Here is a 54,979-nt window from a genome sequence, read left to right on the forward strand (position 1 = left end):
TATGCCTAACAATGTTTGTATCCTGTAGCCAGGATGGAGATGCAAATGATGCCTCTCAAACTGAAATGACCGCAAAAAATGGCGGTTTATCGCAAAAGGATGTTGATGAATTGAAGGCATTGTGCGCTGGGTTCAGCACAAGTTCAGAATTTCTTACATATCGGTCTATGGCTGCTGAATTTGGCCATATGATGAATGGTAACATTAACAAAAACTGGACGGCCAGAAAAGACTTAGAAACATGGCTTGCTGTTAATGTGGGGCAAACAAAATTTGCTACAGCACAGCAAGGCCTTGACATGTTTGATAATGTGACCGCTAGCGGCACAGTATTTTTAAATGCCAATACAAAGTTTTTTGATGCTTTGCCCGGAGCTTCACTTGGGCAGGTGCATATTATATTAGAGCCTATTGCACCTGAACCTCCAGTTATGATAGCATATAATGAATGTATGGATGATTGTGTTGCTGCTGCCAGTTCAGCAATGGATTCTGCCCTTACAAGTTGGGAGTATTCCGTTTGGTTTGCCGGCAATTTACCTGCATCACAACAAGCAGCTTATTTAGCTTTTGCAGATGCTAATTTTGAATGGGCATTGGATAGTGCTGTATATTTTGGAAACCTTTGTTTAGATGGATGTTAATAATTTATCTAAATAACATAAAAGATAATTTAAGCACGGTTTTTTGCCGTGCTTTTTTATTCCTCCAGCGCCTTTAACTGTTCTTTTACTGCTTCGGTGTAGCCATAGCTTAGATGTGCACTTTTTTGTCATAGTACCTCTAAATAATCTAGTTGTATATCGGGTGCGCTTTCTTCTTCGGTTAGTATATCTCGATTTCTCTTGCTCCATATCTTTAAAGCCGTATTTCAGCCTCAGGACATATTCAAAGGCACTTGTACTTATAATAAAGCAAGTGATGTTTAGGAGTTGAATTTCTTAAAGTTAGATTAACTTTGATTAAAGTTACACTAGAAAAACTATATATATTAATATTTACAGACAAAAAAGCCGCACCTGTACAGGTGCGGCTTTTTAAACCAATTAATTACAATTTACGAAGCTACGGCAGGTAAAACCATAACCTGGTTTCGCCTTACATCGCCGTGGGTATCTTCGGTTATTTTTGTGCCCAGCACTTCAACCGGCCTGAATATCATCAGCTCGTTTTCATTAAAAAACTCTGCTGCAATAACATCATAGTCATCGGGGTGCAGTATAATGGTTTCATATTCAGATAGGTTGTGCTCCAGTATGTACTCCTGCAGCATATCGAGGCAAATGTGACGTCTCATATATCAGGTTAATTAAATTTAACTTCAAGTACGTCAATCTCATCCTCGCTAATCTCATCATTGTTATCGGCAATAATATTAATCCCTGAAATACAAAGCGACTTTGCTTTCTTAGCGCTGTTTGCCACCAGTTTGTCAAAGTTAGACGGGTGAAGCATCAGCATAACATTATCGGTAAGTGCGTTGGCAAGGATAAATTTTTTGATTGTGGCAAGATCTATGTTCTTTTTCATGACAGTACTTTGTTAAAGGTTAGTGATACAAAGATGGTTGTTATACCTTTAAAATTTTTGTAACGTATTGCCAATAAAAGATTAAAATTCTTTAAGAAATTGCCTGTTAACCTGCACATGCTTTATAGACAGCCAAAATAGCTGAATTTCCGGCAGTTTAACCTTTGTGTTTTGAGAGCCAGTTATAAAGCCTTTCGGCATCTTCTTTTTTAAACAATCCTGTACCGGGGTTCATAGTAGCCGCCGAACCACACGCAACACCCATCCGTGCCATTTGCACCGGCGTACCGCCTTGCGCCAGCACCGAAACCATTCCTGCCACCATGCTGTCGCCTGCACCAACGGTACTCAGTTTTTTTACAGATGGTGCTGCTATATGTATGGTTTCATCCTGTGTTACAAGATAAGCGCCCTGCGGCCCCATAGATACCACCACTACTTCGGCATTGCCGGCGGTTACAAGTTCTTTGGCGGCATCATCAGCGGTTTCATTGTCCAGATGTTCTTTGTTGGCAATCCTGCTTAATTCGCCAATATTCGGCTTCAGGAGGTAAACACCTTCTTCCAGCGCGGCGGTTAGTGCCTCGCCCGATGTGTCTGCCACTACTTTGCTGCCTTTGCCTTTTGCCAGTTTAACCAGCTTTTTAATGTAACCGGGTTCCATTCCCGGGGGCAGGCTGCCGCTTATTACCACCACTTCAGGGAAAGGAGTAATATTATTTATAGTATCTAAGATTAGTTGTGCCTCATCTTCGGATAGCGCGTCTCCCGGCATACCAAAACGGTATTGCTCGTTGTTAGAGGTATCTACCACTATAAAATTTTCGCGGGTTTCAGCAGCGACACTAACCGGAAGTGAATTAACATTTTCTTCTTTAAGCAGTTTTTGCAGTAATTCGCCTGTACGCCCGCCCGATGTAAATAAAGCAGTTGTACCAACACCCAGCCTTACCAGCCCGCGCGATACATTAATGCCGCCCCCGCCGGGTTCATATTTTGGCTTTTCGCAACGCAGTTTCTTTTCGGGCTTAATATTTGCCACGCTGCTGCTTTTATCTACAGTAGGGTTAAGGGTTATGGTTAAAACGTTGGGGTTCATTAAAAGTATGTTGTTTCGTAATTATTCTTTGTTCTTTTTTGCTTTAATCATGGCTTCCAGCATATCCCACATATCTTCGGGTATTGCTTCCAGCAGGTTAAACTGCCCTGCACCTTTAAGCCACTCGCCGCCATCTATAGTAATAACCTCTCCGTTTATATAAGCCGAGAAATCAGAAACCAGGTAAGCCGCAAGGTTTGCCAGTTCCTGGTGGTCGCCCACACGCTTAAGCGGAACTTTCTTGGCAAGGTCAAACTTTTCCTTAAGGTCGCCCGGCAGCAGCCTGTCCCACGCACCTTTGGTAGGGAAGGGGCCGGGTGCAATGGCGTTACTACGTATGCCATATTTTGCCCACTCAACTGCAAGGCTGCGCGTCATGGCAAGCACACCTGCTTTTGCCGTAGCGCTTGGCACTACATAGGCAGAGCCTGTCCATGCATACGTAGTCACTATATTCAATATCGCAGACGATTCCTGTTGGGTATCTATCCAGTGTTTGCCAAAGGCAAGGGTACAGTTCTTAGAGCCTTTCAGCACTATGTCTATAATGGTATCAAATGCGTTGGCAGAAAGGCGCTCTGTGGGGCTTATAAAGTTTCCTGCGGCATTATTAAGCAGCACATCAGCTTTGCCGTAGTGGCTTAATACCGCCTGCAGCATTTTCTCTACTTCCTCATAATGGCGCACATCACACTGCACGGCAAGGCACTGCCCGCCTATTTCGGCTTCAAGCTCTTTGGCAGTAGCCTTTAGTTTTTCAAGGTCGCGCGAGGTAATGGCGGTTTTTGCGCCAAGTTCCATAAAATATTTTGTCATCGACTTGCCGAGGCCGCTGCCGCCACCAGTTATAACTATAACTTTATCTTTTAAAGCGTCTTCACGAAGCATTTTTGCAGTATAATTCATAATGGTATGTAGTGATTGATTTACCGTAAATGTAAGGAATATTTTTACAGGCTTTTGGCAACAAGGGCTTAATATGGTGTTAATCATGCTAAAGTATTGCTAAGTATATAGCATGGCAATAACAGGAGGTTTAATTTTAAGTGTGTGAATTTTTTACCTTCGTAATACCATGACAAAAGAAGAAATACTCCATAGAATACGCGAATATGCCGATGATGCCCACGGTAGCCAGATGCGTAAGTATACTCCGGAGCGGTATATAGTGCACCCTGTCAGGGTTATGGAAACGCTGTGTGGTTAGACCGACAGGCTGCCTTTGTTTGCGACGGCGTTATTGCATGATGTTTTAGAGGACACTCCGGTAAAACCGCAGCAAATGCTGGAGTTTTTAAAAGGTATTATGAATGAAGATGAAGCTGAGGAAACCCTGATGTTGGTTGTAGCGATGACTGATGTTTTTGTGAAAGAGGATTATCCTGCCCTTAACAGGAAACAACGCAAACAACTGGAGATTGAGCGTATAGCTTTAACAAGTGCCGATGCTCAGACTATTAAGTATGCCGATATTATAGATAACACGATTGATATTACTGCCAACGACCGAAATTTTGCACCACGTTACCTTAAAGAAGTTTTTGCCATACTTAAAGTGGCAGATAAAGGCAATGCTGAGCTTTATGCTAAAGCGCTGCAGGTTGTAAGAGACAGCCTTAATAATGTTAATTTACGCTAATTTATTGGCTTTAATTTAGGACTTGTTTGTGAAGGAAATTCCTTAATTTGGTTGTACTAAATCAATCATCAATTATGGATACGAATCAACAAATTAAATTACTGGAGAACAGGCTTATAGAGGCAATGAAAGCAAGCGATGTTGCCACTCTTGATGCCCTTATTTCGGATGAGCTTATCTTTACAGGCCATTATGGCGACCTTTTTTCTAAAGAAGCAGATATAAATGCGCATCGTGAAGGTAATATTACTATATATGATATTGTTATTTCCGAACAACATATTAAAGCATATGATGATGTTGTAATTGTATCGGTTAAAAAAGAGATAAGCGGCAGTTTTTTTGGTGATACCGAAGTAGGCTTGTACCGTTTTACCCGCGTGTGGAAACAACTGGGTGACGAATGGAAAATAATAGCTGCACACAGCACGCAGATTGTGCGTTAAAACAGCCTTATTGTAAATCTATTAACATTTACTGAGCAGAGAGACTGCTTTTTGTTTAGTAGATTTGTAAATAAATTCGCTATTTAATGAACATAAAAGTAATTGCGTTTGACGCTGACGATACACTTTTTATAAACGAACCTTATTTTGAAGAAACCGAGAAGAAGTTTTGCGGGATTATGGAAGCCTACCTTTCGCACCAAAGCCTCTCTCAGGAGCTGTTCAGGACACAGATAAACAACCTCCCGCTTTATGGCTACGGCATAAAAGGATATGTACTCAGCATGATAGAAACTGCTATTAAGGTTTCTAACGGTACTGTAAGTGTTAAGTGTATCGAAATGATAACTGAGTTGGGCAAAGAGCTTATACAAAAGCCTATCGTGCTGCTGGAAGGGGTAGAGGAGACATTAAAAGCTTTACAGCCGCATTATAAACTGGTTGTGGCAACAAAAGGCGACCTTAAAGACCAGCAACGCAAGCTGCACAACAGTGGCCTGGGGCATTACTTTCACCATATAGAAGTAATGTCGGATAAAAAAGAGATAGATTACCTAAAGCTAATCAAGCGCCTTGATATAGCACCCCACGAGTTTTACATGGTGGGCAATTCATTACGCTCTGATGTGTTGCCGGTGCTCGAAATTGGCGGCTATGCCTGCCATGTGCCTTTTCATACTACCTGGGCACACGAAATGGTAGAGCACAATGTAGAGCATCAAAACATGAGCGAGATAGCTAATATTACAGAGCTTGTGCCGCTGTTATTACCAAAGAGTGCATAACTTAATTTTATAAAACAGGTTAAAAATGGCTAAACAAAACTATAAGAACCACATACGGTTCTATCCGCCCCATCATTTTGTGTTCTATCCGCTCATGCTGCTATTTGTAATTGCGGTTGCTTATTTTGCATCGAAGGCAGATGATGATAAACAAATATGGATATTTACAGGCATGCTGGGTATGGTGGTAATATGGCTTTCGTTCATGCTGCGCCAGCATTATGCGCTCACGTTGCAAAACAGGCTGGTGCTGCTGGAGCTGCGTTACCGCTATTTCGTTACAACGGGCAGGCGTTTAGAGCCTCTTGAAGAAAAACTTTCACAGGGGCAGTTATTTGCACTACGTTTTGCACCGGATGATGAACTGCCGGGGCTTGCAGAGCGTGCTGCAAAAGAGAACCTTTCGGCAGATGCCATTAAAAAAGCAATTAAAAACTGGAATCCTGACCACAGGAGGGTTTAAATCAGAAAAGAATAACCAAAGCAAAAGCGTGATAAAGAAATATCCTTATCACGCTTTTTATTTGAATTAGGTTCGGAACTTATATAAAATTCTTACTCTAACTCTTCTCTGTTTCTGCGGTCATTTTCCTGGCCGTACTTGTTTTGCTCTTCGTCATTATAACGGCCCTGCAATACATCATCGTCCTGTTGCTCTTGCTGTATGGTGCGTTGCGTCATGTCTTTAGCATTCCAGTCATTATCTTTAGTGCCGTCATTTGTTGTGTTAGCTTCTTTTTTGGCTTTCCAGGTGTCCTCATCTTCATTAAAAGTCTTTGAATCTGCATCGCTCGAATCTTCAGCTTTTCTTTCCTGTCCGCGGTAATTGTCTTTATCCATGGAAGGATCATTAAGGCCATTGCCTTTATTGCTCATTCCATATGGCTCATGGTTGCCAAGGTGGCCCGTGTTTTCGTTCGGTTCTGTACTGTTGCCATTGTTGTGGCGGTTATTATCAGTTTCCATACTATCTTATTTACGTGTTTATATTAATCCTTTTGCGATGGTTTAGGATAGGCTTCTTTGCCTGACGAATCTTTTTTATCTGTTTCTTTTGCCAGCTTGGATGCCGCCGAATCCCTTTCGCTTGATACCTTTGGTGCCGGGGTTTGTTTTTTCTCTTCAGACATAGTCATTTATATTTATATTTTGCATTATAAAGTTCGTTATTACTAACCCCGGAATGAACTTATTTAACGTTGCCTGTTAAATGAAATGTTATAAATGTGAAGTCATACTGCGCTCTTGCCTGTAAAATGGCTGATTATCTAAAAGCAATGATTTGTTGGCTATGTACTTTTAACAAATAATTGATACTGTCGGTTTTGCTGTAATGCTTTACTTGCTGTAAATTAGTAGGATAAATTTTATACTATGGCTTCAAAACATTGGGAAATAGATCCTGCACATTCCGAAATCCATTTTAAAATTCGCCACTTGCTTATTTCCAATATTTCAGGTGCGTTTAATATCTTTTCAGGCACTATGGTAACACCTGTGCATGATAATTTTAAAGATGCCTATTTTACACTTAAGATAGATGTTTACAGTATAGATACCAATAATGAAGACAGGGATGAGCATTTAAAATCAGACGATTTTTTTAATGCGGATGCCTATCCCGAAATTACTTATCTCTCAACGGAGTTTACCCATATAGATGGTGATAACTATAAGCTTACGGGCGATTTAACTATAAAAGGCACTACCAGGCAGGTAACCTTTGATGTATTATTTGGAGGGCAGGCAAAGGATGGCTTTGGCATCAGCCGCGCCGGATTTGAAATTAATGGGGTAATAGACCGTAATGATTTTGATATACATCCTGCAGAAGCGGCTGAGGCGAGTGGTATTATACTTGGCGAAGAAATTAAGCTTCATGCCAACATACAGTATATAAACAAGCCTGAATAAAAAACCATCCTGAATGGCTAAAGGCCCGCAGGATGGTAATTACAATTGGCGGTATTGGTTTTACTCTCCAAAGTGCGTGTTACCACGCACTTTTTTATTATCAGGGTGGTCGGCCGGGTAGCGCTCCTCATCAATATCTGAATTAAAGTCGCGGTTTTCTGCCGTTTCCATATCTTCTTCTTCATTGGCTGTGCCCCTGTTCTTATCTACAACTTTACCATTGCCGTTCTCAGCACGGTCAGACTCTGTTACCGGTACAGCCCTTTTTTCATCTACATCGCGCGCACGTGCGGTTGTTTCTGTTTCGCCCTCCTCATTCTTTTCCAGTTCTTCTTTCATCCTGTCTTGGCTCGGGTCGTAATTTTTGGGCAGGTTCTCCCCGCTAAAGCCTTCATTTTTTGGGCTTTGTTTTTCTTCGTTATTTATTTTTTTAGAACCTAAATCTTTAGGGTCGTCCGTTCCGTTTGCCATATCCTTGTGTTTTGTTTGTTACTGTTTAGCGGTAATTCATTATAAAATCATAATGAGAATTTACAATATCATTTACGGTGTCTTCAAGCGTCACATCCAGTGTGTTGTAGCCGTCTTTCAGCTTACCTTCAGATGTAAAATAATCAGGCAGCTTATATTCCAGCAACACATCATCAAGGTAAATTTCAGTTATATTAAAAGATACTGTATAGCTCGACTGGTTAAACTCAAACCGAATGTCATATTTTATTTTGTGGTAAAAGTTTTCGCCGCGGTTACCGTAGTTAAAAGCATTTTTTTTATAAGCCGTTATTGTTATACTGTTTTGCGTTACGTTACTTATATCGCTGCCTTCCTGAGTGCGGTTATAATCTTGTGCCCAGTTTTTGGTTAATGAAATAAGTTTTTCATTAGATGTTGCCGGTATATCAACCGTTACTGCATCAAACCCATTGGGTGTTAATGCAAATTCGGGTGGTTGTGCATGCAGCATGCCTAACACAAAAAAACAGGCCATACCAAAAAAACTTTTCATATTAGACCTTTTTTAGTGCCTTTTCAAACTCTTCTTTAATCCTGTTTGTCGATACAAGGAATGGTTTTTTGCTTATACTTATAGTAATATCATCTCCTGCAATAGCATAAGAACCTTCAAACTTGCCCACAGGTGTGCTTCCTTCAAAGCTGCCCTGCTGCTCATCGCCGGCAAGTTTGCCTTTATCGCCAATTGTGCTTTTTATCTTGTTTAACAGCCCCGCTTTGTCGCCAGGATATTTAATAGTGAACTGGTCCATGTAAAATGTTTTTGTTAGATGTAAATTTAACTAATGCCTGGTGCAAAAGCTGTTTAGTTTTTGTTAAAGCATTTTAATGTAGTTTATAAAAATGTTAAAATACACACAAATAGGTATTTTACAGTGTTTTACAATTAAATATATTTGGATTGAACTCTAAATGTATAACTATGAAATCAATCAGTACTTATTTAAAAATGGCAGCACTGGTATTTTTTGCCATGCTTGCTTTTGGTTGTGATGAGGAAGACCCCTCTGAAACCTTTAACCATGACGATACAAGCAATTATTACGGCGACTGGAAGCGCAGTAATATGGAATCGTATGTGCGTTTTGAATCTTCTACAGCAATTACCTGTGTGGGTGGGCAGGAAACCTTTGGGACTTTTAACGCATCAGAACCTTCTATGACATTTGTGGTGGGCGGAGAAACCATAAAATTTCCGCTTCAGTTTGATGGTGACAGTATGCTGGTAGGCGTTCCCGACCAGGCCATTGACACCCATAATGCACAGGTATATTACCGCAGCGATAACTTTCCGTGTGATGGTGGAGGAAATGGCGGAGACGGTACAGGTAATGTTATGTTCTGGATATCATCTGATTTTGGGTGCGGCAATATTTCGGTAACGGTTAACGGATACGGCGGCGCTATTACCGGATATTACAATTCGTCACCGGATTGCGGTGCATCGGGTGCAGCCAATTTTACCCTGCCTGCCGGCAGCTATAACTTTACCGCAAGCTGCTCCGGCTATAGTTGGGATGGTACAGTTACCGTATCGGAAGGTTCCTGTTATAAAATGCAGCTAACCCTTTAACCGGGTTTAATGATAAAGCCGCCTTTTGCATTGTCAAAATAAATGTTTTTGTCATTAAAAAGGCGGTTAAAAATATCCATTTCCCTAAGCAGGGCAGGGGTGTTTTGTATTACACCCTCGCTTGTCATTACAATTACCTCATCGCTTAATTGCAATGCCAGGTCTAAATCGTGGGTAGAATATAAAATGCTCTTACCTGTTTCTTGGGTTAGCTGTTTTAAAAGCTTTAGCAGGCTTACTTTGTGGAGCAAATCAAGGTGTGTGGTAGGCTCATCCAGCACAATAATCGGGGTATCCTGCGCAAGGGCACGTGCTATAAGTACTTTTTGTAACTGCCCGTCGCTTATCTCATAATGCTTCTTATCTGCAAGGTGTTCCAGTTGCACCATTTGCAAAGCCTCGTTAGTTTTAGCGATATCCTCTTCTGCAAGCATACCAAGCCAGTTGGTATAAGGCTGCCTGCCCAGCGCAATAAGCTCATAAACTGGAAGATTGCTTGGCGGCAACGCTTCAGTTAAAACAATGCTGAGGTTTTGTGCAAGCGTTTTGGCAGAGTAGCTTCTTATATTTTTCCCGTTAAGCATTACCTCTCCCTGTAAAGGCTTTTGAATACCTGTAAGCGTGCGCAACAGGGTAGATTTACCAATACCATTAGCGCCAATAAGTGCGGTAAGGCAGCCTTTTTGAAGCTGTACCGATACATTGTTTGCTACAGCAGTAACTTCTTTACCGTTACGGTAGCCAATGCTTATTCTGTTAGCCGATAAAATTGTAACTTCCTCTTTCATAGCCCTATGAATAACTTCTGTTACGTTTTCTCAGTAAAAGCCATATAACCACAGGCGCCCCTACTATAGATGTTACTGCGTTTATGGGCAGGGTAAGTTCACTTCCAGGTAATTGGGTTACTATATCACAAACTAACAGCACTATAGCGCCGGATAACAACGTGCCCCAAAACAACACCAGATGATTGCTTGTCCGGAAGGCAAGTTTTGCCATATGCGGCACAGCAAGCCCTATAAACGCTACAGGCCCGGCAAAAGCCGTAATAGAACCTGCCAGTATGCTCGTGGCAAGTATAATGATAAAACGTGCCCTGCCAAAGCTGATGCCCATGCTTTTGGCATAACGCTCGCCAAGCAACAGTGCATTAAGAGGTTTTATACAGGTTGCCGCAAGCACTATACCTGTTGCACAGGCGGCGGCAAGTATAGCAATGTTTTCCCACGACAGGCTGCCCAGGCTGCCCATTGCCCAAAAAGTGAATTTCTGTAATTGCTGTGCCGTGCTGAAATAAGTAAGCACACCAACTATTGCGCTGGTAAAGCTGCCAAACATTAGCCCTACTATAAGTATGGCCATAGTATCGCGCAGCCGTGCAGCTACTGAAAGCACTGCAAGCAGTACAAAAAAACTGCCCAGCATAGAGGCTGCCACGGTACCGTATGATGAGAGGAAAAGATCTTTTACCATTACGGGCAAAAAACCTGCACCTAAAATTACAAAGGCAACCCCAAGGCTGGCGCCGGAGCTTAACCCCAGCACATAGGGCCCTGCAAGCGGATTACGGAAAAGGGTTTGCATCAGCAGGCCGCTTAAAGAAAGCCCCATACCTGCCAGAACGGCCGTTATAGCTTTTGGTAACCTGTAGTTTAATATAATAAACTCCCAAGTGGCTTTGCCGGCACCCTTGCCTGCAAGTGTGTTTACCACATCGTGAAAGGGAATGTTAACCGAGCCCAGGCTAAGGTTTAGCACAAACAGCAAGGCAAGGGCTGCAGTGAGCACACCAAACAAAATGATATTTTTTTTTCCCGCCTGCAAATGATATTATTTTAGCTTTTCGAAGAATTGCAGTTCATAATCAGGTAACAGCCCGGAGTGCAGTATTTTCACAAGGTCTTTCAGTACCAGGTCGGGGCGGTTTGGGGCAAGTTCATAATAAATAACCCCGCCTGTTGCACCTTTCCTGCTGCTGAAAGAATATACCTCACCATTCTTATACGCCTTAAATTCGGTATAATGCGGGTTATCGTCCGCCATTTCCTGTAACGATGTAAACTGTCCCGGCCCAATCCAGTAGTCGGCATTATGTGCTTTTTCCAGTACGCTTTCAAAAGAAAGGGTGTGGCTGCCTGTGCCGCTGGTATCGCTCCACAGGTAGTTGGCATGGGCATCTTTTATAAAAAGGGCAGCCCAGCTACTACCCTGCGGCAGGTACCAATGGTCCTGATACATGGCACCGCTTAAAACAGTAGGTTTATTAGTGGCTTTCGCTGCAAGCGCAAGCGCGGCTTTATAGTCGGTTTCTATCTTACTAAAAATGCTGTCGGCCTGTTTTTGCTTGCCGTAAAGCTCACCAAAAAACTTTATCCATTCGGCTTTGCCAAGCGGCGATTGCTCTGTCCAGTCGCCATTATACAAAACAGTTATGCCGCTTTGCTGCAAAATATCCATTGTTTTGTTATCGCTGCTTATGCTGAAACCTACAACAACATCAGGAGAAAGGTCTATCATTACCTCTGTGTTCATCCTTTCATTAGCGCCTGTTTCGCGTACTTTGCCTGCATTTATAAGCGCTCTTGTTTTTTCCGAAGAAATATAATCTGTCCCCGGAAAACCAATCAGTGAATTTTCCTCTCCAAGCATCTCTAAAGAGGGTATATGTGTGGTTGAGGTTACAACCACGCGCTTAACAGGTACCTGTACTGTAGTATAGCTTTTAAGGCTGTCGGGCACTATTGCGCCTTTTTGCTTCAGCACATAGGTAAAGCCTTCTTTGGCTTCGGGCCAGGGCTTGGTTACCTTAACAACAGAATAATCATCATACCGGTAAATAGCCAGCCCGCTTGCGTAACTAATGCTGTTACCTGCATTTTTGGGTGCATCTGTTGTACTTTGCTGTTCGTTTTTACAGCCATAAAGCAATGCAATAATAACAACGGAAAGTATGCTAATGTAGTTTTTCATAAAAAATATTGGCAGTTGCAAAGGTATAAATTAAATATTTCAATAGTATTCTTATATTTGCGGCGGTTTAAGGTTGCACAGGTTGTATTAGTCTGTGCATTAAAAGGGAACCGGGTTAAAATCCCGGGCTGTACCCGCAACTGTAAGCTTACCCGTTTTAACGGGGGCTGTTGTTAACTGCATGCCACTGTGGCCACGCGCCATGGGAAGGAAAACAACAGTACGCAAGCCAGGAGACCTGCCTTATGCTGTAACCAATACAGGGCCTTCGGGAAAAAAGGCTCAGGAAAATATGGCTTTACAAAAACCTTTTTATTTTATTATGTTATTGCTGTGCCCGTACCTTTGGGCGCAACAGGATAGTATTACCCGGCTTAAGGAGGTAATAATATCTGACACCCAGTTGCAGGATTTTTCGGGTACGCAGTCGGTTTTACGTATAAACGATTCTGTAATTATGCGTAACGGCTCTTCGTTAACCGACCTGCTACGCTACAACAGTGTGGTGTATTTTAAAGAAAACGGGTTGGGCATGGTTTCTTCGCCATCATTCAGGGGGACTACCGCGCAGCAAACTGCTGTTGTTTGGAATGGCATTAACATTAATTCACAACTCAATGGCCTTACTGATTTCAATACCATAAATACCCGCGACTTTAGCAGTATCGCCGTAAGGGCAGGGGGCGGAAGTGTTATATATGGCAGCAGCGCTATTGGCGGCAGCATCCACTTAAATAACAATCTTACTTTTGCAGATACCATTGCCAACAGCGTATATGCAAACTATGGGAGTTACAACACTTTTGGCATTAATTATAATGCGAAAGCATCTACAAAAAAAACGAGTTTAGATTTTAGTATTACTCACAACAGTTCTGATAACGATTATGAGTACCCGGAAACTGATGTTAATAATGAAAACGGTCAGTTTTATAACCTGAGTGCCAACCTTGCTCTCGGTTTTAAGCTGAATGAAAACAACATACTCCGCCTGTATAATTATATATATGACAGCGAAAGGCACTTTTCAGGCACGGTAAGCGCGCCTTCATTAAGCAAATACCGCGACAGGAACTCGCGCAACATGGCTGAGTGGCTGGGTACATACGGGCGTTTTACATCTAAGCTTAAAGCTGCACTGCTTACAGAGCATTATAAGTATTATGCACGTGCATTAAACCCGGACTATACTTTTGGAAAAGTTAATACCCTGATTGGCAGGTATGATATTGCCTATCAGGCAGCTAAAAATATAAAGCTGAATGTTATAGCCGATATTACCCATAATGACGGTAACGGTTCTGATATTGAGGAGGCATCCCGCACGGTTACATCTTTTAGCTTTTTGATGCAACATAATGTTACAACAAGGTTGTATTATGAAGCCGGACTTCGCCGCGAGATAACCGATGCTTATGATAGCCCTATGCTTTTTTCGGCTGGTGCCCGTTACAGTGTGTCCGATTTTTATGCGGTAAAGCTTAATGCATCACGAAACTTCAGGATTCCTACGTTTAACGACCTGTACTGGGTGGGCAGCGGCAACCCCTATTTAAAGCCTGAAAGCTCTTACCAGGCAGAAATTGGTAATGAATTTACTTTTAACGCCCTAAAGCTATCGGTAACTGGCTATTACATTAAGCTGAAAGATATGTTGCGGTGGATTCCCGTAAATAACGTTTGGCGCCCGGAAAATGTTGGAAAGGTAAATACCTATGGCGCTGAAGCTATTGCAGGCTGGCAGAAAAGCTTTGGTAACAGCAATCTTACTGCCGATGCTACCTATGCCTATACTGTTTCGAGGGAAGACGGCAGCAGCAACCAGCTTATATATGTGCCTTTGCATAAAGTTACTGCCTCAATAGCCTACGGCTACAAAAACGCATCTGTTTACTACCGCCACCTGTATAACGGCAGCGTATTTACCACATCTGATAACAGCGATGAGGTAGAAGCCTATAATGTGGCAACACTTGGAGCAGAATATACCATCGGTATTTGCGGTGGGCTTACTGTGGGTGTACAGGCGCACAACCTTTTTGATGCAGCCTATGAAAATGTTACCAAGCGCCCTATGCCGGGCAGGAATTACAATATGTACCTTAACTTCAAATTTTAATATAACATGAAAATCAACAAACTTTTATTAATGGCTTTTGCAGGTTCGTTATTCTTCGTATCCTGTAGCAGTGATGATGATTCTTCGTCAGATGGGCCTAAGGGCAATTATGACAATGGTGTGCTTATACTCAATGAGGGTGGATTCCAGCAAGGCAATTCTACTATTTCATTTCTGTCAAAAGATAATATACTTCAGAATAATATCTTCAGCACTGTAAATGGTACCGATTTAGGCGATACAGGGCAGGATATAGGCCTTAATGGTGAATATGCTTACATAGTAGTGAACAACTCTCACAAAATAGAGGTGGCTAACCGTTACACTATGGAAAAAGTAACCGCTATAACTAATGGTTTAGACAATCCGCGTTATATAGCTTTTGAAGACAACAGGGGCTATGTTACCAACTGGGGCGACCCTAATGATACACAGGATGATTTTGTTGCTGTTATAGATCTTTCTACTAACACGGTTACTGCAACTATACCTGTAGCAGAAGGGCCTGAGCGTATTATTGAAGAAAACGGCAAACTGTATGTGGCACACAAAGGCGGATATAGTTATGGTAATACTATCAGCGTTATTAATGCAGCTACCAATACCGTAACAGCAACAATAGCAGTAGGGGATGTGCCGGATGCCATTGAAGAACAAGATGGCAGGCTGTATGTTATGAGCGAAGGAAAGGCTGCATGGTCTGGTACTGAAACAGGCGGCAGGCTCACGGTAGTTAACCTTTCTGATAATAGTGTTGTAACAACATACAACTTAGCACAGACTGCCCACCCTTCCAATATGGTAATAGAAGATGAAAAGCTGTATTATACTGTAGATTCTGATATATATGTAATGAACCTTACGGATAATGCTTTGCCATCTACTCCGCTGTTCAGCATAGCTGATCAGGGTGTTTATGGTATTTATGCATTAGAGGTTGAAGACAACAGGATTTATATAGGCGATGCGGTTGATTATAACTCAAACGGTAAAGTATATATTTACTCTTTAACCGGTATGTTACAAAACTCTTACACTGTAGGGGTTATACCCACAGGTTTTTATTTTAATGATTAAGTGTTGGGTTTAAGATACCTGTTGCTGTAGCGGCAGGAAACAGGAACGGCTGCCATTGGCAGCCGTACTTTTTAAAAGCTTTTTTATTTATTGTAAATCTTTAAGCAGGTTAAGCCCTCCGTCCGGAGTATCTTCTATATACATTTCGGTACCAAAGCGCCTCATGTTCTTAGAGTCTTTAAACAGTTTTGTATTTTGGTTTTGCGGAAAGAAACCAAATCTTCCGTTGCCGTTTATCATGTTTATGGCTGCTGCAAATAATGGTTCCTCAGGGCTGCCTAACACGCCAAGGTTATCAAAATCTTCTTTAAGCAGTAAATCAGGCTCCAGCCCCGAGCTATATTCGCCAAAGCCTTCGGCATTAATAATTTTTAATACTATAGGCTGCATGGCATAAGTATGAGAACCGCTAACGTTATTCCTTGAAAAGTTAGGGGAGTCATACAACGTAACCGAACCTACATTTTTACCGGTGGTTACATCGCCTATAACCACAACATCTATATAGGGCCTCAGGCAGTTGATTATAAGTTCACTTGCCGAAGCGGTAGAGCGTGTGGTAAGTATATATACCGTGGTAAGGTTAAGATTATTAATGGCAGTGCCGTTTGATAGCTGATTTGTGAAACGGTCCTGTAAAGCCGCAGGATTTTCATCTTCAAAATAAGCCTGCAATTTAGGGTTCCATTGCTCCTGTGCAAAAATGTCGTCATTAAACTGCCCGGTAATCATACTGGCAAGATAAGTAGCAGTCCTTACAGAACCACCGGAGTTATACCTCAGGTCAAGCACAAGCTCATTAATGCCCTGCGCCTTTAGCTGGCCTATGGCAGCATTAAGCTCATCATCATAATTACTGAAAAAGCCGTTATACATCAGGTAGCCAATAACTTTTTCATCTTCTGTAACCACATTGGTGGTATATACAGGGTTTTCGGCATACTCCGCTTTGGTAAGCGTTACCGATTCATCTGTAGGTGTAATGTTACCGCCATTATAGGTAGCAAGGTTAAGCGTATAGGTATCGCGGCTGAGTAACGACTGGTAATTATCTACATTAAGCGCAGTACCATCTACAGCATAAAAAATATCGCCCCGCTGAATGTCTTTGCCTGCCGCGTCTGAATCAGGCAATATATACCTTACATAACCAAAAATCTGCGTTTCGCTGTTAGGGTAATATACAAGGCCAAACTCTACACCATTGCTTTTAACCACACCCTGCAAAGCACTTTCAAGTACCCTGTAATCTGAAAATATTACGCTGAAGCGGTCTATTTCACCACGCTGATACAGCAGGTTATTAAATAAAGATTCAGGAGAAGAAAATCCTTCAAGATAGTCATTAAGCTGTGCCTGGTTGGCAAATCGGTCATCTGCCAGTTCAGGCACTTCGGGCTGCCACAGGTAGTAAAGGTTAAGCCCTTTCCAAATAAAATCATTAACAGGTACCGCATTGTCATCCATGTCTTCGCACCCCTGAAATGCCAGTGCCGAAACTACCAGTGCAGCCAGTAATATCTTTATCTTTTTCATTAATCGCAATTATTAGTTTCTTAATAAGAACGTAAATTTAATATTTTTAATGTAACGTGTAACAAAAAAATACATGCCTCGTCTTGCTATTATAAACCGGTAACAAACTAACCCGTAAATGAATCAGTCAGAATTCATAAAAACCATAAACCCTTTTAAAGACAGGTTATTTCGCCTGGCGAAAAGGCTTTTGGTTAGCACCGAAGAGGCTGAAGATGCCACGCAGGAGGTTTTGGTACGGTTGTGGAACAACAGGGGTAAGCTAAAAAGCTACAACAGTGTAGAGGCACTGGCGGTAACCATAACAAAGAATTACTGCCTGGACCAGCTAAAAAGCAAGCGTGCTACAGAAATGCGGATTGTGCATTCTAACTATACAGACAGGGATGCAGGTTTGCAGCAGCAGGCAGAAGACCGCGACAGCTGGAGCTGGGTAGAAAAGATTATGGATGAACTGCCGGAGCAACAAAAGATAATTGTGCAGCTAAGGGATATAGAGCAGTATGAATTTGAAGAAATTGCAAAAATGATGGATATGAACGAAACGGCGGTGAGAGTCGCCCTGTCGAGAGCAAGGAAAGCAATAAGAGAAGAACTCACCAAAAAACACAGCTATGGAATTAAAAACAATTGAAATACTACTGGATAAATATTTTGAAGCAGAAACCAGTACTGCCGAAGAAAATGTGCTTAAGGCCTATTTTTCTTCTGCCGGGGTGGCGCCGCATCTGGAGCAGTACAGGCCAATGTTTGGATATTTTGCCGGAGAGGCAACACAAAAATTTGAAAAAACCGTACCATTAAAAACTAAAAGACGTAAAGTAGCGTGGTTATCGGCAGCAGCAGGTTTTGTATTGCTATCGGGGCTTATTGCCCTTCTTAACAGGCAGCCGGAGCCATCGGGCGCGCTTGGCACTTATGACGATCCTGAAGTAGCCTTCAGGGAAACGCAAAAGGCGCTTAACATGCTTTCCAGCAATGTAAATGTTGGTGTTGCAGGCATGGGGTACCTTCACGAATATGAAAAAACTAAAGACAAAGTTTTTAAAGACCATCACAATCAAAAATCAAAAAGCAAGAAAAAATGAAAAAATTTATAATTACCGCCGCATTAGTTGCCATGCCTTTACTGGGTTTCGCACAAAAAGAATTTGACAAGTTTGAAGATAAAGACGGGATAGACTCTGTAATTATCCGTGAAAAACTGATGGATATGCTGGGCGATATAGAGATTTCCGGTACGGAAGAGGCCAAGGGTTATCTTGACAATGTAAAGTCTATGGAAAGCCTTAGGGTATTTACCACCAAAGACAGGCAATATGCATTGGATATGGAAACTACGGTTGCTTCCTATCTTAAAAAGAAGCGCATGGAAGAGCTGATAAGCATAAACAGCGATGGCAAAAATTTGAAAATATACACTGCGTCGGGAACTGAGCCATCTGATATTAAAGAACTACTTTTGCTCTCTAAAGATGCTAAAGAAAATGAAGTTGTTCTTGTAACATTTGTGGGCGACATAAGCCTGAAAGATAAAAAGAATATTAATTAATACCTGGCAACAGGTTTGTATACACATAAAAATGAAGAAGATATTTTTTGTACTGACAATTATGATGATGCCTGTATTGCTGGCTGCGCAATCAGCTTTTGATAAGTTTGACGGCAAAGACGGGGTAACTGCTGTTATTGTAAATAAAAAGATGTTTGAGCTTATGGGCAATGTAAAGCTGGATGCCAAAGATAAAGAGGCCCAACAGTACCTTAGCCTTGTTAAAAAGCTGGACAACCTTAAAGTATTTACCACTACTGATGCTAAAGCAGTAGCAGACATGAGGGCAACTGTTAGCTCTTACCTTAAAAAGTATCCGCTGGAAGAGCTTATGCGCGTTAATGACAGCGGCAGGACGATAAAAATATATGTAAAGTCGGGGGCCAGATCATCTCAGGTTTTAGAGCTGCTTATGTTTATTGACGGCGGTAAAGATGATACGGTACTGATGTCGCTTACCGGTAATTTTGACCTTAGCGAACTTTCTGTACTAACCGATAAAATGAACCTGCCGGGCGGTACAGAGCTGCGCAAGGCATCTAAAAAATCTAAATAATGAGAATAGCTGTTTTTATTGCAGGTTTACTGGCAACACTTTTAACATCGTGCAGTAACGAGCCATCGCTGCAAAAGTATTTTGTAGAGCATACCGAAGAAAAGAATTTCATGACGCTTGATATTGCGCCTAACCTCCTTAAGTCTGACAGTATAAAGCTGTCTGCTGATGAAAAGGCCGCATTAGAGTCGGTTAAAAAACTTAATGTGTTGTTCTTTCAAAAAGATTCATTAGGCACCAATGCACCACAATATGAAAAGGAAAAGAAAAATGTAAAAGAGCTTCTTAAGGATGAGCAGTATGATGAGCTGATGCACTTTGGCTCTAACAAAGCAGGGGTATCTGTACATACTGTTGGTGAGAATGACGATATAGACGAATTTGTGCTTTTTATGCATCAGGAAGAAAATGGCTTTGGTGTAATACGGGTGTTAGGAGATAACATGAACCCAAACCATGCTTTACAGATGATGGAACTTTTGCAGAAAGGAAACCTCAATATAGAACAGTTTAAGCCCATACAGGAAATGATGGTACCTAAACAGTAATCATTCTGTAATAAAAAAGTGGCTGTATCAACTTGTGTTGGTACAGCCACTTTAGTTTTATATATGTTTCAGCGTTTGTAAAGGCTGTGGGTGCCGTTTAATATGCTTATTGCAGTTTGCACCTGCTTGTCAATATCTTTAATGCGGGCAATGCTGTAAATCAGCGTTCTCTTTTTGCCGGGAGTAAAGGCATCAAATCTTTTTTTGGCTTCATCATCCTGTGCCAGGAGTGCTTCAAGCACTTCAGGAATTTCAACACCAAGAGGGTCAGGATCAGTTTCAATGGTATATTGCACTATATTACCAGGCTCCCTGTTAAGCGTCTTCATGTGCTTACCGCTAATGATTATAAAGTAATTGCCGTTACCCATGTGGTTAAGCCCGCATCTTAAAACCAGTTTATCATCAAGTGTGCAGATAAGCCTCGTTTTCTTTTTTTCAGGCAGTTTTTCAACAATGGCGGCATCAACGGTTAGGTAAAAGTAGCCGCCCTTGTTTTTAGGGAGTTTCTCAACCTGCTGCTTACCCTTATCCACTATCATTATTTAGCTTCTCTGTAATACTTCCACGGCACTATAAGCATACCAAAGCATTCGCCGTCTCCTTTGCCCAGATGCTTGTGGTGCATTTTATGGGCCCTTCTCAGTGCTTTTGCATAACGGTTATTAGCATTCCTGAATATTTTAAAGCGCTGGTGTATAAAAATATCATGCACTAAAAAATAAGTAAGCCCGTAAGCAAAAATACCGAGGCCTATTGCAAGGCCTATATCCAGTATATTATTCTTCCACAACAGGAAGAAACCAATACTTACCAATGCATAAAAGATAAAAAAGGTATCGTTGCGTTCAAACCACGATTCGTGGTCTTTGCGGTGATGGTCTTTGTGCAGGCTCCATAAGAAACCATGCATAACATACTTATGCGTAAACCAAGCCATAAACTCCATCATAAAGAAGGTAAGTACAAAAACCAGTATATAAATCCACATAGTTATTTTTTTAAACGAAATTAAAGCGGCAGTCTAAATAGCATTTAGCAAGTAAGCCCACCTTTTGGTAATCCGGTACACGTATTCGTGTAGACCTTATTTTTAACGGCGGGGTGTTCTTTAGCTTTTTAAGGAGCTTTTTGTAATATACATAAGCTGTATATACCCCGAACTTCGCCTCTGCAGGCAGCATTATTATACCTTTAAAACCTTCATTAAGGTCGGCTTCAATTTCTTCAATTATCTGCCTTTTTATATTATCATCCATTTCCTGAAGGTTAAGTGCCGGGAAATAATTCCTGTCAAGCCCTTCTGTATCGTCTTTAAGGTCACGCAAAAAGTTAATCTTCTGGAATGCAGACCCTAATCGCATTGCAGGCTCCTTCAGTTGCTCGTATTTTACTTCATCATTGCCCGTAAACACTTTAAGGCACATAAGACCAACTACATCTGCCGAGCCGTAAATGTACTCATTATATTCTGCAACATTTTTATAATCTTTCTTGTAAAGATCAGCCCTCATGCTTTTCATAAAGCTGTCTATAAGATGCCTAGGTATCTTATACTTTGCCACCGTATGCTGAAAAGCATTAAGCACAGGGTTTAGGCTTATCCCGTCACGAAGGGCATTATCCATATCATTTTCAAACAGCGCAAAAAGCTGCTCTTTATCATAATCATGAAAAGTATCCACTATTTCGTCGGCAAGCCTTACAAAACCATAAATGTTATATATGTCCTGCCTTATGCGCGGGCTAAGCATGCGCACAGCAGCCGAAAACGAAGTGCTGTAGGCCCGCGTTATGCTCCGGCTGCATTGGTTAGAGATGGTGTCAAAAATTGCTTTCATAGTGTTTCTTTTACAGTTACCTGTGGTTCTTTTGTCAGTTGTTTGGCTATCAATCCTGCAGCCAGTTTACCCGAAATAAGGGCAGGCGGTACACCAGGCCCCGGCACGGTTAGCTGCCCGGTAAAAAACAGGCCTTTTACTTTAGGGCTTTTAAGTTTTGGCCTTAAAAAGGCAGTTTGCAATAATGTGTTGGCAAGCCCGTATGCGTTGCCTTTATATGAGTTATAATCTTCAATAAAATCATTTACGCAAAAAGATTCTTTAAAGATGATATGCTGTTTTACAGCTTGTCCTGTTAATGATTCCAGGCGTGTCATTATTTTTTCAAAATATTTCTCTCTTAATTCTGCCGTGTCTTCTATGCCAGGAGCCAGCGGTATTAAGAATATAGCAGCCTCTTTGCCTTCAGGAGCCGCATTAGCATCGGTCTTAGACGGAAAACTGGCGTAGAACAACGGTTCATCGGGCCACCTTGGGTTGTCATAAATATCTTTTGCATGTATATCAAAATCGGTGTCAAAGAATAAGGTATGGTGCTCTGCGTTTTCAATCTTCTTGTCAATGCCTACGTAAAACAGCAGCGATGATGGCGCAAATGTGCGTTTTTCCCAATAGTTTTCGCTGTAGTTCCTGTATTGTTCATCAAGCAGTGTTTCGGTATGGTGATAATCAGCTCCGCTTACAATAAGGTCGGCTTCAATTTTCTCTCCGTTAGCAATAAGCCAGGAAGCATTACCGTTTTCTACACCAATTTTTTCTATTGCTGCATTGGTAACCATTTTTACGCCAAGCGATGTTGCCAGTGTTACCATGCCTTTAATAACACTATACATACCGCCTTCGGGGTGCCACGTGCCCAGACCGAAGTCAGCATAGTTCATAAAGTTATAAAAAGATGGTGTATCTGATGGCTTTGCACCTAAAAAAAGTACAGGAAATTCTAATATCTGTACCAGTTTTTTATTTTTAAAGCGTTTGCGTACATCTTTTGATATATTCCCAAAGAACTGCCCCAGCTTCATCATTGTTTTTGGGGTAACTAATTCCAGCGGAGATTCGCCCGGCCTGTACACCAGGTCTTTTATAGCGATGTCATAATTGCTTTTAGCCTCATCAAGAAACTGTTGCAGTGCTTCACCGCTATCAGGTTCTATGCTTTCAAATGTTCTTACTATTTCATCGGGGTTAGCAGCAATATCTATATAATCATGTTCTGCAAAATACACCCTGTATGCAGGAGACAGCTTTATAAGATTATAATAATCTGAAGGTTTTTTATCAAAATCAGCAAAAAAACGTTCAAAAACATCCGGCATCCAGTACCACGTGGGGCCCATATCAAATGTAAATCCGTCTCGCTTTAGTTGCCTTGCCCTTCCGCCAATGGTAGCATTCTTCTCATATATTGTAATATCATGGCCACTTTGCGCCAGATAACATGCAACAGCAAGCGACGAAAATCCGGAACCTATTATTTTTATATTTTTACTCATTTTGTTTATCAAAAATAAAAATTTGTTCAACAAATAAATTATAAACAAATGTTAATTAAAGTTGCAGGCTGAAGTTTTCTATAGTGTCGAAAATTCTTATCCTTTCGTTTAACTTGTCTTCCTGAATGAATTGCCCTATACGCCCAAATATATATAGTTGGGTTTCGTTATCATTCATTACTTCTTGTTTTAATTCATCAATATAGTCATTTACCTGATCCATAGCCGGCTCTACAGTCATGTAAGTTACAAAAGTTATGTTGTCAAAATACTTTTTTACATCTTTAAGGCTTTCCAACGGAACGCTTTCTCCTAAAAAGATGGACTTATAACCATTAAGCGCCAATTCATAATTAATAAACATAAGCCCAAGCTCATGTATCTCATTCATAGGGAGGTAGAGTATAAATATACGGTCGTGCCTGCGTGGTGGCTCTAACAAAAGTTTCTCTATATTAGAGGCCAGTTTTTGTTTTATCAGGAAGCTGATAAAGTGTTCATGTGCAGGTGATATGGTGTTTGTTTGCCATAAAAATCCTATTTCTCCTAATAACGGTATAAAAAATTCATAAAATATCTCCCGGAACGATTTTTCCTGCAAAACAGTATTGTAGGTGTTAAGGAAAAGCGACTGGTCGAAATTCATCATGGCGAGCTTAAAATTATTAAGCACATGGTTGGCCATGCTTTTGTTGCTTAATATCTCTTTTACCAGCACCGGTAGTTTTTCTTCGGGCATTTTGGATATTGCTGAAATTTTATAACCAAAGTTGTGAAGCGTGGTTATATTAAGCAGCTTTTGTAGGTTGCCAATGTCATAATACCGTATATTGGTTTCGGTACGCATAGGCTCCAGTATATTATATCGCTTCTCCCAGATGCGTATAGTATGCGCTTTGATTCCTGAAAGGTTTTCCAGGTCGCGTATATTGAATTTGGTTTTTACGTTGTTCATTGTTTTTGTAAAATGATTAAACAAATATATTGATTAATTTTAACAATTGCATTTTTTTTACAAAAGTTTTTGATAGAGTGCATGTTAGGGCAATTATGCTTTAAAAATACAGTATTGGCAAGGGTAAATATTAAATCTTGTAGTTGAGGGTGTTAAGAAATGCTAAACCCTTAGTAGTTAATATTTTTTTTACGGAAATAAAGTGTATTTTTGCGGCTTCAAAAAAAGATAGATGACGTCCATTAGAAACATTGCAATTATTGCACACGTTGACCACGGTAAAACTACACTGGTTGACAAAATTATGTACCACTGCCAGCTTTTCCGTGAAAATGAAAATACAGGCGACCTTATTCTGGATAACAATGACTTAGAACGTGAAAGAGGTATAACCATTACTTCTAAAAACGTTTCTGTTACCTATAAAGGAACAAAGATTAATATTATAGATACTCCGGGCCACGCCGACTTTGGCGGCGAGGTAGAGCGTGTGCTTAACATGGCTGATGGCGTACTGCTTTTAGTTGATGCTTTTGAAGGGCCAATGCCGCAAACCCGTTTTGTACTGCAAAAAGCAATTGACCTTGGCCTTAAGCCATGTGTTGTAATTAATAAGGTAGATAAAGAAAACTGTACTCCGGAAGAAGTGCATGAAAAAGTTTTTGACCTTATGTTTGAGCTTGGCGCTGAAGAGTGGCAGTTAGATTTTCCTACTGTTTATGGTTCTGCGAAGCAAAACTGGATGAGTACCGATTATAAGCAAAGGACAGAAAATATAGAGCCGCTTCTTGATATGGTGCTGGAGCATATACCTGCGCCTAAAGTATCTGAAGGTACACCACAAATGCTTATTACGTCACTTGACTTTAGCAGCTTTACCGGGCGTATAGCCATAGGCCGCCTGCAAAGGGGTGTACTTAAAGAGGGTATGAACATATCGCTGGTTAAGCGTGACGGTAAAATAATAAAGAGTAAAATAAAAGAACTTCACACTTTTGAAGGGCTTGGCCGTAAAAAAGTAGCAGAAGTTACTGCCGGAGATATTTGTGCGCTTGTGGGCCTTGAAGGTTTTGAGATTGGTGATACTGTTGCCGATTTTGAAAACCCTGAAGCATTAGCAACAATTGCTATTGATGAGCCTACAATGAGTATGCTTTTCACTATTAACGACTCACCATTTTTTGGTAAAGAAGGTAAGTTTGTAACATCAAGGCATATTAAAGACAGGCTTAATAAAGAGCTTGAAAAGAACCTTGCGCTTCGTGTTAACGAAACAGACAGTGCAGATAAATTTATGGTGTTTGGCCGTGGCGTACTTCACTTATCAGTACTTATAGAAACTATGAGAAGGGAAGGATACGAACTGCAGATAGGCCAGCCGCAGGTTATTATTAAAGAGATAGACGGCGTTAAGTGCGAGCCGATAGAAGAACTCACTATAGACCTTCCTGAAAACCTTTCGGGCCGTGCGGTTGAATTTGTAACTGTGCGTAAGGGTGAAATGCTGAGCATGGAGCCTAAAGGTGAGCGTATGATAGTTAAATTCCTTATCCCATCAAGAGGTATTATCGGTTTAAGGAACCAGTTGCTTACCGCTACTGCGGGTGAGGCTATCATGTCGCACCGCTTCCTGGAGTACCAGCCATTTAAAGGCGAGATACCGGGACGTTTAAGCGGTTCGCTTATCTCTATGGAGAATGGTAAGGCTATACCATATTCTATAGATAAGTTACAGGATCGTGGTAAATTCTTTGTAGACCCTAACGAGGATATCTATGAAGGACAGGTTATCGGTGAAAACTCGCGTGGCGATGATATGGTGGTTAACGTAACCAAGACTAAGAAACTAACCAACGTGCGTTCATCAGGAGCTGATGACAAAGCAAGGATTATCCCTGCCATTAAATTCTCTCTTGAAGAAGCGTTGGAATATATCCAGAAAGATGAGTATGTAGAGGTAACGCCTAAGAGCCTTCGACTTCGCAAGATATACCTTAATGAAAATGACAGGAAGCGTTATAAAATAGCGTAAAGTCTTGAGTTGAGAGATAAAAAAATCCCCACGTATTGCGTGGGGATTTTTTATTACACGATATTATTAAAAAAATTATATTTGGCTATCCAATACTATAATTATGAAACATAAATATTTTCTTGTACTCAATTTAGTAATAGTATTTCTTACAGCAACTTCTTATTGCAACGCTCAGATAAAGGAAACTGAGGCTATAGAAATACTACAAAAAATTGATAATGCTATCAGTAATATCAGTACGGTAGTGTACAAAATGGATCGTAAGGATAAATATTTTTCGAAAAGAGATACAATACAGCAAACTGTAATATGCTCTTTACTAATAGCCCCGAAAGACAAATTTAAAGCTTATAATATTTTAGATTTTGAATATAAAGGTGTTGAAGGGCATACTTACGGTCATCGCAAGTATGATGGAAAAAAGGCGCTATGGGTTACATATTTTAATCTTGACTCTCTTAATACAGGGATACCACCAGATATATATACCAAAAAACGGGAAGTAAGAGCCATAGTACAGAATTATTCGAATATGCTGCTACAGGAATATTTTTCTGAGAAAAAACCTTTTATGAGGTATAAAGTATCTGCCGGTATGATTAAAATTGATGAAGAAGTTTTAAATGATGAACCTGTTTATATGCTGGAAATTCACTATCAGGATACTGAAGATTACAGAGATGCGGTTGTAAAACATTATATACGGAAATCTGATTACTTACCAGTTGCTTATTATTCTACAATTAAATTTGAGAATATGGAACAATATATGTACTACGAGGTAGAATATTTAGCTATTAATCCTGACATACCCAAAGATGCGTTTGCTGTTCAGAATAATGAAACATTTAATGCAGAAGAAAGGTACAGAGATTTTAGACAGAAGGCTTTTGCCCGGCAATAATATATATAAATTATAAAGATGAAAAATAAGTTACAGACAATAACTGTGTTATTTATACTCATGGCTATGGTTATTCCCTTTGCTGTATATGCACAAACTAAGAATGCACCTAAATCATTACCCGATATAGAAGTTAAACTGCAAGACGGAGATTCTTTGAATCTAAAAGACCTGAAGGGTAAAGTAGTTTTATTGGATTTTTGGTACAGGGGGTGCTACCCATGCCTAAAGGCAGTGCCGCATCTTATTGAATTGCAGGAGGAGTTTAAAGATGACCTTGTTATAATTGGTATGAATGATTTTGACATTCAGGAAGATACAGCCGATTATTTTACTTATAAAAAAGCTAATTACCGCTCTACCTTTAAAACAAAAGTGTTGCTTTATAAATTATTTAATGTGGAAGGTTTTCCTACTACGCTTTTGTATGATAAAGAGGGAAACCTGATTAAAGCTGATACGGGCTTTAGTGAAGGAATGATGCGCTCTTTACGCCGGGCAGTAAAGAAAACTGTTCAATAGGGTAATGTTACCATGCTAAATACAACAATCCCCACGCAATGCGTGGGGATTGTTGTATACTTGTGTTTATTTATATGAATAAGTCCATTCCCGAGTTAATATTCCATTAAGGTACTCCTTTCGCGTCTTAGGAAGGTCTGCACCATTAAAAGTGTATTCATAATCGGTAACATCCTGACCAATTACAGAACGTTTTAAAAGCTTTGTTGCAATAGCACTTTCTGCACCTGCCAACGCATTTGCACGAAGAACTTCATTCATCAATGGCTCGTTTTTCATACTTTCACTTTGCATAGCTTCATATCCGTCAAAATACTCATGTGTGTTAATTACAAGTCCATCCTTTTTACAGGATAATGCATTTTGTCCGTCATAAGTTACGTCATAGGTGTTAGCTCCGGCAACTTCGCTGTAAACGGCGCCATCCGTATTAAAGTAAAACGTTTTATTTTCAGGTGAATCTCCCAAACGCTCCGCAAGTACCGTATTATTTTGGTCATCATAAGTAAGATTTACATAATATGGCCCCATTGACATATGCATTAGCCTGCGGTAATTGTCATAGTTGTATATATATGTTGAAATAGTTTGTCCGTTTACCGATTTCTTATGTACCCTCATCAGCAAGCCATTGCTGTAATAAGTATACTCATGCTGATGTGTAATGAAATTCGCAGTATTATATACTCTCGTTTTTGAAAGATTTCCTCCTCTATAGTAATAATATGTTTTACTGAAAGTTCCGTCAGGATTATAGCGTTTTTCTTCAATTTCACTAATTTGTGTAGGTGTAGATTCGTTTTTTGAACAAGCTCCACAAGCAAGGACAAAAATTGCTGCAATCAGCAGTTGCATTCTCTTCATAAATTTGATAAAAAATTCTTTAAATAAAAGTTTAGGTGTTTAGTAAATCATTTATTTTTTCATGAACTTGTAGTTGAGTACCTGGTTTTCTACTTTAACCTGTACTAAGTACAGCCCGCTTTGAAGGTCGTTCACATTAACACTGTTACCTTCTGTAATTTGTTTCACTTTTACACCAGTAACAGAATAAACTGTAATTTCTGAAATTGCCTTTCCGGAGGTATTACTAATGTTTAATATATCTGTTGCCGGGTTAGGGTAGAGGCTTATATTCTTCGAAAGGGCCGGTACTGCATCAACGCCCAGTGCAACCGCTGCCTCCAGGTAATCCGGGATTGAATTGCCATTAGTATCATCGTCAGAGGCATCACCGTTGTGGTTATAATCTTCATCAACAGTAAGTACACCATCATTATCATCATCATTATCGAGATAATCAGGAATGCCGTCATTATCAGTATCCAGGTAACTGTCTGTTGTATTCCTGCCGAATACATATTCTAAACTGGTAAGCACTAAATCGCCGTCATCATCATTATCAGCAAAGTCAGGAATGCCGTCACCATCGGTGTCGTCGTTGGCAAGGTTACCATCATTATTCAGGTCTTCATCAAGAGCAGCTACATTATCGTTATCAAATAGCAGGCTGCAATCTACCATGCTAAGTGTTACCGGTAATACAATGCCATTTACATTTGCATACAATATAGTATCTTCAAACGCAACAGTATTTGTATAGGATGTACCAGAAAGAGGGTTTACCTGTTGCTCAGCATCGGCTTCTGTGAGATAAAACATTGCCGAGGTAGAAAGGTCAGCTTCGATTACCGAAAAATCAAAAGTTTCTATACCGTCAGTATCTTCATCACACTTAATGTAACGGTACTGCGGCTCTGCAAATGGCTTAAAACGCCATCCTTCACCTTCGCCAAGGGCAACTTCCCATGCGCCTGTATTTCTTCCCGGTGCTGCAATAGCTTCAAGCCCCGTACTGTTAATAAGCCCTACAAGCGCATTACCTTCCTGCCATGAAGTGCAAAGTCCCTTTTTAGTTATTTGTACATCTATATAATTAATGGTTTCATATATGATGATCTGGAATGTACTTGTTGTTGTGTTACAAGTTGCACCATAATGCGGTTGGTCGGTATAAAGAAATACAGCTTTACGGTAAGGTGCATCACCTGTAACAGACCACGTTATAGTGCCGTTTCCACCAACATTACTGTTATCCATATCGTGGTAACAACCCAATATCGAATTTTTTACAGGAAAATCTTCTGCCGGAATAGGCATAGTCAGTGCATAAGGTGACCATTCATCTACGAGGTCAGTCCGGAAATCGATATAACCGTTAGTACTTACAAGAAACTGGTTATAGGTGTTACCGTAAAACGTAAAATTAAAGGGTAAATCCATCACATCCGTATATACATCATCTGTAGTATGCTGGATAGGCAGGTTTCCTTCATAAACCTGATACGGGATAGATTCTACAGTGTATGGGTCTTGTGCATTTGCGCAAAAAGGCACTATAAGTGCAAACAGAGCAGATTTCAGTAATAATTTTTTGAGGTAGTTGTTTGTCATATTTTTCAGTTCTGGTTTTTTACTATCTCTGTTTAACAGTTTAAAACAGCAATACCCTACTAAAATAAATGATTTATTCTACACACGATAAAATTATGCGGAAATATTTTGCACTACCTTACCATACTAAAATGGCCTTTTACAGTTCGTCCGTCCTGCAGGTTTAATACATACCAGTAATCAGTAGAGGGCAGCTTGTTGCCGTTATAGGTGCCATCCCATCCGAGGCTTAAAGGGTTAACCCCCGCTATAAACTTACCATACCTGTCAAAAATATAAATACGGCTGTTTTCATAAAGTTCTGACTTTATCCCGATAACATTCCAGAAATCGTTAGTGCCATCTCCGTTAGGGGTAAAGAACTTAGGTATAGCCAGTACAGCTACTTCCTGTTGCACAATACCACACCCATTTGTGTCATACACATAAACCGTATGTATGCCCGGAGCTACATTTTCAAAAACATTAGATTCGGTAAATGGCCCTTCCGGTAGGTCGAGGCTGTAAAAGTAGGTAGTGTTTACACCTCCTGTTGGTGAAACCTCCACAGTTATAGTGTTGTTATCTCTCAGGTCTTCTACAATTATATCATCTATAACAGCAACATCAGATGGCGCTACAGTAATAGTACGCAACTTCTCGCAACCATTAATGTTAGTAACCATAACAGTATAAACGCCCGGCTGGTTTATCATTATGTTGTTTGTTGTTGCCCCGTTAGACCATAAATAGCTGTATTGGGACGGATTTGCATTTATACCACTGGTTAATATTATAAAATCCTGTGTGTTGTTACAAACAATAGCTTCATCTTCTATATCAATGTCAGGCAGTTCGAACACAATCAGTTTTATTTCCTGTAATAACGTACATTCATTATTGTTCTCAATACGTGCATAAACACTCTGCTGATATGGTATAACGTTGGTATAATCAGTATCAATCGCGTTTTGCTCTAAAAGCGCATCTGTAGCATTGGCATAATACACAACAGTTTGTACACCGTCTTCAATACCGGCCTCGGTAAGGTCAAAAAAGTGTAAGCCGTCTTCTGTACCATCATCATCGCACGTTTCAAGCACTATTGCAGGCGAAGTGTTTACCGTAGCCTGTAGCAGCAACGGAAGCGCCCTGTGGCATCCTGTCTGGTTGTTGGTTACCCTTACCCAAACTGTTTGCGGGTTCGATGTATTAGTATAGCTACCTGTAATTTCATTTATATCATTTTCGGCATCTGCTTCTGTAGCGTAATAAGCCGTTTCCAGGTCAGGATCCCCGTTAATAAACTGGCTGTCAGCCTCGGTAAGGTTAAATTGTGTAATGCCATCTGGGGCTACACCCAAATCACATTGTACCAGGAAGGCGTTGTTTACAACCGGAGGCAATGCAATTACATTCAGCGTAATCGGCGTAATAGAAAAACAGTCAGCATTGGTGTTATTTACCACACGCGCAAAAATAACCTGCTGGTTAGGAACCGTGTTATAAAAATTCTGACCCAGCGCATTGGTTTGTGCCTGTGCGTTTGCCTGTGTTGTATAATAAGCTGTACTGAAGTTAACTGTGTCCTGAACCAGTGCGGCGGTTACATCATTAAGGGTAAACTCTGCCTGACCATTAGTATTATCTCCGTCGGCATCATCATCACAAATATCAAAGCTGTTGCCGTTAAGTACAGGTGTGTTAGAAACTGCTACAGAAAATGAAGTGGTTGAAAAGCAGCTCCTGTTAGCACGGTTTTGTACCCTTGCAAAAAGCGTTTGCGGATTGCTGGTGTTTACAAATGCAGTTGCATTTACTGCCGAAGTATCGGCATCAGCATTTTCCTGAGAGATATAATATTTAACTTCAAATTCGGTTGCATTTTGCAGGCCGAGAATATTTGTGCTGTTAGCAGTAAGGTTAAAAGTGGCAACACCATTATTATCAGGGTCACATTCGGTTAGTGTTACCGCATTATTGGCAACAGGTACCACATGTATAGTTACCTCATTAGTGGCCGTAAATACCTCTTCATCTTTTGTTATGGTAGCTATAACAGTATAAATTCCGGGTGCCGCATATTGGTGCTGTGGTGCATTTTCAGTGGAAGAAGCACCATCGCCGAAATCCCATACAACAGAGTCAAAATCGCCAAGCGCATCAAGGCTGAACTCTGTAACATCACCAAAGCAGGTATTGGTAAACTCTATATCTGCCGAGAATATAGAGGTTATAAAAGGGGGCAGCCCAAAGGTACATGTCATTGAAAAGGGTAATGAAACACCTCCTGAAACAAAATCACAAGCGAATCCGTCTTCATCAGGTTCATTAATTACATCAAGCTGGTTTGTACCTATGGCCGACCTGTAAATTTTTCCGTTTGGCCCCAATTGTAATCCGGTTGAAGTACCTACCGAAGCAATAAATACTTCTGAGGCAGGGATGTTAGCAGCCTCCAGGTTAAACTGAACCAAAGAAAGGTCATAAGTAACATATAGTTTTTTTGATTCCTTTGAGAACTCCAGCCCGTAAGGGTTTATATTATTTGCTAACTGTAAAGGGTTGCTTACAGTACCGGTTGCGTTATCAAAATTATAAAGGTAAACAGTACCATTAGTAGTAGCACCACCGGAAAATGTACCAATCTGGTTGTGGGCAATGGCGAGCATTTCGCCATTAGGTGAAGCTTTTAAATAGCCTATGGCATTACGCCTGTAACCTGATGTTGGTACATTGGGTGCTATTTGGGTAACAACAGGTGTTGTGTTTACTCCATTAGCTGTAACTTCAAAAGCATAAAAAGAATCAACAAATTGTGTGATAACCCAAAAGCCGGTATTGGTTGAGTTTTTTACAGCCGTGATTTTTTCCGAGCACTTGTACTTCAGGTGTTCTATATTGGCAGGGTTATAGGTAACCAAAGGCTCATTGCGGGTTACAACATCACCAATGCTACCGTTGGCCCCTGTTACAGATAAATCTACTACAGAGTAATTAAAACCATTATTAAAGCCATCATCCTGTGCAGGTACTCCTTCACCTGTGTCACTATATATACCATTAAACTGTGCCGGGTAAACTGCTGCATTTTCATGGTGGGGCTCATCTACAGTAAAAATATAATAAATATTAGGATCTCCTTTTTTAGGAACTATAATACCTGACTGCGTACTAGATGGGTCGCCCAAAAGCCCGGTCCCGGCACCATAGTTGCCGTTGGGCATCAGTATATGGTTCCTGTCCCAAACATTTCGCCCGTCTGTATAAAATAGTAAATTACCATCAGCATCAGATATCGTACTACACCCCTCATTGGTTTGTACCTGTCCGCCAAAAAGCGGTGTAACAGTGCCATCTGCAGAAAACTGAATGCCTCCGCCAAGGCCAAAAAACCAGTTGTTTGCCTCGCCCTGGGCAAAGGTGGAGGTAGCAAACAAAAGCAATAGTAAGGGGGTAATTTTTTTCATGATGATTGGTTAAGCTTTCAAAATTAATAAAATCTTAACGCAAAAAATCTGGCTATAGTGTTAATTGTATGATTTCGATGAGTATTTACCTGATATTGATTAGAATTTAACGAACCAAAGCAAAATGCCCTTTTATTTTACGCCCTGTAGCAAATTCAAGCAAAAACCAATAATCGGTAGAAGGAAGATTTTCACCATTATAGGTGCCTTCCCACCCCATTTCTTTACCCATATAGCTTTTTATAAGCTTGCCATACCTGTCGAATATCGTAATACGGGCATCGGGAAAGAAACGGATATAGTCAACATTCCACACTTCGTTAGAACCATCACCGTTTGGTGTAAAAAAGCGGGGGTAATTCAGCACTGGCGCTTCTATGGTAAATGACGTGCAGTTGTCTTTAGAGCGTACATATATCGTGTATAATCCGGGTTCTAAGTTTTCAAATATGTTGCTGTCAGAATAGGTAATATTGTCCAGTGAAAATTCGAAACCTTCAGGATTGTTTTCCATAGCAATAGTGACAGAATTTTCATTCTCCGTAAAATCAACTATACTCAGGTTATATTCGGTATCAGGTATTGGCAGTATACCAATAATAAATGGCACTATGCCATAGCCAAAACATCCTTCAGTATTCTCCAGCCGTGCCCATATCTCTTCATTAAAATAAGGTTCTGAGTTTATATAAAAACGGGGCAGGGGGTTAATTCCGTTCTCAGCATCCTGCTCACTTGCATGATAAGTAATTGCTGCACTTGTATTGCCATCCCTAACAAGCTCGTTGTTTTGCCAAAGGTCAAATATCTGCAAACCGTTTCCTTCAAAATCACATAACAGTAAATCCTGTGGTGTTCCGGTGGGAATGGTATATTCTATATTTAAAGGGAATGATGTTGTAATATAACATCCTGCAAGTGTATTCTCCATCCGTACATATACAGTTTGCGGATTTGCAGTGTTAGCGTAAGCCATTGGGTTCTCAATTTCATTACCTCCGGTTTCCGCATCCTGGCTTGTGGTATGGTAGGTAATGGCAATATCCTGCTGGCTGCCGGTAAACATTTCTTCATAAATTGTAATGTCAAACAAAGTAGAAACATCGTTTACTCCGTCATCATCACATTTAGTGATGCCAAGTGTAATATTATCAGGGTTATGCAAAACAGGTGCAGTAAAAACATTTATAGTAAAATATGTAATTTCATAACAGCTGCCATTCAATACTTCATAACGTGCCCATATATATTCGGGTGTAAATGCAGCCGAATTCTGGTATTGACTGCCTAAAGCATTGGTGCCGTTTTGTGCATCCTGTTCAGAGGCATAATAACTGATAACAGCTTGGCTATTGCCATTGGCTACAGCACTGTTATTTTGGGAAAGGTCGAAAACCGCAAAGCCTGTTTCGCTGCAACCGTAAAGATTTTGAGGTGTGCCTGCGCCCGGTATAACCTCCAGGATAAAAGAACTTGTAACAGAACATCCGGTTGCACCGTTAGTTGCCATTATATGTATAAGTTGCAGATTTTGAGTATTGGTATAACTTTCAGGATTTGCAATCGGGTTTGGTGAAGGGCTTCCATTTACATCCTCATAGTAGGTAAAAGTAATCCCCTGCTGGTTTCCTGAAAGCAGGGCTTCATTAGCGGTAATATCAAACACAGCTATACCATCCTCATCACCCACATTATCGCAGGTTGTTATTGTAGGCAGCGTTTGCCCCGGTACATTAAACTGCGGGGGCTGTACCGGAGTAATGGTAAAACTCGTAAAATCGGTGCAGCCTTCGGCAGCCTTATCCAGTCTTGCCCATATTGTTTGTGTCGCAAATGCTGTTGTATTTTCATAAAGGGAGCTTATACTGTTCTCCTGCTCCTGTGCATCCTGTAACGATGAGTAATAACTTACCTGTGCATTGGTACTGCCATTGGCAACAGCTGCATCGTTAACAGAGAGGTCAAATACAGCTATACCATCGTCATCGCAAAGGCTCAGGTTTTGCGGTGTTCCCGCCCCGGGGCTGACAGTAATCGTAAAAGTACTTGTAGTATAACAGCCAGTAAAGCTGTTTTCTATTTTTATATGTATGGTTTGCGGATTAAAAACATTGGTGTATTGTTCAGGAAAAGCTATCGGGTTGGGTGCGGGCAGGCCTGCCATATCTTCATAATATTTAAAGAGGATATTTTCCTGATTCCCCACCATGGCATTCTCATTAATTGTCAGGTCAAATATTCTAAACCCATCCGCAGAGCCGTCATTGTCACAAAGCAACAGGTTAGGGGGCAGGTTGCCTTCAGTAGCAAACACAGGTATATATTGCGGATTGATGGTAAAAGTTGCAAAATCAACACAACCCTCATCAGCCTTATCCAGCCTTGCCCATATAGTTTGCTGCTGGTAAGGCACTAAGTTTTGATATAAAGGGCCTATACTGTTAGTGGCTGATTCGGCTTCATCCTGAGAGGCATAATAGCTCACAACAGCATTAAGGCTTCCGTTTGCAGCAGCAATATCATTTTCTGCAAGGTTAAAGGTGGTAATGCCATCATCATCACAAGCATATAAATCCTGCAGGTTGCCTATGCCTGGTGTAACTGCAACAGTATACGTCAGGTTCGAGAAACAGCCCGTAACCACATCTGCCATTCGCATGTAAATGGTTTGTACAGGTTCTGTGTTGATGAATGCCTGCGGATTTTGCAGCGCGTTATCGCCCGTTAACATGTCATTTTCAGAAAGGTGGTAGGTAAGGGCCACACCCGTTTGTGAACCGATAAACATTTCCTGGTAAGCCGTTAGGTCGAATACAGATTTGCCGTCTGCAATGCCGTCATTATCGCATTGCACCATATCCAGCGGAATATTATCAGGATTATTAAAAACAGGTATATCATGAAATGTGGCACTGCCTGTCCATTCAATAGAAAAGTTAGACGCCCCGTGCGGCCTGTCGATAATCAGGTAGTAAATATCCCCATCATTTACATCCATCCACTGCACGAAAGAGTTTCCGTTTGGCCCCAGCCCTTCCGAAACATCAGTTTCAGTGTCGTTCATCCCGGTGGTGTTGTAGCTTAGCCCTGCGGCAAGGGGGTTGGTTGTAGAGCAGCGTATGGCAGTACCCAGGCTGCTACAGGCGGCATCGGGACCGAATATCCAGAAATCGAAATCTACAACAAGGTCGTCAATTTCTTCGGGGGTAAGGGTAAAGCCAAGTGTGCCGCCCTCCTTAATCATGATCTTCAGCCACAGGCTGTTATTTTCGGCACTGAAACAGGCATTTGGCCCGAGTTCCTGTACGCCTATGCCTGTTGCATTAAGGCCGTAGTAGTCGTCATTTCCGCACACAATAATTGCGTCCGGGCAATCGCTTTGAGCGTAGAGGCTGCCGGACGTTAAAATGCACAACCATAAAAGGCGGAAAATACATTTCACGAAAGGATGGCGTTAAATTTTTATAAATATATAAAAATTAACGTATTAGCGCAAAATGTCCTTTTACTAATTTTCCGTTTTCGAGTTCAATAACAAACCAGTAGTCGGTAGAGGGTAGTTTATTGCCCTTAAGTGTGCCGTCCCATCCGCTGCTGTTACCACGGAAGCCTGCCACAATTTTACCAAAACGGTCAAAAACGGTAACAGTGATACCCGGCCTGTTAAACATGTAGGGTATGCGCCATGTTTCGTTAACGCCATCACCGTTTGGTGTAAAGTATTTTGGGTAATCTAAAACGTAAACCGTATCGGTATAAACTCCGCAGCCGTTTTTATCGCGGATAAAAACAGTATACTCTCCTGCTGCCAGGCCTTCAAAAACGGGAGAGTCCTGATACGTAATACCATTCATGGAATACTCATAATCGCCCGGGCCTTGTGGCAGTACCGTAACGGTATTGGTGTCGCTTCCGTTAAAATCGTTAATGTCAAATAAAGCGCCAGTGGCTTTCCCTGTTAATATTACACGGTAGGCTTTTGTGCCTGTACAACCAAAATTATTAGTAACGGTAACGGTATAAGTACCGGGTTCTGTTACAATTATGCGTGGTGTGTTCTGTTCAGGCGTGGTATCCCAACTATAAGACGCAAAGCCATTGCCTGCATCAAGTATTATAAAGCCATCCTCACACAGGTAAATCTCTTCCGCTACAGACGGGTCTCCAAAATAGTAAACAATAACGTCTACCTCTGCAATGCCATAACATTCGCTGCCGTTAAAAATACGGGCATATACCGTTTGCCCTCCGGCTACGGTATTTTCAAAATTCTCAGGGTCAGGTATGGGGTTAACGGCTTCAAGGGCATCCTGCACGCTAAGGAAATATTGCAGTTGCAGGTTGGCCGGAAGGTTCTGTAGTATTTCAGCATCCCTCTGGGTCAGGTCGGTTACATAAAAACCGTCGCTGTTATCATCATCGTCGCAGGTTTCTATGGGCTGCGGACTCGTAACGCCATTTGCAGATGTTGCCAGTGTAACCGTGCTTATTGAGTAGCAGCCATAGCGGTTTTGTACCCTTGCAAAAATTTGCTGGTTAGGTACAGTATTCTCAAAAGAGGTAAGGTTGCCTAAAACATCTATGCCATTTTCGGCATTTTCACGGCTGGTGTAGTAATTAACAATCAGGTCCTGGTTGCCATTTGTTACCAGTGTTGTAGCAAGATCAAGATTAAATGTGGTTAGCCCGTTATTATCGTCATCACACTGAATAAGGGTAGTGTTTACTACCGGTGGCAGTGTTGCGTATTCTATAGTTATTTCGCCTTCTGTAGTGCAGCCTGAGCCTAAATCTATTGCCACACTATACACACCTTCATCAATTACAGTGTACGTTGCATTAGTTTCCCCGTTTATTGTGCTGCCATTTTTAAACCACTGGTAGCCCTGTGCATTGGGGTAGCCGGCATCAAGCACAAGGGTTTCATCTGCACACAGCGGATTATCATTTGCGAGAAGCCTGTCCCTGCCCAAATCGGTAACCACATCAAAGCTGCCACCGCCTAAAAATATAGCAGAGTCATACCTGTAATTGCCTTCATCAGCAATTACAAGCTTTATGTGATAAAGCACACCAGGAGTAACATTTGCCTGGGCTGTAAGCACTGTAGTTTGCCCGTTAAAATTCGTTGGGTGTTCGCTGCCGTTAAAAGCGCCGAAATACTCTTCGTTAACCGCAGGGCAGCCACCCGGTATTTCGGGGTGTACTGATGTTACCTTTACAGGTGTTTGTGTACCGGGAATTACCGCAAGGTTTTGGTAAGGCCCTGTACTTCCTGCTTCGCGCAGCAGGAAAGCAAAGCCATCTGAATAGGTACAGGGTGCCGTATCATGATACTCTTCTGAAGAGAGCATGTAATCAAAGCTTATTTTATTACCTAACGGTATAAAATCAAATTCAAGTACTGTAGCGTTTACCGAGTTGTTAATGTTAAGTGCCGCCTGAAGGTCTATATCGCCAGGCCAGTTCATACCGCCACCATCATCAAGCAAAGAGGTATTCGGGCCTTCTGCCCCGATAGCCCTGCCCGTACTGATGATAATACCATTCTGGAACGGGAAAGAAGAGCCGGCTGCCGTAAAGTAGCCAAAGCTTTGTTCGCCGGTATCATAATTAGCTCCGGATACCGAAAAGTTAGAAACTGATGCACACGGACTGTTTACAAGCACGTCCTGCACCAGTTGCTGTGCGGTATATGTATCGTTAACCTGAATGTATTGTGCTGATGCTGTTATGTATAGCAGCGAAAAAAATAACGTGTAGTAGTATGACAGCCTTGTTTCCATAGCGGCTGCAAAGATACTACAAATCTCTCTTTTTCAATATTCTGTAAGACATAAAAATAAAGAATGCCGTCCAGAATATCACAATTAACACTTCATACCAATGTGTGCCGTAGTACTTTTCGTTCACTGTGCCCGAGTTGAGGTTCTCTAATGCTTTGTAGGCCTGAAAACGGGTAAAAGGTTCTTTTATTAAATTATACATCGCTTCCAGCGGGAAGAAGCCCATAATGCTGTCGGTTATCTCACCGTCTTTAATTATTTTCCAGCGCAGCAGGCCATAAATAATCCATTCTGCAACTTTCCACAGCAATATAAAACCTATTGCAAATGCCGAGCGTTTTATTAATATACCTGCAAACAGGCAGAAAGAGAAAAAGGCAACCAGCTTTATAAAATACCAAAGTATATAACTTACATCTGTAAAAACTATAGATATTTCTGTATAAGAAGAAAAGCTGTAGCCAAGCAGTAACGACATAATAAAAATGAAGATAGTAGAAGCTGTAGCAAATAAAACTACTGTAAGGAATTTTGAGAGCACAAATTCTTTTTTGCTCATCCCATCTATCAGGTTTTGTTTTAAGGTGCCGTAAGTATATTCGTTAGACATCATCGAAACGATAACCAATGCTAAGAACAGTTTAAGTACAGCGGCAATAAAGGTGTTAAAATGCCAGATATAAGGAAAATTAAAGATACCCTGGTCGGCAAGGCGGAAATCTATCCCTATTATTTTAAAGTTGACTGAAGCAAGCAGCGCTATAAAGGAGAGCAGTACAAAATAACCGATTATGAGTACTTTGCTTGCCCTGTTTTTCCAGAGTTTTTGCAGTTCTATAGTTAAAAGGCGTTTCATTTATTTTAGTGTTATTGGTTAGTGGTGGCGGTGTTAGATGTAAGCTGGATAAACTGCTCTTCTAGGCTGTACCTGCGCAGTATAAGGTGTTCTGCGCAAATGCCCTTTTCAAAAAGGTAGCGGTTCAGTTCGCTGCCACTTAGCGGCGCGTTAAGGTATGCAAGCAGCTTGTCTTCGTTCTGCTCTGTAGCTGTAATGGCAGGGTGCCCTTCCAATGCGCTTTTAAGCGTAAGCATATCGGCAGCTTTGAGTTCATAAAAGCCTTCATTAGCTGTCATTCCGCTAACGGTGCCGGTATAAAGCACTTCACCACGGCGCATTACCACAACGTGGCTGCACACTTTTTCTACCTCGTCCAGCAGGTGAGAGGCAAGCAATATAGTAGTGCCGGTGGCGGCAATGTGTTTTATAATGTCTCTTATCTGGCGAATGCCCTGCGGATCGAGTCCATTGGTAGGCTCATCCAGTATCAGTATCTCAGGGTCGTTTAAAAGGGCAGAGGCTATTGCCAGCCTTTGCTTCATACCCAAAGAATAGGTGCGGAACTTACTGTCTTTTCTTTCCAGCAGCCCGACAATGTCCAGCTTTTCATCTACTTTGCTGTAGGGTATGCCTTTAATGTCGCATACCAGTTTAAGGTTTTGGTAAGCGGTCATATACGGGTAAAAGTTGGGGCGCTCTATAATGGCACCAACCTTTTTTAATGCGCTATGGGTATCTAGCCTGCCGCCAAACCAACTGTAATTGCCGGATGTTTTGTTTACAACATTAAGTATAATGCCAAGTGTGGTCGATTTTCCGCTGCCGTTCGGGCCGAGTATGCCGTAAACATTACCTTTTTTGATTTCGAAAGAGGCATTTTTTACAGCGTGTACTGCGCCATACCTTTTATCGAGGTTATTGATGGTTAAAATAGTATCCAAAATAAGATTGTTATAGTTTGTTACTTATTTTGACGACCAATACCCGATAATGTTACGCAATTTTATTTTTTAAAGAAAAGAATGTTATTCATAAGGTACTGTCACCGGTTTGCCAATCTGGTAATTCGGCAATAGTATATCATCATTTTTAAGGGTGTTGGTTTGCAGGATATTAGTGCCCTGGCCGGGTATAGAGGGGAAATAGGCTAATGACAACTGAAAGCTGTTAAAAACGAGATAGTCATTGTAAATTAGCAAACCCACACCAATTTTAGAGTAGATCCGGCTTTTGTAAAGGTCATGATGATTGTCGCCGATAACACCCATTGTAAAGCTGGCAAAGGGGTTAAGCCTGAAGCCGGATAAATTCCACGGGGAATACGACTGTGTCTGGAAAGTGAGCATCAGTTTTTTTGTGCCGAGGGTAGTGCGGCTGTCAAAGCCGGTTATGCCTGTATTACCGTTAAGGTTAAGCTGGTCTTTTATAATAGGCATACGGTTATAACCCAATACCAGCACCGGTTTTATAAAGTGCCTGAAACGCCAGTTACCCCAGTCGCGCACGTTACTGAAGTATAACATATCCAGCCTGAAAACCGTTTGCTGAAGTTCTTCATCATACAGGAAGGAACCAACCTCTGCATTGGCACTCAGGTACCCCCATTTATACAGGTTACCAAAGGCATAACGTGCGCCGAGATAGAGCCGGTGCTCAAAGTTTTTATCCTGCCGACCGAAAGTAACCGAATATAGTTTACCTATCGGTATATCTTCTACAATGTCATAATTAAAGAGGTATTTGTCCTGCACAAACTTACGTGAGGTAACACCCACGCTTGCCAGGTAAAGCTTTTCATCCGAATAAAAATTGATAGAGTCATAAACTGCCGAAGGCCTTTCTTTAAAGCTCTGGTTAAAGTAGCGACCGGTGGTAATGAGGTTCGTGGTGCGGTCTTCTTCGGTAAAGCCTTTAAATATTTTAAACGAATAACCTGCCCAGTAGTCCTGCGCTTCCGATTTACGGTTATGCATTGCCCAGACACCCTGCACATCAGGCAGCGAATCGCGAACCAGCCTTTCTTCCATATAAACACCTCCGGCCCAGCGTGTAAAAGGTGAGAAGAACTGCCGCTGCACCCCAACGCTTTTAAGTGAATTGTCGCTGCGCCATATCTGGTAAATAATTTCGGCGTCTATGTAAGTATTTACAATATTGGGTACCCTGTAGCGTGCCAGGTATGAGGTTTCTCCGGTATTGAAACGCTTGTCGAAATCGTTTTCAAATTCATGCCCGAGCCCGAAAAAATTACGCTCTGTAACTTCTAAGCGTGTGCCAGTACCGGAGGCAGAACCATTTGGTATAAGGCTCCATGAGTCGAGCACCCTAACATAAATATCTATCGAATCTTTGCTGTTGGCTATGGGTACTGGCTTTATATCTACCCTGCGGGTGTAACGCTGTGTACGGATAAGGCGTTCTGATTCTTCCACGAGCAGGGAGTCGAGCCTTTCGTTCTGTTTAAACAGCAGCAGGTTACGTATGGTAAACTCTTTTGTTTTGAGGTGGATGCTGTTACCAACATTTTCAAGCCATGTATCGGGCAGGCGGGTAGTATCGGATATAGAATAGCCGAAAGGGTCAAGCGTTTGTATCTTTATATTACGTATTATGCGGCCTTCATAATTTTGGTAATTGCTTTGCATTTCGGGCGTGCGCTGTTTTTCTTTTTTCCTGTTGTTAGAGGGAGATTTCTCTTTTACCGGCTTAAAAATAAGCTTATGCACAAATTTGGTAAACTTGCTGCGCTTAGAATAGTCCTGTATACTTTTATACATGGCATCGCGCTTTTCTTTTACCGAATCTTTTTGTGCAGGGTTATTTTGTGCAGCCACAGGGACCGTGCACCACAACAGCAGCAGTAACAGCAGCTTTATCCTCAAATACATTTTACGCCTCCTCTTCTTAGCTATAGTTTTCTGACGAAGTAACGTAAAAAATCAGTATTTAATGTAAGATTTATCATGCGTTTAACAAAAAAGGAGCCAAATGGCTCCTTTTTAACTGGCAGTATTGCATATTAGCTTTTTTGCTCCTTATTAAAATATACTAAGTAATAGTACATTTGTTTTTCTTCGTCCCATCCTTTCTCAACAAATTTCTCTGCGCTTTCGGGGTTAACAAAGTCAAGCTTTATCTGTATGTTGGTGTCAAGATTAATAATGTTCTTGATCTTTTTGCGTGCATCGGTTACTGCCGCGTTTGCAATAGGGAAGGTAGTAACATCTTCTATGCTGTACTTTGGCGCACGCTCTGTTTTGTAGTGTTTAAACTCCGGTATAAGGTCGGGGTTATCCAGTACTTCATTTAAAAAGTTGGTTTCTTCAAATTCATCGTTCTTGGCAAAGTAGTTTACAGAACGATTCATGAACATAACCTCTTCTTTTTTGTCTTCTGCCGGTAAAACCACATCTTTGGCAAAATCCTGAACAAACTTCATGTATTTTTTGGTCATGAAATTTTCGTCCTGAAAAGCGTCAACCGAAAGGAAATGCTCCAGCCAGTAGCGGGCATCATAACGGTTACTGTCTATTGTCAGTATTTTATAGCCTTCTTCTTTTTTGTAATTAAATATAAGGCAGCCTTTGTCAAGCTTATTCAGGTTAATGCCCTGCTGAAGCAACAGCTCAAGGTTAGTGCCCCTTTCTTCAAACTGAAGGAAGTCGGTTTTAATTTCACTTTTAAACACACCAATGGCATCGGTAACATTGTTATCTATGCTTACGTTAGTAAGATAAGCTATATAAACCTCGCCGTTTTTTATGTGCGGGTGGTTAGACTGCTCAAAAAGGTGCTTTGTAATTTTTTTAGACACTTCGTGCACTGCCCCGGGATTGTTGAAAATTTCGGTAGCAAGGGTATACATATCATGGTAGTCCAAATGTACATCGTGCGCAAACTGAAAGTAGTTTTCTTCCTTATCCCGAAAGGGCTTAAAGAAATATTCCTTTAAAAGCGGCACAATTTCATCATTAAGCCCGTAAGGCTGCTCTGAAAGAAAGATGGCTTCGTTACGGCTTTTATTACCTACACGGTGTACCGATAAGTTCTCTATGTGTGTGTTAAACAGGTTAATCATTTTATATACTGATATGTAGTGGCATTGTTAATTCCAGTTGCTTTCGTCAAACCCTAAATCTTCAAAGTTATCATCGTTAAACATGTCAAGGTCTTCATCATCATAATCATCATCAAAGTCGCTGTAGATATTTTCTCCGTCGGCAGCTTCAAAATTCTTATCGGGAGCGCTTAACGGCATAATTCCGTGCGAGAACAACAGGTCAGGATAACTTACACCGGTTTCCGGTTCTTCAATAGCGCCTAGCTCTACAAAAAACGTCCACATGTTCAGGAAGTCATACACATATATAATTTTAGTGCTTTCTTCGGTCAGGATACTGTTAAGCGAATAGTCGGCCATTGTTTTTTGTTCACCCGGCTCATCTCCGGTATCAAAAAGCGGTATTTCATCTTCCTGTGTCCAGTTCTCATCGCAGGTATAGAAAGAGGCTATCTCCATTCCGTCAAACCCAAAGGCATTTACTATAGCATTGTGCAAATCTTCCAGCGTATCTTCTTCCTGTATGGCAATATCCCTGAAAATATCTTCTTCCGCATCAAGAATTACTCTGAATTTATATATCATGGCATGTGTTTTAAATGAGCTCCAAAGGTAAAATTTTAATTCTTAAATATCATTTTTGCATTTCCCGAATTTTTAAATAAGGCCGGGTCAATGCTGTTACAACTATAATTTTTAAGCTAAACGGAATGAGGCTTTTTGCCTATTTTGGTATAGCCTATATGCAGTTCATCTGCCTGTTTAGCAGGAGCGGGAGTGAGAATAATTGAGTATTGCTGCTTTACATTTTCAGGCAGCACATCCTGAACATTGTGCAGGTCGTCGGCATCAAGCGCAAATTTATCATCTATGTGCGATTCGCCCCCGCCTTTAAGGTTATAGTGCTTATAAAAGGCAGACTGCTTTGCAGCCTTAACCGCTTCGCCCATAGTGTTTGCAGCTATCAGGGTTTTATAGTGGTACTCTTCAAAATCTCCGGCTTTATAGCCGCCAAGATTAATAAAAAAAAGCTTTTGCTCCTGTTGTATTGCCTGTGCCTGCGCTATGGTAATACTGTAACCGTTAACCTTTGTTACCTCGCGCCACGCATCTATGTGCAATTGCCCGCCGTCGGGCCAAAAGTTATACATTTGCGGTATCAGTTCCTGTACCGAAGTGCCGATGCCAAAAAAAATATCGTGCTGCTCGGTTAAACGGCCTTTGGGTGTGCAGCCCAGTAAAACCATGTATAATTTGAGATTTTGCTCCATAATAAACAAAGGTAAATTAAATAAAATTTTAAAAAAATTAGCACCCAGTGATTTTTTGGTTCAGTTTTTGGAAACGTAATACTAACAATAAACTTTATAACATGAAAAAGATATTTTTACTTTTATCAGTGGTAAGCACACTAACTTTCACCTCTTGTAACAACGACGACGATGTTTATGTAGATAATGACACCATTGGTGAAAACATACAGCTAAGTAATGTTAACCTGACATTTGATAATAATACAGGACGTTACCAGCTACTTTATCCGTTAAACCCTGCTATTTTTGAATCGGACGTTATACTTGTTTACAGAAATGTAATTGATGATGGCTTTTCTGCATGGCAGCAAATACCCAGGACACTATATTTAAGTGGTGGCGATGAAGTTGATTATGACTTTAACTTTACAGCCAATGATGTTTTAATTTATGCTGATGCAAATTTTGACCTGTCTTTTGCTCCTGAGTTTATCAATAACCAGTCTTTCAGGATTGTAATTGTTCCTGCTGCATTTGTAAATGACATTGATACATCCGATTATGATGCCGTGATGAGTGCACTTAATGATGCGGGCGCAGAGGTAAGGACAATTGATGGTATAGAAAAGAGATAATATATAATAGTGTTACTATAATAAAGGGGGCTGTCTCTAAGTGAGGCAGCCCCTTTTACTTTATTTTTTTTAAATTCAGGAAGTTGATTTGCGAAGCCTTTTAAATTTTTTGGAAGAAATAAAGCCCATTGCCGGATACATAACCGCAGCAAGAAAGAACAGGTAAGGCATAAATTCCTTTTTTTCGAGATACAGCATATAAGAGCTTAACAGCAGGGCAGGAGCCTCAAGGTACCAGCAGATAACCCGTGCCTGTTTCGGCTTTATTTTGAGTTTCCTCCAGAAAAGTATTATTGTAAAAACGGTTACCGAAAGCCCTGCTATTATTATTCCCGGATAATAAAGCCCTTTGCTTATTTCGTGTATACCTTTTATCAGTAACAGTAACGCCGTTAAAAAGTGAAGAAAGTATTCCAGTCTGCGTACAGTTCTTTTCCTCATTATAAATGATGTGCTTTTGCGCCAAAATTACCAAACCATGCTGTGCAGGTGTTTACGCAAACGTTATTATTATGTTGTGTAAAACAAAAGCCCCCTGCAATTGCAGGGGGCTTATAATATCTACTACATTATATGTTGTTATATGTAAAAGCGTACAAGCTGGCCGTTTTTTGTTACCATCTCTACACGGGTTTTTTCATTTGGCCCTTTAGATGACAGCACATCCGAAACAGTCTCTATATCTTTAGCTTTAATATTATCAATGCTGAGTATAATACCACCTTTAAGGTCTTCATAATAAGGCATAAAGCGCTCATCGGTTATTTCTTTAATCCTTACGCCATAATTTAGCTTAAGGCTTTTTTTCTCGGCAGCGGTAAGGTCTTCAAGGTCTAAGCCGCTATAGGAATATATCTCATTTTTAGACAGCTTTACCGGTAGGGTAATCATGCTGCCATCGCGGTTAATACCAACCCTTACCACATCATCAGGCCTTTTGGTAACAATAGCTGCGTTAAGGTCAGAGAATCCGTTTACGGCCCTGTTATCAATCTCTACAATGATATCACCTTTTTTAATACCTGCTTTTTCTGCCCCCGATCCTTTAACCACGCTGTTTACATAAAACCCGTTGGTTTCATTAATACCAAGCTCTTTAGATACCGAAGCGTTAAGCTCGCCACCCTGCACACCAAGCACACCTCGCTGCACATTACCATATTCCATTATGTCTTCAATAATCTTGCGTGCCACGTTAGAGGGTACAGCAAACGAATATCCCACATAAGATCCCGTCATAGAAGTTATCAGCGTGTTAATACCAATAAGCTCACCGCGGGTATTAACCAGTGCGCCACCGCTGTTACCCGGGTTAACGGCAGCATCTGTCTGTATAAAAGACTGCAATCCGTCTTTTGTTAAATTACGTGCCTTTGCCGACACAATACCTGCTGTAACGGTAGAGGTAAGGTTATAGGGGTTACCAACCGCAAGCACCCATTCGCCAACTTTAATATTGTCAGAATTACCAAAAGTGGCATAAGGCAGTTTTTCATTGGTATCTACCTTAAGCAGCGCAATATCCATTTTAGAGTCGGTACCTACTAATCGCGCTTTATACGACTTATTGTTGTTAAGGGTAACTTCAAGTTCAGATGCATTTTGTATTACGTGGTTGTTGGTTACAATATAACCATCTTCAGTAATTATAACCCCCGAGCCGGTGCCTACCTGCGCCTGCTGCTCACCGCCGCGGTAGCCATAAAAGAATTCCATAAAGGGGTTGGTGGGTGCAGTAGAGTAAGACACGTTCTTAACGTGAACTACTGTATGCACAGCCTGGTCGGCAGCGGCGGTAAAATCGATATTCTCTGCGCCATAACCAACAGTTCTGGTATAGTTGTTTTGTGCCGGGGCAACTGATAAGGCAGAAGTATTGTTTACATCTTCGTCAAATATCAATTTATAACCCCCAAGCGTGGTGGCTCCGCTAAGCAGTGCCACAAGAAGTAAGCCTGAAAATTTTTTCATTTTTGTAAACAGTATTTAATTAAAACGGTTAATAGTTAAAGTTCTATTTTACTATAGTAAGTTGCTGTGGTTACCAGCCGATTATTTGTTATTTTTGTACCTGATACATTTTAATTAAATGCCACATACATTTTACAAATACCAGGGTACAGGAAACGATTTTATAATGGTTGATAACCGCGATAATACATTTCCCAAAAATGATACCAAACTTGTAAACCAACTGTGCGACCGCAGGTTTGGCATTGGTGCCGATGGGCTTATACTACTGGAAAACGCAAGTGATGCCGATTTTCGTATGGTATATTATAACGCTGATGGAAATGAAAGCAGTATGTGCGGAAACGGCGGGCGGTGCATTGTTGCCTTTGCAAACCTTTTAGGTGTAATTGATGATGAGGCCGATTTTATTGCGGTAGATGGCAAGCATCATGCCCTTATACAGGAAGACGGAATGGTATCACTGCACATGAAAGATGTAAATACCGTTACGGTTTATGAAGATTATGTTTTTTTGGATACAGGCTCTCCCCACCATGTAGAAATGACAGACGATTTAGGCAGGATGAATGTTAAGGCAATCGGGGCCAGCATACGTTACAGCGGCATGTATGGCGATAAAGGCTCTAACGTGAACTTTGTTAACCAGAATGAAGATGACAAATTTTCAGTGCGTACTTATGAGCGTGGGGTAGAAGATGAAACCCTATCATGCGGTACCGGCGTTACTGCCGTAGCCATTGCCATGAAGGTACTGAATAAAACAACCGCTACTACTATAAGGCTGCAAACACCGGGCGGACTGCTGAAAGTTTCTTTTAAGCAGGAAGGGAAATATTTTACCGATATCTACCTTACAGGCCCTGCCACTTATGTTTTTAAAGGAGAGGCAGAATGGTAACCTTAACCGGAAATACCATCTACCTGCGGGCATTAGAGCCTGAAGACCTTGAGTTTATATACCGCCTTGAAAATAATGAAAAGGTATGGCAGGTAAGTAATACCATAGCTCCGTACAGTCGTTTTTTGATAAGGCAGTACCTCGAAAACGCCCATCAGGATATATTTGAAGCCAAGCAGCTGCGGCTCGCTATTTGCTTAAATGGCGAAACAGAAGCTATTGGCCTTATAGATCTTTTTGAATTTGACCCTTTAAACCAAAGGGCAGGTGTGGGCATAATAATTCAGGATGAGGCACAGCGCGGCAAAGGTTACGGTGCCGAAGCGTTGGGGTTGGTTATACAATATGCGTTTAACAGGCTGCAAGTGCACCAGCTTTATGCAAATATAGATATAGCGAATGCTGCAAGTGTTTCGCTTTTTACTAATTTTGGCTTCGAATGTACAGGCGTAAAAAAAGGCTGGAATAAAAGGGACGGTGTTTTTTATGACGAGGCATTTTATCAGTTAATCAAAAAAAATTAATACATCATCAATTGAAACTAAGAAAGATTATTGCGCTGGTATCGCTGGTTGTGGTTATTGGCGGCAGCATTTACGGGTATCTTGTTTATAAAGATATCTTTTCTGAAAACACAGCTTTTTCTGAAGACAGGGTAGCTGTTTACATTCCTAAAGGTGCCACATTCAGCCAGGTGCAGGATAGCGTGAAGCCCTATATTGCCGACATGGAGCGTTTTAATATGGTTGCCGATAAAAAGTCCTATCCGCAATACGTTAAGTCGGGTAAGTTTATACTTAAAAGGGGCATGAACAGCAATGATATCATTAACGCTTTGCGCCAGCCCGTTCCGGTAAATATATCATTCAACAACCAGGAAACATTAGATCGTGCCATAGGCCGTATAGCACAGCAGATAGAGCCGGACAGCCTTACGCTGCTTAAGGTTTTTACCCATAAAAATTTTCTTGACGAAAATGGCTTTACTGAAGATAACCTGTTAAGCATGTTTATCCCTAATACGTATGAGTTTTTCTGGGACACTTCCGCACTTAAGGTAAGAGAAAAGCTGGCTAAGGAATACCGTAAATTCTGGAATGAAGAAAGGCTTGCCAAAGCCGAGAGGCTTAACATGACACCGCTGGAGGTATCGAGCCTTGCCGCTATTGTTCATAAAGAAACTGTAAAGGAAGATGAGCGTCCGCGTGTAGCAGGGGTTTACCTAAACCGCCTTCAGAAGGGCATGAAGCTGGAAGCCGACCCTACCGTAATTTATGCCATTAAAAGACAATCAGGCGATTTTGACCAGGTTATAAAAAGGGTACTTAATAAAGACCTTGTGATAGATTCGCCATATAACACCTATAAAAACCAAGGGGTACCGCCAGGGCCTATTGCCATGCCGGATATCTCTGCTATAGATGCGGTGCTAAATGCAGAAAAGCACAATTACATTTATTTCTGCGCCAGTACAACAAAGCCCGGTTATCATGAGTTTGCCGTTACAGCGGCACAGCACCAGGAAAACGCAAGAAAATACCATGCCTGGGTTCAGAAACTCGGAATTGTAAGGTAAATAAATTGTAAAGTCAAAAGAAAAACCGATGTTCATCATCGGTTTTTTTGTGTTAAAATTTGTCACAAAACTGCTGCAGTTGTCAAAACCCGTTAGCCTAACATTTGTAAGGGTTTAGCAGAAATATTGTAGCCATGATTTTGATGAGTTGTTATGTTAAAGTTAACTGCTTGCTGTAAAGTGTTGTTTTTCAATTAAATAATTTTATTGTATATTTGCCGGCTGTGAAATTCACCAGTGTGACAGGCGGTGAGAAAACACCATATATGATAAAGAAGTGGATGTATTTTGTAGGGCTTGCCATTTTTATAGGGGCCGTTAGTTCTTCGTTTACTTTAACAAAGGCAAAACAGTTTGGTAAAATAGAAGGCTTTCATTTAGCCGAAGATGAAGTTTATAATTATACCGTTCCTGATGTTCCTGAAATAGACGAAACAGCAAAGGTAACAGTTCCTTTTACGGGAAAATCATATATAGGCTTTAAGCAGGCTATAGCGATAAAAGAATCGCAGGGCTTATACAAACTGGTTAATCCGTACGGATATATGGGCAAGTACCAGTTTGGCAAAACTACACTACGTGCCATAGGCATAACAAACACCAAAGAATTTTTAAACAGCCCCATGCTGCAGGAAAAAGCGTTTAAGGCGCTTTTAGCCAAAAACAAGTGGGAACTTCGCCATGAAATATCCCGCTATGAAGGCAGGGTTATACAGGGCATTAAAATAACCGAATCAGGGCTTTTGGCTGCTGCGCACCTTGCCGGGGCAGGCTCTGTAAAAAACTTCCTTAAAAGCAACGGTAAAAACGGTTTCAGGGATGGCTTTGGCACCTCGCTTAAAAGCTATATCAAGAAGTTTGGAGGTTATGATACTTCAAATATCATAGCTAACCCCAACCCGAAGGTAAAGACTGACTAAGCTGTTTCTTTTTCGCGTAACATAGAAAGGTGCTTACCGGCTTCTTTAAGCCATGCTTCCTCCCGTTCCAGTTTTTTCAGGTTTTGCTTTATAAGCACAGGCGAACGCCTTAATCTTTGATATCCTTTTTCAGACAGGTTTTTAATGTGGTGCTTTTGCAGTTGCTTTAAGTATTCACCATAAGTGGCACCTTGTACAAAAGCCTCATGCTGTGCATTGTGCTTAAGTATATAAGCGCTAAGGGTGTCCTGGTATTGTATAGATTTAGTTCTTGCCTGCCTGTACTTTGCCAGCAGCTTAACCTTTCTTTTCCTGTAGGCTTTAGCGGTAATTGTGTAAATAATAATACCGGCCAGCACTACAAAGGCAATAATGGTTTCCGGTAGGAAATTCATGGTAGGTGTAGTTTTAGTTGTGTTATAGGTGTAAGTCGTAAAGTTACATCTTTATTTGCTGATTTTCAAGTATTCCTGTTAATCTCTATGTTAAATTAACAATCTGTTAATAGGAAATGATGTTTTTTAATATAGAGCTATAACCGAATTTGATTAATCACAATTAACTACAATCGCATTATTCTAACATAAAAAATATAAATTATTAACACGAAAACGTTGTAGAAAATTGGTATGTGCAGTTGTGTTAATTTTGTATCATTAAAATAGTTACTTTTATTTAATATTTAACTTAGCCATATTATGATACAAAGAATACTGTTGTTATTGATGCTGATAGCCGCAGGAGGGGAGGCTATAGCACAAAGTGCAGGTTTTAATACAACTTATATTGTTTTAAGTATAAACAATAGCAGTAACCTGTATTATGATCTTAATGCCAACACTGGCAATTATGATTTTAATGATGCACAACTCGGTGCTTTTTGTGCAGGTAATACCAATGCCTTAATCTTTAAAGGAGCTGAGCATAATGTTTTTAAATGCAACGGCTGCGACCTTACCAGTACGAGGCTTTATTATCGCATTTACCAAACCGGAACTTCCGGCGGGTCTTTTGTTTCCAATGCTCTAAATTATTTCAGTGAGAATTCTTCGGGTGGATGCGTAAACCAAAGGTGGCAAAAGCTTGATTTTAATACCAACCTTTTAGCAGGATTATCTGCCGGTAACTATACTTTCGAGGTATATTCAGATGCCAGCATAACCTGCCAGGGGGGTACTGCTTTTGCCAGTAATAATGGTGCAAATTACAAAGCCTACTTTACGGTAGATGCGCAAACTGTTGGTGGCACAGTATCTTCTGCACAAACAATTTGTACAGGAACTGCACCTGCAAACCTTACACTGGCCGGACATACCGGAAGTGTTGTAAAGTGGCAGCGCTCAACTTCAGCTGATTTTACATCAGGTGTTACCGATATTGCCAATACTTCAACTACATTAACTTCGGCACAAATTGGCTCATTAACCCAGACAACTTACTTCAGGGCTGTAGTTAAAAGCGGTGTATGTTCAGAGCAAAATTCCTCGTCTGTTGCCATAACTGTAAATCCGCAAACTGTCGGGGGCACATTAAGCAGCGGCTTTACGTTCTGTACAACCTCAAACAGCGGTACTTTTACCCTTACAGGGCATACAGGCAGTATTATCAGGTGGGAGTCTTCTCCGGTAGCTGATTTCAGTTCCGCTGTAACACAGATAACCAACACAACGGCATCTTATAATTTCAGCAATGTTACCCAGACTACCTATTACAGGGCTGTAGTGCAAAGCGGTGTATGTAGTGTGCAGTACTCTACGGTAAGGTCGGTAATCATAAATCCGAATACCTGGACGGGCGCTGTTGACAACGACTGGAGCAACCCCGGCAACTGGTGCGGAGGTGTGCCTTCGGATGATGATGATGTGGTTGTTGACGAAAACACTGTACTGCCAATGATTGCCGACGGTGTTACTGCAGAAGCAGGAAGTATTACTGTTTTAAGTAATGCAGGCATTACTATAGAAAGCGGCGGAAACCTTATTGTAACAAATGCCGTTGACATTGAAGAAGGTGGTGAATTTATAATACATGATAATGCAAACCTTATACAGGTTAATGATGTAGCTAATACCGGTACTGCACAGGTTACTAAAAATAGTTCGCCGCTTTACAGGCTTGATTATACCATTTGGTCGGCTCCGGTAGAAGGACAAAACCTGCTTGATTTTTCGCCAATGACTGTGCCGACACGTTTTTACAGTTACAGCGAAAACCTAGATATATATACAGGCTTAAATCCTGCTGTTACCGATTTTGAACCCGGGTATGGCTATCTTATCCGTATGCCCAATAATCACCCTCCTTTTGTGAGCAGTGAAACGCCGGGTGTACAATGGGCAGGTAACTTTACGGGTACACTCAACAATGGTGAGATAACGGTTCCTGTGGCTAATACTGCCAACGGATTTAATATGGTGGGTAACCCATATCCTTCACCTATTAATATACACGACTTTTATACCGAAAATACAGGTATTATAGAACCGGGATCGGCGCTTTACTTTTTCAGGAAACGTAATGATACCTCTGCAACCACCTCTACCTATGCCACAGTAACCATGGCTGCTTATGTTGCTAACACGGCTCCGGGTGGCGACACAGGTTCAGATACCTTTACGGGTAATCCGGCAAACTGGGTAATTAACCCGGGGCAGGGCTTTTTTGTAAAAGTTGACAGCAGCCCTTTGGTGTTTAATAACAGTATGCGTGCAATAGCCAATAACGGGCAGTTTTTCCGTGTGGCGCAAAATAATGAAAGTGAAACTATATCACGCCTTTGGCTCAACTTTACAGGCGTTAACGGCGAGTTTAGCCAGGCAGCAATAGCCTATAATGCACAAACAACAACAGGTATAGATTATGGCTGGGACGGGCGCTCGGCAAACGATGGCCCTATAGCCCTTTACACAACTGCCATGGGAGAAAACCTATCTGTACAGGCAAGGGGCGAATTTAATGCTGATGATGTTGTTCCTGTCGGATTTAGTGTGCTACAGCCGGGTGAATATACTATTGAACTTAACAGTTTAGATGGCGCTTTTACGAATATAGATGAAATATATCTTAAAGATTTAGAGCAGCAACAGGTTGTAAACCTTAAAGAAAGCAGCTACACATTTACAGCAGGGGCAGGGCAGGTAAACGACAGGTTTGAGATATTATTCTCTTTATCGGCACTTGATAATACCTTATTTGCATCAAGCGAAAATAAGGTTGTGCTTTACCAAAACGGCGGTGCTATAACCATAGATGCCTTTAATACACAGCTTTCTGCGGTTAAAATATTTGATATTCACGGAAGGGAAATTTTTCAGCGGAATAATATTGATTCCGGTAAAACAACTATTACAGGCTTAAGGCAGCAAAACCAAATGCTTATAGTTACTATAACAACAGATAAGGGAAGTGTTGTAAAGAAAATTATACACTAAGTAAACCTTTTATAAAAATAAAAAAGCCCTTCTCACGAAAGGGCTTTTTTTATTCGTAAAATGAATACTATTAATTGCGTTAAAAATGATAATAC

56 protein-coding genes and 1 riboswitch are annotated in these 54,979 nt (G+C 41.0%); of the genes, 24 read left to right on the plus strand and 32 right to left on the minus strand.

The annotated features are described in order from the left end of the window. Window positions 1-644: hypothetical protein (locus tag Q0K96_RS06450; protein ID WP_297333187.1), on the plus strand; the 644-nt coding region annotated here is incomplete at its 5' end. A gap of 413 nt (window positions 645-1,057) precedes the next feature. On the opposite strand, the gene Q0K96_RS06455 is transcribed toward Q0K96_RS06450, so the two are convergent. The 4 genes from Q0K96_RS06455 to Q0K96_RS06470 form a co-directional block, all read right to left on the minus strand. Beyond that, a complete protein-coding gene (locus Q0K96_RS06455; RefSeq protein WP_223053313.1) occupies window positions 1,058-1,297 on the minus strand; it encodes a hypothetical protein in 240 nt (79 codons plus the stop codon). An 8-nt stretch (window positions 1,298-1,305) separates the two neighbouring features. Beyond that, window positions 1,306-1,530 carry a hypothetical protein gene (locus tag Q0K96_RS06460; RefSeq protein WP_297333188.1) on the minus strand — a complete coding sequence of 75 codons (225 nt, stop codon included), beginning with the start codon at window positions 1,528-1,530 and terminating at the stop codon, window positions 1,306-1,308. 157 nt (window positions 1,531-1,687) lie between these two features. Further along, window positions 1,688-2,629, minus strand: a complete 942-nt coding sequence (locus Q0K96_RS06465; RefSeq protein ID WP_297333189.1) for a 1-phosphofructokinase family hexose kinase — start codon at window positions 2,627-2,629, stop codon at window positions 1,688-1,690. Window positions 2,630-2,650: 21 nt separating this feature from the next. Then, window positions 2,651-3,535 carry an SDR family oxidoreductase gene (locus tag Q0K96_RS06470; RefSeq protein WP_297333240.1) on the minus strand — a complete coding sequence of 295 codons (885 nt, stop codon included), beginning with the start codon at window positions 3,533-3,535 and terminating at the stop codon, window positions 2,651-2,653. A gap of 169 nt (window positions 3,536-3,704) precedes the next feature. Here Q0K96_RS06470 and Q0K96_RS06475 point away from each other — a divergent pair, with 169 nt between their 5' ends. The 5 genes from Q0K96_RS06475 to Q0K96_RS06495 all read left to right on the plus strand — a co-directional run bounded on the left by Q0K96_RS06475 (window position 3,705) and on the right by Q0K96_RS06495 (window position 5,962). Beyond that, window positions 3,705-3,836: a hypothetical protein gene (locus tag Q0K96_RS06475; protein ID WP_297333190.1), complete on the plus strand. Its 132-nt coding sequence runs from the start codon at window positions 3,705-3,707 to the stop codon at window positions 3,834-3,836. A gap of 75 nt (window positions 3,837-3,911) precedes the next feature. After that, a complete protein-coding gene (locus tag Q0K96_RS06480) occupies window positions 3,912-4,268 on the plus strand; it encodes a hypothetical protein (RefSeq protein ID WP_297333191.1) in 357 nt (118 codons plus the stop codon). A gap of 74 nt (window positions 4,269-4,342) precedes the next feature. Next, window positions 4,343-4,714 (plus strand): nuclear transport factor 2 family protein, encoded by a 372-nt coding sequence (locus tag Q0K96_RS06485; protein WP_297333192.1) that lies wholly within the window; start codon window positions 4,343-4,345, stop codon window positions 4,712-4,714. 86 nt (window positions 4,715-4,800) lie between these two features. Then, window positions 4,801-5,499 (plus strand): HAD family hydrolase, encoded by a 699-nt coding sequence (locus Q0K96_RS06490; protein WP_297333193.1) that lies wholly within the window; start codon window positions 4,801-4,803, stop codon window positions 5,497-5,499. A gap of 25 nt (window positions 5,500-5,524) precedes the next feature. After that, window positions 5,525-5,962 carry a DUF6526 family protein gene (locus Q0K96_RS06495; RefSeq protein WP_297333194.1) on the plus strand — a complete coding sequence of 146 codons (438 nt, stop codon included), beginning with the start codon at window positions 5,525-5,527 and terminating at the stop codon, window positions 5,960-5,962. A 92-nt stretch (window positions 5,963-6,054) separates the two neighbouring features. On the opposite strand, the gene Q0K96_RS06500 is transcribed toward Q0K96_RS06495, so the two are convergent. Together Q0K96_RS06500 and Q0K96_RS06505 are read right to left on the minus strand one after the other, a co-directional pair. Next, window positions 6,055-6,465 (minus strand): hypothetical protein, encoded by a 411-nt coding sequence (locus Q0K96_RS06500; protein WP_297333195.1) that lies wholly within the window; start codon window positions 6,463-6,465, stop codon window positions 6,055-6,057. 23 nt (window positions 6,466-6,488) lie between these two features. Beyond that, window positions 6,489-6,629, minus strand: a complete 141-nt coding sequence (locus Q0K96_RS06505; RefSeq protein ID WP_297333196.1) for a hypothetical protein — start codon at window positions 6,627-6,629, stop codon at window positions 6,489-6,491. A gap of 244 nt (window positions 6,630-6,873) precedes the next feature. On the opposite strand from Q0K96_RS06505, the gene Q0K96_RS06510 reads away from it, so the two are divergent. Next, entirely contained in the window at window positions 6,874-7,413 is a 540-nt protein-coding gene (locus Q0K96_RS06510; protein WP_297333197.1) for a YceI family protein, read from the plus strand. A gap of 60 nt (window positions 7,414-7,473) precedes the next feature. On the opposite strand, the gene Q0K96_RS06515 is transcribed toward Q0K96_RS06510, so the two are convergent. From Q0K96_RS06515 to Q0K96_RS06525, 3 genes are read right to left on the minus strand one after another with little or no spacing between them, the layout of a single operon-like run. Then, entirely contained in the window at window positions 7,474-7,884 is a 411-nt protein-coding gene (locus Q0K96_RS06515; protein WP_297333198.1) for a hypothetical protein, read from the minus strand. A gap of 25 nt (window positions 7,885-7,909) precedes the next feature. Further along, a complete protein-coding gene (locus Q0K96_RS06520; RefSeq protein ID WP_297333199.1) occupies window positions 7,910-8,419 on the minus strand; it encodes a hypothetical protein in 510 nt (169 codons plus the stop codon). A 1-nt stretch (window position 8,420) separates the two neighbouring features. Next, window positions 8,421-8,678: a hypothetical protein gene (locus Q0K96_RS06525; protein ID WP_297333200.1), complete on the minus strand. Its 258-nt coding sequence runs from the start codon at window positions 8,676-8,678 to the stop codon at window positions 8,421-8,423. A gap of 170 nt (window positions 8,679-8,848) precedes the next feature. Here Q0K96_RS06525 and Q0K96_RS06530 point away from each other — a divergent pair, with 170 nt between their 5' ends. Further along, the gene (locus tag Q0K96_RS06530) at window positions 8,849-9,499 is read left to right on the plus strand and encodes a hypothetical protein (RefSeq protein ID WP_297333201.1); all 651 of its coding nucleotides are present in this window, start codon (window positions 8,849-8,851) and stop codon (window positions 9,497-9,499) included. On the opposite strand, the gene Q0K96_RS06535 is transcribed toward Q0K96_RS06530, so the two are convergent. The 3 genes from Q0K96_RS06535 to Q0K96_RS06545 are packed head-to-tail and all read right to left on the minus strand — an operon-like array spanning window position 9,496 to window position 12,472. Then, the gene (locus tag Q0K96_RS06535; RefSeq protein ID WP_297333202.1) at window positions 9,496-10,287 is read right to left on the minus strand and encodes an ABC transporter ATP-binding protein; all 792 of its coding nucleotides are present in this window, start codon (window positions 10,285-10,287) and stop codon (window positions 9,496-9,498) included. The genes Q0K96_RS06530 and Q0K96_RS06535 overlap by 4 nt on opposite strands. Window positions 10,288-10,291: 4 nt before the next feature. Beyond that, window positions 10,292-11,326 (minus strand): iron ABC transporter permease, encoded by a 1,035-nt coding sequence (locus Q0K96_RS06540; RefSeq protein ID WP_297333203.1) that lies wholly within the window; start codon window positions 11,324-11,326, stop codon window positions 10,292-10,294. Window positions 11,327-11,332: 6 nt separating this feature from the next. Then, window positions 11,333-12,472 (minus strand): ABC transporter substrate-binding protein, encoded by a 1,140-nt coding sequence (locus Q0K96_RS06545; RefSeq protein ID WP_297333204.1) that lies wholly within the window; start codon window positions 12,470-12,472, stop codon window positions 11,333-11,335. 53 nt (window positions 12,473-12,525) lie between these two features. Next, a riboswitch (cobalamin riboswitch) is annotated at window positions 12,526-12,733 on the plus strand. 31 nt (window positions 12,734-12,764) lie between these two features. Here Q0K96_RS06545 and Q0K96_RS06550 point away from each other — a divergent pair. Both Q0K96_RS06550 and Q0K96_RS06555 read left to right on the plus strand, forming a co-directional pair. Further along, window positions 12,765-14,591 carry a TonB-dependent receptor gene (locus Q0K96_RS06550; RefSeq protein WP_297333205.1) on the plus strand — a complete coding sequence of 609 codons (1,827 nt, stop codon included), beginning with the start codon at window positions 12,765-12,767 and terminating at the stop codon, window positions 14,589-14,591. Between the two features lie 6 nt (window positions 14,592-14,597). After that, window positions 14,598-15,668, plus strand: coding sequence for a YncE family protein (locus tag Q0K96_RS06555; RefSeq protein ID WP_297333206.1), 1,071 nt, complete (start codon window positions 14,598-14,600; stop codon window positions 15,666-15,668). A gap of 87 nt (window positions 15,669-15,755) precedes the next feature. On the opposite strand, the gene Q0K96_RS06560 is transcribed toward Q0K96_RS06555, so the two are convergent. Continuing rightward, window positions 15,756-17,204 carry a S41 family peptidase gene (locus Q0K96_RS06560; RefSeq protein WP_297333207.1) on the minus strand — a complete coding sequence of 483 codons (1,449 nt, stop codon included), beginning with the start codon at window positions 17,202-17,204 and terminating at the stop codon, window positions 15,756-15,758. Window positions 17,205-17,322: 118 nt separating this feature from the next. Between Q0K96_RS06560 and Q0K96_RS06565 the strand changes: the two genes are divergently transcribed. From Q0K96_RS06565 to Q0K96_RS06585, 5 genes are read left to right on the plus strand one after another with little or no spacing between them, the layout of a single operon-like run. Then, entirely contained in the window at window positions 17,323-17,838 is a 516-nt protein-coding gene (locus tag Q0K96_RS06565; protein WP_297333208.1) for an RNA polymerase sigma factor, read from the plus strand. Beyond that, window positions 17,819-18,292, plus strand: a complete 474-nt coding sequence (locus tag Q0K96_RS06570; protein WP_297333209.1) for a hypothetical protein — start codon at window positions 17,819-17,821, stop codon at window positions 18,290-18,292. Before Q0K96_RS06565 ends, Q0K96_RS06570 begins: the two co-directional genes overlap by 20 nt. Then, window positions 18,289-18,756, plus strand: a complete 468-nt coding sequence (locus Q0K96_RS06575; RefSeq protein ID WP_297333210.1) for a DUF4252 domain-containing protein — start codon at window positions 18,289-18,291, stop codon at window positions 18,754-18,756. The genes Q0K96_RS06570 and Q0K96_RS06575 overlap by 4 nt, the downstream gene beginning before the upstream one ends. Before the next feature lie 31 nt (window positions 18,757-18,787). Next, window positions 18,788-19,312 carry a DUF4252 domain-containing protein gene (locus tag Q0K96_RS06580; RefSeq protein WP_297333211.1) on the plus strand — a complete coding sequence of 175 codons (525 nt, stop codon included), beginning with the start codon at window positions 18,788-18,790 and terminating at the stop codon, window positions 19,310-19,312. Further along, window positions 19,312-19,860: a DUF4252 domain-containing protein gene (locus Q0K96_RS06585; protein WP_297333212.1), complete on the plus strand. Its 549-nt coding sequence runs from the start codon at window positions 19,312-19,314 to the stop codon at window positions 19,858-19,860. Before Q0K96_RS06580 ends, Q0K96_RS06585 begins: the two co-directional genes overlap by 1 nt. A gap of 68 nt (window positions 19,861-19,928) precedes the next feature. Here the strand turns inward: Q0K96_RS06585 and Q0K96_RS06590 are convergent, their stop codons facing one another. The 5 genes from Q0K96_RS06590 to Q0K96_RS06610 are packed head-to-tail and all read right to left on the minus strand — an operon-like array spanning window position 19,929 to window position 24,149. Then, window positions 19,929-20,402 carry a YdeI/OmpD-associated family protein gene (locus Q0K96_RS06590; protein WP_297333213.1) on the minus strand — a complete coding sequence of 158 codons (474 nt, stop codon included), beginning with the start codon at window positions 20,400-20,402 and terminating at the stop codon, window positions 19,929-19,931. Continuing rightward, window positions 20,402-20,851, minus strand: coding sequence for a sterol desaturase family protein (locus Q0K96_RS06595; RefSeq protein WP_297333214.1), 450 nt, complete (start codon window positions 20,849-20,851; stop codon window positions 20,402-20,404). The genes Q0K96_RS06590 and Q0K96_RS06595 overlap by 1 nt, the downstream gene beginning before the upstream one ends. A 10-nt stretch (window positions 20,852-20,861) precedes the next feature. Continuing rightward, window positions 20,862-21,701, minus strand: a complete 840-nt coding sequence (locus Q0K96_RS06600) for a phytoene/squalene synthase family protein (RefSeq protein ID WP_297333215.1) — start codon at window positions 21,699-21,701, stop codon at window positions 20,862-20,864. Continuing rightward, window positions 21,698-23,194, minus strand: coding sequence for a phytoene desaturase family protein (gene crtI / locus Q0K96_RS06605; protein ID WP_297333216.1), 1,497 nt, complete (start codon window positions 23,192-23,194; stop codon window positions 21,698-21,700). Before crtI ends, Q0K96_RS06600 begins: the two co-directional genes overlap by 4 nt. A 55-nt stretch (window positions 23,195-23,249) precedes the next feature. Next, window positions 23,250-24,149 carry a MerR family transcriptional regulator gene (locus tag Q0K96_RS06610; RefSeq protein WP_297333217.1) on the minus strand — a complete coding sequence of 300 codons (900 nt, stop codon included), beginning with the start codon at window positions 24,147-24,149 and terminating at the stop codon, window positions 23,250-23,252. A 232-nt stretch (window positions 24,150-24,381) separates the two neighbouring features. Between Q0K96_RS06610 and typA the strand changes: the two genes are divergently transcribed. The 3 genes from typA to Q0K96_RS06625 all read left to right on the plus strand — a co-directional run bounded on the left by typA (window position 24,382) and on the right by Q0K96_RS06625 (window position 27,610). Further along, window positions 24,382-26,181 (plus strand): translational GTPase TypA, encoded by a 1,800-nt coding sequence (gene typA, locus Q0K96_RS06615; RefSeq protein WP_297333218.1) that lies wholly within the window; start codon window positions 24,382-24,384, stop codon window positions 26,179-26,181. A gap of 103 nt (window positions 26,182-26,284) precedes the next feature. Beyond that, a complete protein-coding gene (locus Q0K96_RS06620) occupies window positions 26,285-27,088 on the plus strand; it encodes a hypothetical protein (protein ID WP_297333219.1) in 804 nt (267 codons plus the stop codon). Window positions 27,089-27,106: 18 nt separating this feature from the next. Beyond that, window positions 27,107-27,610 (plus strand): TlpA disulfide reductase family protein, encoded by a 504-nt coding sequence (locus Q0K96_RS06625; RefSeq protein WP_297333220.1) that lies wholly within the window; start codon window positions 27,107-27,109, stop codon window positions 27,608-27,610. 66 nt (window positions 27,611-27,676) lie between these two features. Here the strand turns inward: Q0K96_RS06625 and Q0K96_RS06630 are convergent, their stop codons facing one another. The 11 genes from Q0K96_RS06630 to Q0K96_RS06680 all read right to left on the minus strand — a co-directional run bounded on the left by Q0K96_RS06630 (window position 27,677) and on the right by Q0K96_RS06680 (window position 45,468). After that, window positions 27,677-28,231 (minus strand): hypothetical protein, encoded by a 555-nt coding sequence (locus Q0K96_RS06630; RefSeq protein WP_297333221.1) that lies wholly within the window; start codon window positions 28,229-28,231, stop codon window positions 27,677-27,679. A gap of 294 nt (window positions 28,232-28,525) precedes the next feature. Next, window positions 28,526-30,064 (minus strand): T9SS type A sorting domain-containing protein, encoded by a 1,539-nt coding sequence (locus Q0K96_RS06635; RefSeq protein ID WP_297333222.1) that lies wholly within the window; start codon window positions 30,062-30,064, stop codon window positions 28,526-28,528. A 113-nt stretch (window positions 30,065-30,177) separates the two neighbouring features. Beyond that, window positions 30,178-33,513, minus strand: a complete 3,336-nt coding sequence (locus tag Q0K96_RS06640) for a T9SS type B sorting domain-containing protein (RefSeq protein ID WP_297333223.1) — start codon at window positions 33,511-33,513, stop codon at window positions 30,178-30,180. Window positions 33,514-33,619: 106 nt separating this feature from the next. Beyond that, the gene (locus Q0K96_RS06645) at window positions 33,620-36,955 is read right to left on the minus strand and encodes a T9SS type B sorting domain-containing protein (RefSeq protein ID WP_297333224.1); all 3,336 of its coding nucleotides are present in this window, start codon (window positions 36,953-36,955) and stop codon (window positions 33,620-33,622) included. A 37-nt stretch (window positions 36,956-36,992) separates the two neighbouring features. Further along, the gene (locus Q0K96_RS06650) at window positions 36,993-39,299 is read right to left on the minus strand and encodes a choice-of-anchor L domain-containing protein (protein WP_297333225.1); all 2,307 of its coding nucleotides are present in this window, start codon (window positions 39,297-39,299) and stop codon (window positions 36,993-36,995) included. A gap of 16 nt (window positions 39,300-39,315) precedes the next feature. Then, window positions 39,316-40,155 (minus strand): ABC transporter permease subunit, encoded by an 840-nt coding sequence (locus Q0K96_RS06655; protein WP_297333226.1) that lies wholly within the window; start codon window positions 40,153-40,155, stop codon window positions 39,316-39,318. Window positions 40,156-40,166: 11 nt separating this feature from the next. After that, complete coding sequence (locus Q0K96_RS06660; RefSeq protein ID WP_297333227.1) at window positions 40,167-41,078, minus strand: ATP-binding cassette domain-containing protein; 912 nt, start codon at window positions 41,076-41,078, stop codon at window positions 40,167-40,169. Between the two features lie 84 nt (window positions 41,079-41,162). Then, complete coding sequence (locus Q0K96_RS06665) at window positions 41,163-43,025, minus strand: hypothetical protein (RefSeq protein ID WP_297333228.1); 1,863 nt, start codon at window positions 43,023-43,025, stop codon at window positions 41,163-41,165. Window positions 43,026-43,156: 131 nt separating this feature from the next. Next, window positions 43,157-44,215, minus strand: a complete 1,059-nt coding sequence (locus Q0K96_RS06670; protein WP_297333229.1) for a nucleoid-associated protein — start codon at window positions 44,213-44,215, stop codon at window positions 43,157-43,159. A gap of 27 nt (window positions 44,216-44,242) precedes the next feature. After that, a complete protein-coding gene (locus Q0K96_RS06675) occupies window positions 44,243-44,782 on the minus strand; it encodes a hypothetical protein (RefSeq protein ID WP_297333230.1) in 540 nt (179 codons plus the stop codon). Between the two features lie 116 nt (window positions 44,783-44,898). Continuing rightward, complete coding sequence (locus Q0K96_RS06680) at window positions 44,899-45,468, minus strand: DUF1543 domain-containing protein (RefSeq protein WP_297333231.1); 570 nt, start codon at window positions 45,466-45,468, stop codon at window positions 44,899-44,901. A gap of 101 nt (window positions 45,469-45,569) precedes the next feature. Between Q0K96_RS06680 and Q0K96_RS06685 the strand changes: the two genes are divergently transcribed. Then, complete coding sequence (locus Q0K96_RS06685) at window positions 45,570-46,085, plus strand: hypothetical protein (protein WP_297333232.1); 516 nt, start codon at window positions 45,570-45,572, stop codon at window positions 46,083-46,085. A gap of 75 nt (window positions 46,086-46,160) precedes the next feature. Here Q0K96_RS06685 and Q0K96_RS06690 read toward each other — a convergent pair whose 3' ends face one another. Further along, window positions 46,161-46,526, minus strand: coding sequence for a hypothetical protein (locus Q0K96_RS06690; RefSeq protein ID WP_297333233.1), 366 nt, complete (start codon window positions 46,524-46,526; stop codon window positions 46,161-46,163). A 138-nt stretch (window positions 46,527-46,664) separates the two neighbouring features. After that, window positions 46,665-48,056 (minus strand): trypsin-like peptidase domain-containing protein, encoded by a 1,392-nt coding sequence (locus Q0K96_RS06695; protein WP_297333234.1) that lies wholly within the window; start codon window positions 48,054-48,056, stop codon window positions 46,665-46,667. 118 nt (window positions 48,057-48,174) lie between these two features. Here Q0K96_RS06695 and dapF point away from each other — a divergent pair, with 118 nt between their 5' ends. The 4 genes from dapF (at window position 48,175) to Q0K96_RS06715 (ending at window position 51,453) form a co-directional block, all read left to right on the plus strand. After that, entirely contained in the window at window positions 48,175-48,957 is a 783-nt protein-coding gene (gene dapF, locus Q0K96_RS06700) for a diaminopimelate epimerase (RefSeq protein ID WP_297333235.1), read from the plus strand. Further along, window positions 48,951-49,481 carry a GNAT family N-acetyltransferase gene (locus tag Q0K96_RS06705; RefSeq protein WP_297333236.1) on the plus strand — a complete coding sequence of 177 codons (531 nt, stop codon included), beginning with the start codon at window positions 48,951-48,953 and terminating at the stop codon, window positions 49,479-49,481. Before dapF ends, Q0K96_RS06705 begins: the two co-directional genes overlap by 7 nt. Window positions 49,482-49,492: 11 nt before the next feature. After that, window positions 49,493-50,533, plus strand: coding sequence for an endolytic transglycosylase MltG (gene mltG / locus Q0K96_RS06710; RefSeq protein ID WP_297333237.1), 1,041 nt, complete (start codon window positions 49,493-49,495; stop codon window positions 50,531-50,533). 266 nt (window positions 50,534-50,799) lie between these two features. Then, on the plus strand, window positions 50,800-51,453 hold the full coding sequence (locus Q0K96_RS06715) for a peptidoglycan-binding protein LysM (protein ID WP_297333241.1): 654 nt from the start codon (window positions 50,800-50,802) through the stop codon (window positions 51,451-51,453). On the opposite strand, the gene Q0K96_RS06720 is transcribed toward Q0K96_RS06715, so the two are convergent. Further along, window positions 51,450-51,848 (minus strand): hypothetical protein, encoded by a 399-nt coding sequence (locus tag Q0K96_RS06720; protein WP_297333238.1) that lies wholly within the window; start codon window positions 51,846-51,848, stop codon window positions 51,450-51,452. The genes Q0K96_RS06715 and Q0K96_RS06720 overlap by 4 nt on opposite strands. Window positions 51,849-52,151: 303 nt before the next feature. Here Q0K96_RS06720 and Q0K96_RS06725 point away from each other — a divergent pair, with 303 nt between their 5' ends. Next, complete coding sequence (locus Q0K96_RS06725) at window positions 52,152-54,884, plus strand: T9SS sorting signal type C domain-containing protein (RefSeq protein WP_297333239.1); 2,733 nt, start codon at window positions 52,152-52,154, stop codon at window positions 54,882-54,884. The last annotated feature ends 95 nt before the right edge of the window (window positions 54,885-54,979 follow it).

The organism is Flavobacterium sp. (assembly GCF_024305175.1).
GTDB lineage: Bacteria > Bacteroidota > Bacteroidia > Flavobacteriales > Flavobacteriaceae > Flavobacterium.

Coding starts and splice junctions, on each gene's coding strand:
- Q0K96_RS06455 (WP_223053313.1), bottom strand. CDS start 1,297: ATGAGACGTCACATTTGCCTCGATATGCTGCAGGAGTACATACTGGAG.
- Q0K96_RS06460 (WP_297333188.1), bottom strand. CDS start 1,530: ATGAAAAAGAACATAGATCTTGCCACAATCAAAAAATTTATCCTTGCC.
- Q0K96_RS06465 (WP_297333189.1), bottom strand. CDS start 2,629: ATGAACCCCAACGTTTTAACCATAACCCTTAACCCTACTGTAGATAAA.
- Q0K96_RS06470 (WP_297333240.1), bottom strand. CDS start 3,535: ATGAATTATACTGCAAAAATGCTTCGTGAAGACGCTTTAAAAGATAAA.
- Q0K96_RS06475 (WP_297333190.1), top strand. CDS start 3,705: ATGACAAAAGAAGAAATACTCCATAGAATACGCGAATATGCCGATGAT.
- Q0K96_RS06480 (WP_297333191.1), top strand. CDS start 3,912: ATGCTGGAGTTTTTAAAAGGTATTATGAATGAAGATGAAGCTGAGGAA.
- Q0K96_RS06485 (WP_297333192.1), top strand. CDS start 4,343: ATGGATACGAATCAACAAATTAAATTACTGGAGAACAGGCTTATAGAG.
- Q0K96_RS06490 (WP_297333193.1), top strand. CDS start 4,801: ATGAACATAAAAGTAATTGCGTTTGACGCTGACGATACACTTTTTATA.
- Q0K96_RS06495 (WP_297333194.1), top strand. CDS start 5,525: ATGGCTAAACAAAACTATAAGAACCACATACGGTTCTATCCGCCCCAT.
- Q0K96_RS06500 (WP_297333195.1), bottom strand. CDS start 6,465: ATGGAAACTGATAATAACCGCCACAACAATGGCAACAGTACAGAACCG.
- Q0K96_RS06505 (WP_297333196.1), bottom strand. CDS start 6,629: ATGTCTGAAGAGAAAAAACAAACCCCGGCACCAAAGGTATCAAGCGAA.
- Q0K96_RS06510 (WP_297333197.1), top strand. CDS start 6,874: ATGGCTTCAAAACATTGGGAAATAGATCCTGCACATTCCGAAATCCAT.
- Q0K96_RS06515 (WP_297333198.1), bottom strand. CDS start 7,884: ATGGCAAACGGAACGGACGACCCTAAAGATTTAGGTTCTAAAAAAATA.
- Q0K96_RS06520 (WP_297333199.1), bottom strand. CDS start 8,419: ATGAAAAGTTTTTTTGGTATGGCCTGTTTTTTTGTGTTAGGCATGCTG.
- Q0K96_RS06525 (WP_297333200.1), bottom strand. CDS start 8,678: ATGGACCAGTTCACTATTAAATATCCTGGCGACAAAGCGGGGCTGTTA.
- Q0K96_RS06530 (WP_297333201.1), top strand. CDS start 8,849: ATGAAATCAATCAGTACTTATTTAAAAATGGCAGCACTGGTATTTTTT.
- Q0K96_RS06535 (WP_297333202.1), bottom strand. CDS start 10,287: ATGAAAGAGGAAGTTACAATTTTATCGGCTAACAGAATAAGCATTGGC.
- Q0K96_RS06545 (WP_297333204.1), bottom strand. CDS start 12,472: ATGAAAAACTACATTAGCATACTTTCCGTTGTTATTATTGCATTGCTT.
- Q0K96_RS06550 (WP_297333205.1), top strand. CDS start 12,765: ATGGCTTTACAAAAACCTTTTTATTTTATTATGTTATTGCTGTGCCCG.
- Q0K96_RS06555 (WP_297333206.1), top strand. CDS start 14,598: ATGAAAATCAACAAACTTTTATTAATGGCTTTTGCAGGTTCGTTATTC.
- Q0K96_RS06560 (WP_297333207.1), bottom strand. CDS start 17,204: ATGAAAAAGATAAAGATATTACTGGCTGCACTGGTAGTTTCGGCACTG.
- Q0K96_RS06565 (WP_297333208.1), top strand. CDS start 17,323: ATGAATCAGTCAGAATTCATAAAAACCATAAACCCTTTTAAAGACAGG.
- Q0K96_RS06570 (WP_297333209.1), top strand. CDS start 17,819: ATGGAATTAAAAACAATTGAAATACTACTGGATAAATATTTTGAAGCA.
- Q0K96_RS06575 (WP_297333210.1), top strand. CDS start 18,289: ATGAAAAAATTTATAATTACCGCCGCATTAGTTGCCATGCCTTTACTG.
- Q0K96_RS06580 (WP_297333211.1), top strand. CDS start 18,788: ATGAAGAAGATATTTTTTGTACTGACAATTATGATGATGCCTGTATTG.
- Q0K96_RS06585 (WP_297333212.1), top strand. CDS start 19,312: ATGAGAATAGCTGTTTTTATTGCAGGTTTACTGGCAACACTTTTAACA.
- Q0K96_RS06590 (WP_297333213.1), bottom strand. CDS start 20,402: ATGATAGTGGATAAGGGTAAGCAGCAGGTTGAGAAACTCCCTAAAAAC.
- Q0K96_RS06595 (WP_297333214.1), bottom strand. CDS start 20,851: ATGTGGATTTATATACTGGTTTTTGTACTTACCTTCTTTATGATGGAG.
- Q0K96_RS06600 (WP_297333215.1), bottom strand. CDS start 21,701: ATGAAAGCAATTTTTGACACCATCTCTAACCAATGCAGCCGGAGCATA.
- crtI (WP_297333216.1), bottom strand. CDS start 23,194: ATGAGTAAAAATATAAAAATAATAGGTTCCGGATTTTCGTCGCTTGCT.
- Q0K96_RS06610 (WP_297333217.1), bottom strand. CDS start 24,149: ATGAACAACGTAAAAACCAAATTCAATATACGCGACCTGGAAAACCTT.
- typA (WP_297333218.1), top strand. CDS start 24,382: ATGACGTCCATTAGAAACATTGCAATTATTGCACACGTTGACCACGGT.
- Q0K96_RS06620 (WP_297333219.1), top strand. CDS start 26,285: ATGAAACATAAATATTTTCTTGTACTCAATTTAGTAATAGTATTTCTT.
- Q0K96_RS06625 (WP_297333220.1), top strand. CDS start 27,107: ATGAAAAATAAGTTACAGACAATAACTGTGTTATTTATACTCATGGCT.
- Q0K96_RS06630 (WP_297333221.1), bottom strand. CDS start 28,231: ATGAGGGTACATAAGAAATCGGTAAACGGACAAACTATTTCAACATAT.
- Q0K96_RS06635 (WP_297333222.1), bottom strand. CDS start 30,064: ATGACAAACAACTACCTCAAAAAATTATTACTGAAATCTGCTCTGTTT.
- Q0K96_RS06640 (WP_297333223.1), bottom strand. CDS start 33,513: ATGAAAAAAATTACCCCCTTACTATTGCTTTTGTTTGCTACCTCCACC.
- Q0K96_RS06650 (WP_297333225.1), bottom strand. CDS start 39,299: ATGGAAACAAGGCTGTCATACTACTACACGTTATTTTTTTCGCTGCTA.
- Q0K96_RS06655 (WP_297333226.1), bottom strand. CDS start 40,155: ATGAAACGCCTTTTAACTATAGAACTGCAAAAACTCTGGAAAAACAGG.
- Q0K96_RS06665 (WP_297333228.1), bottom strand. CDS start 43,025: ATGTATTTGAGGATAAAGCTGCTGTTACTGCTGCTGTTGTGGTGCACG.
- Q0K96_RS06670 (WP_297333229.1), bottom strand. CDS start 44,215: ATGATTAACCTGTTTAACACACACATAGAGAACTTATCGGTACACCGT.
- Q0K96_RS06675 (WP_297333230.1), bottom strand. CDS start 44,782: ATGATATATAAATTCAGAGTAATTCTTGATGCGGAAGAAGATATTTTC.
- Q0K96_RS06680 (WP_297333231.1), bottom strand. CDS start 45,468: ATGGAGCAAAATCTCAAATTATACATGGTTTTACTGGGCTGCACACCC.
- Q0K96_RS06685 (WP_297333232.1), top strand. CDS start 45,570: ATGAAAAAGATATTTTTACTTTTATCAGTGGTAAGCACACTAACTTTC.
- Q0K96_RS06690 (WP_297333233.1), bottom strand. CDS start 46,526: ATGAGGAAAAGAACTGTACGCAGACTGGAATACTTTCTTCACTTTTTA.
- Q0K96_RS06695 (WP_297333234.1), bottom strand. CDS start 48,056: ATGAAAAAATTTTCAGGCTTACTTCTTGTGGCACTGCTTAGCGGAGCC.
- dapF (WP_297333235.1), top strand. CDS start 48,175: ATGCCACATACATTTTACAAATACCAGGGTACAGGAAACGATTTTATA.
- Q0K96_RS06705 (WP_297333236.1), top strand. CDS start 48,951: ATGGTAACCTTAACCGGAAATACCATCTACCTGCGGGCATTAGAGCCT.
- Q0K96_RS06715 (WP_297333241.1), top strand. CDS start 50,800: ATGATAAAGAAGTGGATGTATTTTGTAGGGCTTGCCATTTTTATAGGG.
- Q0K96_RS06720 (WP_297333238.1), bottom strand. CDS start 51,848: ATGAATTTCCTACCGGAAACCATTATTGCCTTTGTAGTGCTGGCCGGT.
- Q0K96_RS06725 (WP_297333239.1), top strand. CDS start 52,152: ATGATACAAAGAATACTGTTGTTATTGATGCTGATAGCCGCAGGAGGG.